This window comes from Thermaerobacillus caldiproteolyticus, assembly GCF_013761245.1.
Classification (GTDB): domain Bacteria; phylum Bacillota; class Bacilli; order Bacillales; family Anoxybacillaceae; genus Thermaerobacillus; species Thermaerobacillus caldiproteolyticus.
Genome location: NZ_JACDUT010000007.1, coordinates 1 through 57,671 on the forward strand (window position 1 = coordinate 1; position 57,671 = coordinate 57,671).

General features: G+C 38.1%; 60 protein-coding genes, 1 tRNA gene, 1 rRNA gene, 1 pseudogene and 1 riboswitch (1 of these 64 running past the window's edge). Of the genes and pseudogenes, 19 read left to right on the forward strand and 44 right to left on the reverse strand.

Annotated elements, in window-relative coordinates:
• Positions 1-60, reverse strand: a 16S ribosomal RNA gene (locus tag HNR31_RS11345); the annotation flags it as partial.
• 659 nt (positions 61-719) lie between these two features.
• Here HNR31_RS11345 and HNR31_RS11350 point away from each other — a divergent pair.
• Positions 720-1,541: a protein-glutamine gamma-glutamyltransferase gene (locus HNR31_RS11350; RefSeq protein ID WP_181556359.1), complete on the forward strand. Its 822-nt coding sequence runs from the start codon at positions 720-722 to the stop codon at positions 1,539-1,541.
• Here HNR31_RS11350 and HNR31_RS11355 read toward each other — a convergent pair.
• Positions 1,522-2,421: a DMT family transporter gene (locus tag HNR31_RS11355; protein WP_181556360.1), complete on the reverse strand. Its 900-nt coding sequence runs from the start codon at positions 2,419-2,421 to the stop codon at positions 1,522-1,524. The two genes, HNR31_RS11350 and HNR31_RS11355, sit on opposite strands and share 20 nt — an antisense overlap.
• Positions 2,422-2,488: 67 nt before the next feature.
• Here HNR31_RS11355 and HNR31_RS11360 point away from each other — a divergent pair, with 67 nt between their 5' ends.
• Positions 2,489-3,166, forward strand: a complete 678-nt coding sequence (locus HNR31_RS11360) for an MgtC/SapB family protein (protein ID WP_181556562.1) — start codon at positions 2,489-2,491, stop codon at positions 3,164-3,166.
• Between the two features lie 172 nt (positions 3,167-3,338).
• Positions 3,339-3,411: transfer RNA gene (locus HNR31_RS11365), tRNA-Ala, on the forward strand.
• Positions 3,412-4,514: 1,103 nt separating this feature from the next.
• Here HNR31_RS11365 and HNR31_RS11370 read toward each other — a convergent pair.
• The 3 genes from HNR31_RS11370 to HNR31_RS11380 all read right to left on the reverse strand — a co-directional run bounded on the left by HNR31_RS11370 (position 4,515) and on the right by HNR31_RS11380 (position 8,084).
• Positions 4,515-6,140 (reverse strand): L-lactate permease, encoded by a 1,626-nt coding sequence (locus tag HNR31_RS11370; protein ID WP_181556563.1) that lies wholly within the window; start codon positions 6,138-6,140, stop codon positions 4,515-4,517.
• A 30-nt stretch (positions 6,141-6,170) separates the two neighbouring features.
• Entirely contained in the window at positions 6,171-7,133 is a 963-nt protein-coding gene (locus HNR31_RS11375; protein ID WP_181556361.1) for an L-lactate dehydrogenase, read from the reverse strand.
• Between the two features lie 705 nt (positions 7,134-7,838).
• The gene (locus HNR31_RS11380) at positions 7,839-8,084 is read right to left on the reverse strand and encodes a hypothetical protein (protein WP_181556362.1); all 246 of its coding nucleotides are present in this window, start codon (positions 8,082-8,084) and stop codon (positions 7,839-7,841) included.
• A 550-nt stretch (positions 8,085-8,634) separates the two neighbouring features.
• On the opposite strand from HNR31_RS11380, the gene HNR31_RS11385 reads away from it, so the two are divergent.
• Positions 8,635-9,813, forward strand: coding sequence for an MFS transporter (locus HNR31_RS11385; protein ID WP_181556363.1), 1,179 nt, complete (start codon positions 8,635-8,637; stop codon positions 9,811-9,813).
• 606 nt (positions 9,814-10,419) lie between these two features.
• Here HNR31_RS11385 and HNR31_RS11390 read toward each other — a convergent pair.
• From HNR31_RS11390 to HNR31_RS11415, 6 genes are all read right to left on the reverse strand, one after another.
• Positions 10,420-10,755 (reverse strand): hypothetical protein, encoded by a 336-nt coding sequence (locus HNR31_RS11390; RefSeq protein WP_181556364.1) that lies wholly within the window; start codon positions 10,753-10,755, stop codon positions 10,420-10,422.
• A 955-nt stretch (positions 10,756-11,710) separates the two neighbouring features.
• A complete protein-coding gene (locus HNR31_RS11395; protein ID WP_181556365.1) occupies positions 11,711-13,423 on the reverse strand; it encodes a methyl-accepting chemotaxis protein in 1,713 nt (570 codons plus the stop codon).
• Positions 13,424-13,426: 3 nt separating this feature from the next.
• Positions 13,427-14,599, reverse strand: coding sequence for an ATP-grasp domain-containing protein (locus tag HNR31_RS11400; protein ID WP_181556366.1), 1,173 nt, complete (start codon positions 14,597-14,599; stop codon positions 13,427-13,429).
• A 1,349-nt stretch (positions 14,600-15,948) separates the two neighbouring features.
• Positions 15,949-16,467, reverse strand: coding sequence for a GNAT family N-acetyltransferase (locus HNR31_RS11405; RefSeq protein WP_181556367.1), 519 nt, complete (start codon positions 16,465-16,467; stop codon positions 15,949-15,951).
• Positions 16,468-16,591: 124 nt separating this feature from the next.
• Positions 16,592-16,831 (reverse strand): hypothetical protein, encoded by a 240-nt coding sequence (locus HNR31_RS11410; protein ID WP_181556368.1) that lies wholly within the window; start codon positions 16,829-16,831, stop codon positions 16,592-16,594.
• A gap of 80 nt (positions 16,832-16,911) precedes the next feature.
• Complete coding sequence (locus HNR31_RS11415) at positions 16,912-17,094, reverse strand: H-type small acid-soluble spore protein (RefSeq protein ID WP_181556369.1); 183 nt, start codon at positions 17,092-17,094, stop codon at positions 16,912-16,914.
• A 118-nt stretch (positions 17,095-17,212) separates the two neighbouring features.
• Here HNR31_RS11415 and HNR31_RS11420 point away from each other — a divergent pair, with 118 nt between their 5' ends.
• Entirely contained in the window at positions 17,213-18,208 is a 996-nt protein-coding gene (locus tag HNR31_RS11420) for a potassium channel family protein (RefSeq protein ID WP_181556370.1), read from the forward strand.
• Here the strand turns inward: HNR31_RS11420 and HNR31_RS11425 are convergent.
• A complete protein-coding gene (locus tag HNR31_RS11425; protein ID WP_181556371.1) occupies positions 18,205-18,609 on the reverse strand; it encodes a YugN-like family protein in 405 nt (134 codons plus the stop codon). The two genes, HNR31_RS11420 and HNR31_RS11425, sit on opposite strands and share 4 nt — an antisense overlap.
• Positions 18,610-19,218: 609 nt before the next feature.
• A riboswitch (Fluoride riboswitch) is annotated at positions 19,219-19,278 on the forward strand.
• A gap of 58 nt (positions 19,279-19,336) precedes the next feature.
• Between HNR31_RS11425 and crcB (HNR31_RS11430) the strand changes: the two genes are divergently transcribed.
• Positions 19,337-19,762, forward strand: coding sequence for a fluoride efflux transporter CrcB (gene crcB / locus HNR31_RS11430; protein ID WP_181556372.1), 426 nt, complete (start codon positions 19,337-19,339; stop codon positions 19,760-19,762).
• On the forward strand, positions 19,762-20,127 hold the full coding sequence (gene crcB / locus HNR31_RS11435; protein ID WP_181556373.1) for a fluoride efflux transporter CrcB: 366 nt from the start codon (positions 19,762-19,764) through the stop codon (positions 20,125-20,127). Before crcB (HNR31_RS11430) ends, crcB (HNR31_RS11435) begins: the two co-directional genes overlap by 1 nt.
• Before the next feature lie 270 nt (positions 20,128-20,397).
• On the opposite strand, the gene HNR31_RS11440 is transcribed toward crcB (HNR31_RS11435), so the two are convergent.
• The 7 genes from HNR31_RS11440 to HNR31_RS11470 form a co-directional block, all read right to left on the reverse strand.
• Positions 20,398-21,123, reverse strand: a complete 726-nt coding sequence (locus HNR31_RS11440) for a CAP domain-containing protein (RefSeq protein ID WP_181556374.1) — start codon at positions 21,121-21,123, stop codon at positions 20,398-20,400.
• Positions 21,124-22,242: 1,119 nt separating this feature from the next.
• Positions 22,243-22,821 (reverse strand): DUF7010 family protein, encoded by a 579-nt coding sequence (locus HNR31_RS11445; RefSeq protein ID WP_233414608.1) that lies wholly within the window; start codon positions 22,819-22,821, stop codon positions 22,243-22,245.
• A gap of 326 nt (positions 22,822-23,147) precedes the next feature.
• Complete coding sequence (locus HNR31_RS11450) at positions 23,148-23,525, reverse strand: YxiJ family protein (protein ID WP_181556375.1); 378 nt, start codon at positions 23,523-23,525, stop codon at positions 23,148-23,150.
• Between the two features lie 290 nt (positions 23,526-23,815).
• Positions 23,816-24,103, reverse strand: a complete 288-nt coding sequence (locus tag HNR31_RS11455) for a hypothetical protein (protein ID WP_181556376.1) — start codon at positions 24,101-24,103, stop codon at positions 23,816-23,818.
• Between the two features lie 521 nt (positions 24,104-24,624).
• Positions 24,625-24,846, reverse strand: a complete 222-nt coding sequence (locus tag HNR31_RS19295) for a YfbU family protein (protein ID WP_181556565.1) — start codon at positions 24,844-24,846, stop codon at positions 24,625-24,627.
• Positions 24,828-25,007, reverse strand: coding sequence for a YfbU family protein (locus HNR31_RS19300; protein ID WP_181556566.1), 180 nt, complete (start codon positions 25,005-25,007; stop codon positions 24,828-24,830). The genes HNR31_RS19295 and HNR31_RS19300 overlap by 19 nt, the downstream gene beginning before the upstream one ends.
• A gap of 548 nt (positions 25,008-25,555) precedes the next feature.
• Positions 25,556-25,852: a hypothetical protein gene (locus tag HNR31_RS11470; RefSeq protein ID WP_181556377.1), complete on the reverse strand. Its 297-nt coding sequence runs from the start codon at positions 25,850-25,852 to the stop codon at positions 25,556-25,558.
• A gap of 900 nt (positions 25,853-26,752) precedes the next feature.
• Between HNR31_RS11470 and HNR31_RS11475 the strand changes: the two genes are divergently transcribed.
• Positions 26,753-27,385 (forward strand): LysE family translocator, encoded by a 633-nt coding sequence (locus tag HNR31_RS11475; protein WP_181556378.1) that lies wholly within the window; start codon positions 26,753-26,755, stop codon positions 27,383-27,385.
• Positions 27,386-27,482: 97 nt separating this feature from the next.
• Here the strand turns inward: HNR31_RS11475 and HNR31_RS11480 are convergent, their stop codons facing one another.
• Both HNR31_RS11480 and HNR31_RS11485 read right to left on the reverse strand, forming a co-directional pair.
• On the reverse strand, positions 27,483-28,292 hold the full coding sequence (locus HNR31_RS11480; protein WP_181556379.1) for a 2OG-Fe(II)-dependent halogenase WelO5 family protein: 810 nt from the start codon (positions 28,290-28,292) through the stop codon (positions 27,483-27,485).
• Positions 28,293-28,571: 279 nt separating this feature from the next.
• Positions 28,572-29,282, reverse strand: a complete 711-nt coding sequence (locus HNR31_RS11485) for an alanyl-tRNA editing protein (protein ID WP_181556380.1) — start codon at positions 29,280-29,282, stop codon at positions 28,572-28,574.
• Positions 29,283-29,397: 115 nt separating this feature from the next.
• Here HNR31_RS11485 and HNR31_RS11490 point away from each other — a divergent pair, with 115 nt between their 5' ends.
• The gene (locus HNR31_RS11490; RefSeq protein ID WP_181556381.1) at positions 29,398-30,570 is read left to right on the forward strand and encodes a metal-dependent hydrolase family protein; all 1,173 of its coding nucleotides are present in this window, start codon (positions 29,398-29,400) and stop codon (positions 30,568-30,570) included.
• 382 nt (positions 30,571-30,952) lie between these two features.
• On the opposite strand, the gene HNR31_RS19305 is transcribed toward HNR31_RS11490, so the two are convergent.
• The 6 genes and pseudogenes from HNR31_RS19305 to HNR31_RS11525 all read right to left on the reverse strand — a co-directional run bounded on the left by HNR31_RS19305 (position 30,953) and on the right by HNR31_RS11525 (position 37,967).
• Positions 30,953-31,048, reverse strand: a complete 96-nt coding sequence (locus tag HNR31_RS19305; protein ID WP_181556383.1) for an AbgT family transporter — start codon at positions 31,046-31,048, stop codon at positions 30,953-30,955.
• A gap of 28 nt (positions 31,049-31,076) precedes the next feature.
• A complete protein-coding gene (locus HNR31_RS19310) occupies positions 31,077-31,316 on the reverse strand; it encodes an AbgT family transporter (protein WP_374058308.1) in 240 nt (79 codons plus the stop codon).
• 367 nt (positions 31,317-31,683) lie between these two features.
• Positions 31,684-33,507, reverse strand: coding sequence for an APC family permease (locus HNR31_RS11510; RefSeq protein WP_181556385.1), 1,824 nt, complete (start codon positions 33,505-33,507; stop codon positions 31,684-31,686).
• A 212-nt stretch (positions 33,508-33,719) separates the two neighbouring features.
• Positions 33,720-33,815: pseudogene (locus HNR31_RS19315) on the reverse strand (site-specific integrase); the annotation flags it as partial.
• A gap of 1,464 nt (positions 33,816-35,279) precedes the next feature.
• Positions 35,280-36,629, reverse strand: a complete 1,350-nt coding sequence (locus tag HNR31_RS11520) for a glucose-6-phosphate isomerase (RefSeq protein ID WP_181556387.1) — start codon at positions 36,627-36,629, stop codon at positions 35,280-35,282.
• 174 nt (positions 36,630-36,803) lie between these two features.
• A complete protein-coding gene (locus HNR31_RS11525; RefSeq protein ID WP_181556388.1) occupies positions 36,804-37,967 on the reverse strand; it encodes an iron-containing alcohol dehydrogenase in 1,164 nt (387 codons plus the stop codon).
• A gap of 144 nt (positions 37,968-38,111) precedes the next feature.
• Between HNR31_RS11525 and HNR31_RS11530 the strand changes: the two genes are divergently transcribed.
• Positions 38,112-38,345, forward strand: a complete 234-nt coding sequence (locus HNR31_RS11530; protein WP_181556389.1) for a DUF378 domain-containing protein — start codon at positions 38,112-38,114, stop codon at positions 38,343-38,345.
• 63 nt (positions 38,346-38,408) lie between these two features.
• On the opposite strand, the gene yugI is transcribed toward HNR31_RS11530, so the two are convergent.
• A complete protein-coding gene (gene yugI, locus HNR31_RS11535; RefSeq protein WP_181556390.1) occupies positions 38,409-38,786 on the reverse strand; it encodes a S1 domain-containing post-transcriptional regulator GSP13 in 378 nt (125 codons plus the stop codon).
• A gap of 218 nt (positions 38,787-39,004) precedes the next feature.
• Here yugI and HNR31_RS11540 point away from each other — a divergent pair, with 218 nt between their 5' ends.
• Entirely contained in the window at positions 39,005-39,364 is a 360-nt protein-coding gene (locus tag HNR31_RS11540; protein WP_181556391.1) for a helix-turn-helix domain-containing protein, read from the forward strand.
• A 150-nt stretch (positions 39,365-39,514) separates the two neighbouring features.
• On the opposite strand, the gene HNR31_RS11545 is transcribed toward HNR31_RS11540, so the two are convergent.
• Together HNR31_RS11545 and HNR31_RS11550 are read right to left on the reverse strand one after the other, a co-directional pair.
• Entirely contained in the window at positions 39,515-40,681 is a 1,167-nt protein-coding gene (locus HNR31_RS11545; protein ID WP_181556392.1) for an aminotransferase, read from the reverse strand.
• The gene (locus HNR31_RS11550; protein ID WP_181556393.1) at positions 40,681-41,181 is read right to left on the reverse strand and encodes an Lrp/AsnC family transcriptional regulator; all 501 of its coding nucleotides are present in this window, start codon (positions 41,179-41,181) and stop codon (positions 40,681-40,683) included. The genes HNR31_RS11545 and HNR31_RS11550 overlap by 1 nt, the downstream gene beginning before the upstream one ends.
• A gap of 205 nt (positions 41,182-41,386) precedes the next feature.
• On the opposite strand from HNR31_RS11550, the gene HNR31_RS11555 reads away from it, so the two are divergent.
• Positions 41,387-42,229 (forward strand): alpha/beta fold hydrolase, encoded by an 843-nt coding sequence (locus tag HNR31_RS11555; RefSeq protein WP_181556394.1) that lies wholly within the window; start codon positions 41,387-41,389, stop codon positions 42,227-42,229.
• On the opposite strand, the gene HNR31_RS11560 is transcribed toward HNR31_RS11555, so the two are convergent.
• Positions 42,217-42,480, reverse strand: coding sequence for a DUF1871 family protein (locus HNR31_RS11560; RefSeq protein ID WP_181556395.1), 264 nt, complete (start codon positions 42,478-42,480; stop codon positions 42,217-42,219). The genes HNR31_RS11555 and HNR31_RS11560 overlap by 13 nt on opposite strands.
• Positions 42,481-42,559: 79 nt before the next feature.
• Between HNR31_RS11560 and HNR31_RS11565 the strand changes: the two genes are divergently transcribed.
• Complete coding sequence (locus HNR31_RS11565; RefSeq protein WP_181556396.1) at positions 42,560-43,726, forward strand: MalY/PatB family protein; 1,167 nt, start codon at positions 42,560-42,562, stop codon at positions 43,724-43,726.
• Positions 43,727-43,772: 46 nt separating this feature from the next.
• Here HNR31_RS11565 and HNR31_RS11570 read toward each other — a convergent pair whose 3' ends face one another.
• The 3 genes from HNR31_RS11570 to kapD all read right to left on the reverse strand — a co-directional run bounded on the left by HNR31_RS11570 (position 43,773) and on the right by kapD (position 45,288).
• Positions 43,773-44,273 (reverse strand): superoxide dismutase family protein, encoded by a 501-nt coding sequence (locus HNR31_RS11570; protein WP_373367396.1) that lies wholly within the window; start codon positions 44,271-44,273, stop codon positions 43,773-43,775.
• Positions 44,274-44,361: 88 nt separating this feature from the next.
• Entirely contained in the window at positions 44,362-44,571 is a 210-nt protein-coding gene (locus HNR31_RS11575; protein WP_181556397.1) for a hypothetical protein, read from the reverse strand.
• Positions 44,572-44,664: 93 nt separating this feature from the next.
• Positions 44,665-45,288 (reverse strand): 3'-5' exonuclease KapD, encoded by a 624-nt coding sequence (gene kapD, locus HNR31_RS11580; RefSeq protein ID WP_181556398.1) that lies wholly within the window; start codon positions 45,286-45,288, stop codon positions 44,665-44,667.
• Between the two features lie 565 nt (positions 45,289-45,853).
• Here kapD and modA point away from each other — a divergent pair.
• The 4 genes from modA to HNR31_RS11600 all read left to right on the forward strand — a co-directional run bounded on the left by modA (position 45,854) and on the right by HNR31_RS11600 (position 49,212).
• Positions 45,854-46,624: a molybdate ABC transporter substrate-binding protein gene (gene modA, locus HNR31_RS11585; protein ID WP_233414606.1), complete on the forward strand. Its 771-nt coding sequence runs from the start codon at positions 45,854-45,856 to the stop codon at positions 46,622-46,624.
• Positions 46,625-46,707: 83 nt separating this feature from the next.
• Complete coding sequence (locus HNR31_RS19145; protein ID WP_306465174.1) at positions 46,708-46,875, forward strand: hypothetical protein; 168 nt, start codon at positions 46,708-46,710, stop codon at positions 46,873-46,875.
• Between the two features lie 283 nt (positions 46,876-47,158).
• On the forward strand, positions 47,159-48,493 hold the full coding sequence (locus HNR31_RS11595; RefSeq protein ID WP_181556399.1) for an ArsB/NhaD family transporter: 1,335 nt from the start codon (positions 47,159-47,161) through the stop codon (positions 48,491-48,493).
• A gap of 374 nt (positions 48,494-48,867) precedes the next feature.
• Positions 48,868-49,212, forward strand: coding sequence for a hypothetical protein (locus HNR31_RS11600; protein ID WP_181556400.1), 345 nt, complete (start codon positions 48,868-48,870; stop codon positions 49,210-49,212).
• Positions 49,213-49,255: 43 nt separating this feature from the next.
• Here HNR31_RS11600 and HNR31_RS11605 read toward each other — a convergent pair whose 3' ends face one another.
• Positions 49,256-49,414 (reverse strand): hypothetical protein, encoded by a 159-nt coding sequence (locus HNR31_RS11605; protein ID WP_181556401.1) that lies wholly within the window; start codon positions 49,412-49,414, stop codon positions 49,256-49,258.
• 143 nt (positions 49,415-49,557) lie between these two features.
• On the opposite strand from HNR31_RS11605, the gene HNR31_RS11610 reads away from it, so the two are divergent.
• Complete coding sequence (locus HNR31_RS11610) at positions 49,558-50,163, forward strand: biotin transporter BioY (RefSeq protein WP_181556402.1); 606 nt, start codon at positions 49,558-49,560, stop codon at positions 50,161-50,163.
• A 107-nt stretch (positions 50,164-50,270) separates the two neighbouring features.
• Here HNR31_RS11610 and HNR31_RS11615 read toward each other — a convergent pair whose 3' ends face one another.
• The 4 genes from HNR31_RS11615 to HNR31_RS11630 form a co-directional block, all read right to left on the reverse strand.
• Entirely contained in the window at positions 50,271-51,269 is a 999-nt protein-coding gene (locus HNR31_RS11615; protein ID WP_181556403.1) for an inorganic phosphate transporter, read from the reverse strand.
• Between the two features lie 18 nt (positions 51,270-51,287).
• Positions 51,288-51,908 carry a DUF47 domain-containing protein gene (locus HNR31_RS11620; RefSeq protein ID WP_181556404.1) on the reverse strand — a complete coding sequence of 207 codons (621 nt, stop codon included), beginning with the start codon at positions 51,906-51,908 and terminating at the stop codon, positions 51,288-51,290.
• Positions 51,909-52,095: 187 nt separating this feature from the next.
• The gene (locus HNR31_RS11625) at positions 52,096-53,589 is read right to left on the reverse strand and encodes a leucyl aminopeptidase (RefSeq protein WP_181556405.1); all 1,494 of its coding nucleotides are present in this window, start codon (positions 53,587-53,589) and stop codon (positions 52,096-52,098) included.
• Between the two features lie 72 nt (positions 53,590-53,661).
• Complete coding sequence (locus HNR31_RS11630) at positions 53,662-54,039, reverse strand: DUF309 domain-containing protein (protein WP_228485550.1); 378 nt, start codon at positions 54,037-54,039, stop codon at positions 53,662-53,664.
• A 91-nt stretch (positions 54,040-54,130) separates the two neighbouring features.
• Here HNR31_RS11630 and HNR31_RS11635 point away from each other — a divergent pair, with 91 nt between their 5' ends.
• The gene (locus HNR31_RS11635; RefSeq protein ID WP_181556407.1) at positions 54,131-54,943 is read left to right on the forward strand and encodes a cobalamin-binding protein; all 813 of its coding nucleotides are present in this window, start codon (positions 54,131-54,133) and stop codon (positions 54,941-54,943) included.
• Positions 54,944-55,050: 107 nt separating this feature from the next.
• Here the strand turns inward: HNR31_RS11635 and HNR31_RS11640 are convergent, their stop codons facing one another.
• The 5 genes from HNR31_RS11640 to HNR31_RS11660 all read right to left on the reverse strand — a co-directional run.
• Positions 55,051-55,758, reverse strand: a complete 708-nt coding sequence (locus HNR31_RS11640; RefSeq protein ID WP_181556408.1) for a 3D domain-containing protein — start codon at positions 55,756-55,758, stop codon at positions 55,051-55,053.
• A 107-nt stretch (positions 55,759-55,865) separates the two neighbouring features.
• A complete protein-coding gene (locus tag HNR31_RS11645) occupies positions 55,866-56,189 on the reverse strand; it encodes a YuiB family protein (RefSeq protein WP_181556409.1) in 324 nt (107 codons plus the stop codon).
• 66 nt (positions 56,190-56,255) lie between these two features.
• Positions 56,256-56,381, reverse strand: a complete 126-nt coding sequence (locus HNR31_RS11650) for a YuiA family protein (RefSeq protein ID WP_181556410.1) — start codon at positions 56,379-56,381, stop codon at positions 56,256-56,258.
• 138 nt (positions 56,382-56,519) lie between these two features.
• On the reverse strand, positions 56,520-57,017 hold the full coding sequence (locus tag HNR31_RS11655) for an NUDIX domain-containing protein (protein WP_181556411.1): 498 nt from the start codon (positions 57,015-57,017) through the stop codon (positions 56,520-56,522).
• Positions 57,018-57,097: 80 nt separating this feature from the next.
• A protein-coding gene (locus tag HNR31_RS11660; protein ID WP_181556412.1) for an NAD(P)/FAD-dependent oxidoreductase crosses the window boundary here: on the reverse strand, positions 57,098-57,671 show its end. 650 nt of this gene lie beyond the right edge of the window; the window shows 574 of its 1,224 coding nt (coding positions 651-1,224); the start codon falls outside the window, past its right edge; the stop codon is at positions 57,098-57,100.

The following is a 57,671-nucleotide window of genomic DNA, read 5'->3' on the forward strand; positions in this document are numbered from 1 at the left end:
TTGCATGTATTAGGCACGCCGCCAGCGTTCGTCCTGAGCCAGGATCAAACTCTCCATAGAAAGTTAAACAACCTAGCAAATTGACGTGGACGCTTCGTTTTGTTCAGTTTTCAAAGAACACTTGTCCATCGAAACAGCTTCTTCATAATATCATACCGACATTTCACTGTCAACAAGTTTTTTTATCTTTCCTGTTGTGAAGCTGTTTATTAATAACTCTTAGCAGCGACGAGATTAAATATATCATCATTAGAAACGAAATGCAATACCTAATTTTTATTTTTTGAACAAAAAATTCACCAATTACCTCTGTTTCATATTACTGAATAATGAATAACATTTATGTCTCTGCATAATTAAAATGCAAATATCATCATCACAATTCTTGCCATAGTAATGATTACAAAAATGCACTGCATAACAATAATGGTTTATTCATAAACATGACGTAAGAAAGGAGATTCATCTCAATAATTAGTATCCTGCCATATCTCTAAACATAATCATAATATTAAAAATGGAGAAATCCTATCGCAAACAAAAACCGAATAAGATTTATCAACAAAATACTAACAATTCGTCCACAAAACAGGGATTATTATCCACAATCACTTCTTTTTTGATTTTATAAAAAAGTTATTTTTTTAGCACAAATGTTAATATTGTGGATAAATTATCAACAGTTTGTTAATAATTTTTTCATCAAGGAGAGAGTCACTATGATTCAAATTCAACATTCTATTGTAGATAGCGATACTCCTATTCATTCTTCTTTATCAAAAGTACAGCAAAGAATTTTTCAAGCTCTGCTGAAAGAACAAAAGATATATGTATATAAAAATGAACAGCAACTTTTTTTTGAGCTTTTACTACGAGAACACATTATACAAGCTGCGATTCTCTTGGCGAAAAGTAAAGTAAGATTTACAATTTTTCGCTTTTCTCGATGTAATGAACAGTTTTGGTACAGAAATGAACTAGGCGGATTTCAATTAAAAGAAACGGTTTCTCCCACTGATGCCATTAATGATATTTTTCAAAACAGCCATTTATACGCATTTGAATGTGCAACAGCCATTGTGATTGTATTTTATAAAGCCGTCCTAGATGTTCTGGGCGCTAATACGTTCAATAAATTGTTCGCTAATCTTCTTTTATACGACTGGCATTTTGATAAAGATCTTGGGGTGAAAACAAGAAAAGGGAATGATTACATTCCTGGAGATTGTTTATATTTTAAAAATCCTGATGTAGACCCTCAAACACCTCAATGGCAAGGAGAGAATACGATTTATTTAGGAGACGGACTGCATTACGGTCATGGAATTGGTATAAAAACAAAAGAGGAAATTATTGCTGTATTAAATAAAAAACGAAAAAGAGGAGCGACTAAATCAGCTTATTTATTAGAACAAACAACAAGGATCGATTTTCAATATTTATCGACCTTTGCCAATGTACGCGAACATGCTGAACTCCCTATTGATCGAAATCGCTTTGTTGTTGGAGCAATTGGCTCAGCTACTTTCTTATATTTGTAGCAGTCTCTTTCGATTTTTCGCTCCATAAATATGTCCCGATACCTGTTAAAATGAATGAGCCTCCTATCCATTGAGAAGGTTGAATGACTTCCCCCAGTAAAAAATATGCCAAAATCGAAGCACCTACCGGCTCAAATAAAATCCCCATGGAAATCGTAGCTGCACTGATCCATTTGACTGACCAATTCATCAGCGAATGTCCAAGCAATGTTGGCACGATTGCTAATAGAAGAAAGCAAATCCAATCCATTTGACTGTATAAAAATAATGGATAGCGAAAAACAATGACATACAAAAAAAGAGTGATCGCACTAACACCGTAAACCACATATGTATATACCACCAGCGATAGCCGCTTTCGTAAATCCTGCCCGAATAACCAGTAGCCAGTAATCATTACACATGCAAGTAACGCTAAAATATCTCCAAATAAAGCTTTACCGCTTATTTGAAAATCACCCCAGCTAATGATGATGCTCCCGAAAATAGCGAGCAACCCACTAAGAAAAGCACCAATGGTCAATTTTTCTTTAAAAAAGACATATCCTCCGACAAACGCAAACAATGGCTGCAATGTGACAAGCACAACCGAGCTTGTCACACTTGTATAGTTCAACGATTCAAACCAAAGAATAAAATGAAATGCTAACAAAACACCAGAAATGAAGGAAAATAGCCAATCCCTTTTCGCGATCGCTTTCAATTCACCAATATATGGAATACAAAAAGGTGTCATTAATAGGACAGTAAAAAACAGACGATAAAAGGCAATAACCGCCGCAGGAGCCTGTGCCCATTTGACAAGAATGGCGGATGTTGATACAGAAAAAGCGCCAATGACTAACGCCAAATAAGGTTTAAATAAATTTTTTGATTGCATACCCCATCCCTCTCATGAAACGTTTATAATTATTATAGCATCGCTAGAAGGGAAAAAGGTGAGGGATATGGATTTTCAAATGTTTTTAAAACTGAGTATATCCGCCATTTTAGGACTAATTATCGGTCTAGAAAGGGAATTAAAACGGAAGCCTGTAGGTTTAAAAACGTGTTTAGTCATTTCCATTGTTAGTTGTTTATTAACTATTGTTTCTATTGAATCAGCGTATATCTTTCCTATGAAAGACCATATCACCATGGACCCGCTTCGCCTCGCTGCTCAAATTGTATCGGGGATCGGTTTTTTAGGAGCAGGAGTGATTTTACGACGCGGCAATGATAGCATTTCCGGACTCACAACAGCTGCGTTAATTTGGGGAGCCGCAGGAATCGGTATCGCTGTAGGAGCAGGGTTTTATTGGGAGTCCATTTTTGGGGTAGCTTTATTAATTGTTAGTGTCGAACTCATTCCACTGCTCACGACTCTTTTTGGTCCAAAGCAACTAAGGGAAAAAGAAATTTTACTACAAATTACGGTTTTAGATTCAAAAAATATTGCTAATGTTATTGAAGCTATTCAAGAAAAAAACATTCATATTAAAACCGTTCGTATTAAAGATTTAGACGAACAACATCACTTAATTAAATTAAAAGTAACTGTTGACCAAAAACGCTCAACCACCGATGTATACTATTCAATTCATGATATTCCTTCAATTACTAACATCGATATTGAAAGTGTCTAGATTGATCACTACAAAAAGCCCTTACGTTTAACCAACGTAAGGGAAACACCTATATTCTATTGACAACATTTTGTCTGATAGTAGATAGATTATTCCATGCGCAATTGCTTTTCTTTTATTTGCCATATTGCAAAAAAAAACAATGTATATATAATAAAATCTGGATAGTAAAGGGGCATTAGCTCAGTTGGGAGAGCGTCGTGCTGGCAGCGCGAAGGTCACCGGTTCGAGCCCGGTATGCTCCATTCGACCCCCCTTGTGTATCAAGGGGGTTTTTCTTATTTTGCTTTGATTGTCGGTTAAATCCTATTTTTTACATTTTTCTTTTGAATATATGTCCAAAACGCTCTCACAAAAAGAGCCTACTCGTTTTAATCATGGCCCCTTATAGTAGACAAAAAACAAACATCATGGACTCTACTATGGAGGGGTTTTTTGTTTCGTACGGAAAATACCTCGGTTATAAGATCACATTTATCGAAGGATAATACAAAACAGTACCTTTAAAAAAACAAATACCCTGTGTCATTGGCTGATCTGCTTTCCAATAAAAAACATCACCACATCTGGAATATCGTTCATCCCTATGGTCAAAATCGTATTTTCCATGAGCCGACAGTTCGACATAGGAACAGACTACATCTCCATTGGAAATGACAGAGCAGCTAACATATAGTAAGAACCTTCACGCGAGAAAATCGTTTTGCCGCTCTCGTTTGCTTCATCACCATTCCTGCCAAACTGAAACCGGAATAAACTGTATTCATTTCATATAGTCAATCTCCAAATCCATCATTCTCACCTACTGGGCGAAGGGCAAGCATCCTCTGCTTCACCTTATTTTTCTCTAGTGTATTAAAGTTCTCGGTCAAAGGTAAGGTGAAATTCATTGCAGATTCAGGTGAAATAATAAAAATCTTCTGAAAGATCACTTGGTAATTATGCCAAAAAACCCCTAAGTGTTATTAGATTTCTTGTGTCCTAAGAAATCCAATAGTATATCCTTTCATCACTTAAAAATATACACCAACATAAACGAAAAGCTTGACGGAAAGTTCGTCAAGCTTTTCTAATATATCGGGAAGAAAGGATGACTGTCTGGATGTCGTTCATTAATATAGATGCTTTCACTTCTTCAAAAAACGGTGCCAAGATATTTTGTTCTGTTTCATTTAATGTTTCGCAAGACCACTTAGTTTGATAATGTCGAAAACAAGATTTTTCTCATTCATCATTGACTCGATCTTTAACGATAGTCGGAAAAATTCTCATGGAAGACAATTTCCATCAACACAATGATATTTCTTCGGTTTATAAAAATTGGGTAGTTTTACTCGATGCCAGTAGTTTAAATCCCAATGAGTGAAAGGATATATGTCCATATCCCTACAACTAATAACAGTACTAAACTGTACTTAATCGTCATTTTAAATAAGTTAGATTCTTTACCGGTCTCTTGTACTGCAGCTGTTGCAATCGCAATGGATTGTGGTGAGATGAGTTTCCCCATAACTCCTCCACTTGTGTTAGCTGCGAGTAATAATGAAGAGTTTGTCCCAATTTGAGTACCTGTAACAACCTGTAAATGTCCAAATAAAGCGTTATTGCTCACGACAGATCCTGTAATAAATACGCCGAGCCAGCCTAGGACCGGGGAAACGAGCGGAAAAGCATCCCCTGTTTTCGCTAATGCTAAACCAATCGTAGATGATAGCCCTGCATAGTTGGCTAAGTTCGCAAATCCCATAATAAAACAAATGGTTAATATTGGAATCCATAATTCTTTGCAAGTTTCTTTTAAACTTTGCAGCCCTTCAACGAACGTAATGTTTTTACTACACATGACTGTGAACACGACAGCGAGTAAAATGGCCGTACCTGTTGCTGATACAAGATCTAGCTTAAATATTGCGTCTAATACAGTTTTAGCTGAAGCAACCGGAGGCATTTTTACGACTTCACCATGTAAAAATGGCACTTTGAATAAAATAGTTGTTTTATAAAGCAAACCGCCTTCAGCAAATAAAGCTTTAAAACCCGGTAAACTCCATATTGTAATCATCCCCGTTAAGATATAAAACGGAGACCAAGCACTGGCGATTTCTTTCAAGCTGTATGTTGGTTGTTCCACAACCTCTTCTTCCGTATTAATTCGGTATATATGTGATGGCTGCCATTTTTTTAAGAAAAGAGCCATGGCCCCCATACTGACAAGTGCTGCTAAAATATTGGCAAGTTCAGGACCAAACACGATCATCGTAAATGTTTGGACAATAGTATAGCTTCCGCTTACGACTAAAAGAGCAGGAAACGTTTCTTTAATGCCCCGCCATTTATCTAAAATAAAAACTAATAAGAACGGAATGATAAAAGTGATGAATGGCAAAATCCACGCAAGTGTACGAGATAATTCAATTGGCTTTAAGTCTCCCATTTGTGCTCCTACAATGACCGGAATCCCAATTGCTCCGAACGCGCCAGATGCAGCATTGGCAATTAAACAAAGAGCAGCTGCTTTTAATGGTTTAAAACCAAGTTGGGCAAGTAAAGCGGCAGAAATGGCAATCGGAACACCAAATCCCGCCGCACCTTCTAAAAAGGCATTAAAGCTAAAACCAATGAGCAAGAGTTGGAGTCGTTGATCTTTAGAAATATTTGCAATGCTGCCACGGATGATATCAAATTTCCCCGTTTTAACGGCAATTTTATATAACCAGACAGCCATTATTACAATATAGCCAATCGGCCATAAACCGTTCGCGATTCCATGAATGGAAGCAGCAATCGCTTTTGAAATGGGCATATCAAAAAACCAAACAGCCGTTACCAAGCTAAACAAAAGGGTAAGAAATGCAGCTTTTACCCCTTTCATCTTAAACACTGTTAAACCTAACAAGAATAAGATAATTGGGAGTGCTGCAATCAATGCAGAAAGATACGTATTATGAAGAGGGTTGTAATGTTGAACCCACATAATGATCACCTTGTTTCTTCTAGTTAGCTTTTATGCCTTTACTTCATCGAAATAAGGAGCAAGAATGTCCTTTAATACGGTTACACTATGATGAAACTGTTGTTGTTCTGTTTCATTTAACTTCATTTCCATCACTTCGCGAATACCGCTTCGATTGACAATGGCAGGGACACCGATATACACATTTTTCTCGCCGTATTGACCATCAAGATAAGCAGAAACTGTTAAGATGGCATTTTCATTGTGTAAAATGGCACGTGTAATACGGACAAGTCCCATCGCAATACCGTAGTACGTTGCTCCTTTTTTCTCAATAATTTGGTACGCTGCATCGCGAACGTTTGTGAAGATATTTTCTAAGTCCTCTTTTTTATAGTTGTCATTTTGAGTGATTAATTGTTCAACCGGAATACTACCAATTTCGGCATGACTCCAAACAGGCAGCTCCGTATCCCCGTGTTCTCCGATAATATACGCGTGCACATTCGTTGGAGCTACTTTGAAATAATCACTTAACAAAAAGCGGAATCGTGCAGTATCAAGAATAGTACCAGAACCAATGACGCGCTCTTTTGGCAAACCACTAAACTTCCATGTCGCATACGTTAAAATATCTACTGGATTCGTTGCAACAAGGAAAATCCCATCAAAACCTGATTTCATGACAGAATCGACAATCGTTTTAAAGATGTTAATGTTTTTATCAACAAGATCTAGTCTTGTCTCCCCTGGCTTTTGGTTTGCTCCTGCGCAAATTACTACTAAATCAGCATCTCGGCAATCTTGATAATCCCCATACCAAATATTCGTTGGTTGCGGAGCAAATACTTTTCCGTGATTTAAGTCCATGACATCGCCCATTGCTTTCTCTTTATTCACATCAATCAATACGATCTCATCCGCTATTCCTTGATTCATGAGTGCAAATGCATAGCTAGATCCAACAAATCCTGTTCCTACAACGACTACTCGATTTACACGTTCTTTTGCCATGTTTTATCATCCTTTCTAGCTTCTATTGTGAAATATTTCACAATTAGATTGTACACTATTTCACAAACTTTAACTAGTACTATTGATAATGAAAATTTGTCTTTTTTGTTAACAGTTTTTCACCTCTTCCGTTCCATTATGTCCACATATATTGATGTCAAAACCTGTTTCTGTTTTCATTCGTCTTGAGTAATGATGAAAATTTTTATTCTTTATAACTCAATGGTAATGATTCATTCACATAATCCCGAATCCATGACAAACATCATTGAAACCTGTAATTACTCGGTAGATGAGTACAATCAAAGACTTTTAAAGGCCAAATCAGCTGAAGCGCTCATCTAACGAACACACATCCTTTTCAGCTCCCTATCTCTACGTGACAAATCGAGCAATATAATCGCTCAAAATGGAAGGAGAAACAGATTGGCTACAGGCAGCTTTAATCTCCATTTTTTCATATTCAGTCAACTTCGCTGCCAGCGTGATCATGGTTTGAATGACTGTCTCGATTTCGAAAAGAACTGCCTTTTTCTCGCAAGCGTTCCTGTCTAATGAGATGAAACTGTTTTTCTGCAAGAAAAAATGCACTATTTTATATGCGTTTGGCTTTATACAAAAAGGGTGCACATAATCAAGTACATCCCAAAATGATCATGGTCCTTCTTACTCTTTGAAAAAGGAAGTCTATTCATACATTGTTCTTTATTGTTCCGGCAACAATTCGTCGATTGAGGAGGTTGCGTGCGTTAGTGCGGCTGACTCTAAGCGCTTGAACCCGTATTTTTGCAGGCGTTGTCTTTGCGCTTCAGTTAGTTCATTGTAAGGAACCACAGCCGGCGTTTCAGAGGACTTATAAATTAAATTTCCCGTCACGGGGCATTGAAACGCATCAGCAACAAAGCCTTCTCCATCTTGAATCGTAAATAAGCGAATCGGCATTACATTCATTCTCTTCCCTCTTTCTGTTGGTATGTTCTTTATTACGATTGTCCAATCATCCTTCATTCTATACGGTTCTTTTTACACAATGAGCCAATCCTGTTCGATACCATCTAACTCCGCTATGTCTAGTAAATGCATCCATGTTTCAAAACCACAGCGAGAAAAGAGCCGCAAACTCGGATCATTATGCTCAAAAATAAATCTAAAGTAACAGTTTCATTTGCAGTCTTGGGCATTCATCGATCGTTTTTTGCAATAACAGCTTCTCCCAAGATCATCCCCGCCGTATAGAGTGCCGTAAAACGATTGAAAACTAAGCCATGCACATACGATATCAACAAGCCATAGCGGTCACCATGTTTTTTCTTTCTGCTGCCACTGGCTCCGTATCAGCAGTTACCCATCTTGTCGAGATAGTTTTTATGTATCAACAATCGCTCGTAAATCTCCCTTCTTCGTTTCTCTTTCATTTGTTTTACGTAAAGCATTTTATTTGCCAAAACAAGTAAAAGGGAGATTATAATCTTAAGTATCTCGTACAGAAAGGAGAAGTGGAATGAATCGCACACTCATCGTCTATCTCGTTTCGCTTGCTGCATTTCTCGGCCCTTTTACGCAAACTATTTATACGCCTATTTTACCGGAAGTGGCAAAAGATTTTGGCACATCATCGTTTTTAGTGAATTTAACGATTTCGATTTTCACATTATGTTTGGCATTAATGCAAATGGTTTACGGTCCTTTAACAGATACGAAAGGGCGTCGAAATGTCATTTTGTTCGGTATTTTCCTTTACACGCTTGCATCACTTGGTTGCTTTTTTTCTAAATCTATCTATGTATTACTCGTTTTTCGTGCTTTACAAGCTATTGGGATTGCCGCTGGTTCTGTCGTCGCTGCTACTGTCATCGGCGATTTATTTGAGGGAAAAGCTCGCGGAAAAGCAATGGGGACGTTTCAAATGATGGTGTCACTCGGTCCTGTCGTCGGTCCGATTGTAGGGGGCTTTCTCGGTGGACGATTTAACTTCCATGCTGTATTCCTCGTGTTAGTGTTCGTAGGTGTCCTTATATTCATAGGGAACTTGGCTTTTCTCAAAGAAACAAAACCGGAAACAAGTTCATCACAACGATTTCAACTTCGCAATTTCTTGACAATCCTTAAAGACCGTACGGGTTCGTCGATTATTTTGTTAGGTTTTATTCAATATTACGCGATGTATAATTTCCTTGTATTCTTACCGGGAATTTTAAGCGAGCGCTATGGGCTGTCTGCCGAGCAAAAAGGGCTTGTCTTTCTAACGATGTCTTGCATGATTGTCATCGGAAGCTTTGTCGGTGGAAGAATCCAAGGACGCTTTGAAGATCGAAATGTCATCGTTGTCACATCTTATTTGAATGTGGCGGCAATTTTTCTGTTCCTTCTCGTCTCACATATATCGATTCCATTGCTCATTGCTTCGATTATGCTATTCGGCTTATTCTTAGGAACATCTTTGCCAGTACAAACAACCCTATTAACACAAGTGTTTCAAACGAATCGGTCAACCGCTATCGGCGTCTATAACTTTTTCCGGTACATGGGAATGGCGTTTGGACCGATAGTTGGAAGCTTGTTGCTGGCCATTGGTGGGTATTATATTGTATACGGATTTGTCGATGCTGCCTTTTTAGGCTGTGCGTTTGTGTTAACAATACGGGTTTTAGGAGCGAATAAAAAACTGGGTGCCTATTGATATTACCATGACTAGAACCGTTTCAGCCGGATTAGGGAAGTTTAGTTGCTATTGTCGTTTGACATACACTGGACCATACTTCAAAAAGAAATTTTCGATCATTCGCGTAAAAGCCGAAACAACGTCCACCCACGATTCGAACATCGCTCGAATGGTCTGGCATTTGATGCGTGGAGCATGTTTTCCGCGACAATCGTCTTTTCGTCGGCAAACGGTTCGCTAAATAACTCTCAATTTGTCGTATTAAAAAACATAAAAATACTTCCAATTATTTATCAATCACCAAATGCTTTCGAAAAACTTTTCCATCGCGTCGCCGTAATGCGCCATCTATAACCTATAATACCGTTTTGAAATCAATGACTTCTTGGTGATAATTTCATCCCATAAAGCGACACTGCTTTTTCCTGCTGCCGCAAGGGTAAAGATCATTTCGTCCTACTTTTCCCTTGTCTCCTCTTCTTGCTCTTGTATATCATACCTTTTTCTACAAAAAATCTCTCCTGTTTGACAGCATAGCTATTTTACTGCCGTCTACACAGAAGAGATCGCATCGGGAGTATTTATGACCATAAAATATCAGGAGAGTTAACGAACCGCACTGAGTTATTTTTGTTGTTGGTGATGACTCTGGTTAATTGCAAGGCTTTTCGGCTGTTCCGCTATTTCTTTGGAAAATTCCATAGTCGCTAAACTCGGTATTCTCATTCGTCGATTCATAAAGTTGTTTATGCCACTCATTGCACGCTGAATCGGTTTTGGCATCATATACTGAGTGCTGCGTCCTCTTCTCATGCTGAAAACGGCTGTCGCGGCAATTCCCAGGCCTAAACTTAATATAGTCCACATGGTATTGTTATTGCTTCGGCGTCCCGTCAAGCGCAACAATTGGTTCCACATTCCTCTATTACGCCCAAAATTAAGTAGACGTAAACGATTCATGATTTTTACACTCCTCTTTTCGAATTTTCCTTGCGCTCGAAAAAAGAATGATTCTTTTCGAACACTTATTAATGTGCATTAGAGAAGCAAAATCATGCATGGAAAACACTTACTTAATGACGCCGCATATTCTGATTCCAATGAGAAATGTTAATAATTGAAGGCCATTACGATCAAAAAGCGAAGTTTTCCCCATATTTATGTCAATGTAAGAAAATTAAGGTTTTTGAACCTATTTTTATTTGAAGTGTCTTAATGAATATATAGCATTTGTTCACAGTATAAACTTAAAGTTTTCGTTTTCGTTGTTATATTTTTCTGACACCGCTAGGAATCGCAGAATCCAATTCCGTGAAACTCACTCTAACTGGATTATCATGGATTACAATCCATGCTCTTTGTTAAAAGGCATTCATCGCTTCTCTCAACAGCTGTATAGCCTCTGTTCGCTCAAGCTTATTCGTTTGCCATTTCCGTCATGTCAAAAACCGCTTTTTATAAAGTTTTACTTATAAGGATAATAATTTCAATATAAATAAAAACGCAAAAATTTTCCTGATTGCTTCCGATTTACAAAAATAGAGCGCAAAAAATCTTGACATAACAACGGCTTTTACGCTTGTCACTTTACAACAAGCTTTTTCTGTATTAAGAATACCGTATCAAATGCTTTTGTGTATTTAACTTTTCTAATTCATCCATCTAATGATTTATGCTCAAGTTCAAGAGCCATAAAACTTCATCCGGTACAAGAAAAGGGTAATTCAATTCCAAGCGTCTAGGAAGGGACGAAGCGAAATCGCGGGTAAAAGTTCGTATGATCGAGGACAGATACATATCTCTGTTTTGAGGCAATCCATTTTTATCCACTTCTAATCGCCCGTGATCTCCTACCTGTAATTAAAAGATCACGGACGTTAGAAGTAAGATAAGAGTATCTTATGGAAGTTTCATTTTATTTTGTTGTGATCTCACTTGTCTTAAATTGCTTAATCATATCTTGGAGGTTGTCAGCCAAGAGTTTTAGTTCTGAATTTTGCTGTTTTAAATAATCAATCGTATTGTTTTGTTGAACAGCAGAAGCAGAAATTTCTTGAACCGCGGCCACTCCTTGCTCTGAAATTGCCGCAATTTCTTGAATGGATGTTAAAATTTCATCGGACGTTTGACGAATATCTTCTGTGCTTTCAGAAATCGTATCGATCCCTTTTGCCAATTTCTCTACTGATTCAAAGATGGAATTGAACAATCGCCCATTATCTTCAACAATCTCAACACCTTTTACAATATCTTCAAAATCTTGTTGGTTCAGATTTAACACGATATTAGCCTGTTCATTGATTTCACGTATCGCTTCAGATATTGTTTTGATGGATTCATCAGTTTGGCCGGCAAGCTTTTGAACTTCTTGGGCAACAACTGAAAATCCTTTACCTGCTTCTCCAGCACGAGCCGCTTCAATTGATGCATTTAAAGAAAGAAGATTGATTTGAGACGCAATGTCTTGGATAATTTTAATGATTTCATTAATATGTTCTAGTTTTTTCCCTAGATTAAATAAGTTCTCTTTACTTACCATGCCATTTTGTTTTATTTTGTTCATTTGTTCGGTAATCATTCGAACTTGGTCATTTCCTTTTTCAGCTTGCTGGCTAGTCTGATCGGTAAAGTTTTTAATCATCTTCGTTTGCTCATCTACGTTGGATATCGCTATTGACATTTCAGACATCATATTTGAAATTCGGTCAATATGATTAGCTCTTTCTTCGGCTCCTTTTGCCTCTTCATTTGTACTCATTGCAATCTGTTGAGAAGCTTGGGCTAATTCTTCAAAGGATTCCAAAAGAGTTTGGCCAGTATGATGAATCGTTTCGGATTTCTCTCTTACATGATCGATGATGCGACTTAAGTTTTTCCTCATTTCTTCAAAGCTATTTGCTAAAATCCCTATCTCATCTTCCTGCTTGATATTCACCGATTGGCTAAGATCTCCAGTGGAAAAGACTTTTGCATATTGTACTAAACGATTAAGAGGTTTAGATATTCTATTTCCAACGAACAAAGCCAATAAGACTCCAATAACAACCATGACAGCTGTTAAAATAAGAGAAACAGTCAATATCCATTTTTCTAGTTGATCAATAAATTTAGCGCTCATATCTATTCCAACGATGGCATCCGCACCATCTACAGGAATGAAAAATGATTTATGGACCCCCCATTTATCTCTATAAATGGAACTCAGCACAGGCTCTTGGTTTTCATATGATAATTTTTGATCATTTGTAAACGGAGACTCAACCATAAATTTATCACTGCCATTTAAAGCAACAATGACATCCTTACCATTTTTTTTAGACAATACATATACGTATTCAATTCCTTTTTTGTTTTTAATAAATGAATCTAAATCCTGCTTCAGTTCCATCCCATATTTCTCTGGGGAGTCCATTGTATTCTTAATTAAATCAGGATCAATCGTCTCTGCCAATCTTCGTCCATTTTCTTTTAGCCGTTCATCAAACTGTGGAATAACGTGTTCCTGAATAATGTAACCTGATACATATCGAACAAATCCAAAAAGAATCAGTGAAAATACAAGAAATGGGAATAAAAAGCTAATGACTAATTGGGTTTTGATTGATTTTTTCCAAGTTATATTTCTCATTCCTTACCTCTCCCTCGAATGTTCTATTTCCTTTAATGTAATAAATGGACGTAAATCCATTTGCAGTAATCGATAGAGCTCTTCCATCGTTTCGCTTTTGAAAAATACAATAGCAAATGTTCTATCATTTGTTGCTTGTATTTCTCTGTACTCTAAAATTTGTTGAAATTGCTTTTTAAACGACTGATGGTTAATAGATTGTATAAGATTTTGTGAAATATCCATTGGAATTTCTGCGCAGAGGAAACTATAGATACTTTGATCCATATTGTGAAGCATCGCTTTCCAATCCGGGCTTGTACCATGAAAATAATGCTTATACACATTGCATCCGTAAGCATAAAATCCAAGATCTGTTGTTCCCGCTCCGGCAAATCTGAGCGGATTCATTTCAATAGGAATGATGGTATGATTACTTTTTCTCACTTCAAAGTGAATTGGAAAATTCTTCACTGGGATGATTTCTCTAAACTTATGCATAAAAGCCAATATGTCATCGTAAATTTCATTGATGACTTGTTTCGATGTATAGTAGATTCGATCCGACGTATCGTATTCGTCTTTAAACAAACGCTTAAAAATATTTAAAATCACAGGATTACCATCGTGATCGTAATAACTATCGACTGCATATTCTTCCCCGAATATCCACTTTTCGATTAAAATGCTCTCTCCGTTAATCACTTCCTCGTCATAAATGTTTTTCATAAGAAGCAGATCTGTATTTAATTTATGTAAGGTATCTTCCCACTCTGCTGCACTCTTTACTTTATAAACTCCGATGCTGGAATATCCTTTGCTTGGTTTAATCACGACTGGAAAAGGAATATCCTCTACCGGAATTTTATAAAGCTCATCCCTGTTTACTATCTTATAAAAATAATCAGGGTACATAGTAGAAAGAATTTGACGGAACGTTCCTTTATCTTTTAGTTGCTGTGCCCAACGATTTTGAACACTATTAGGAACGTAAGATTCAAGCAATGCTAAACAGCTTTCTGAATTTGTCAATAACTTTTGATGTTCATTAATAAGAGGGAAAAACTCCTCAGCTTCCATTACCTGTAATGATTTTAACATTTCAGAACGGTTACCTTGCTTGAAAACAGGTATATTAAGTTCTTGCAACGATTCGACTAGAATAGGGGAAATAATTTGATCATTGATGAGAATCATCTTGATGCACCTTCCTAAAGTAGAGATTGTGTTGCTTTATATAAAGATCGGAAATGTCTCATTATTGAGCTTGCGATAAACTGTCCAACTCTCCGCTAATCGCTCTAAATACATAAATAATCCATCCGACTATATGCCATCATGTGTTCCGAGCTAGCTTTTTGTAGGCAGAGGACGGCATCCTTTTGGGGATGGCGTCCAATCACAAATTCACCAAAAGCTCCCCATCGTTTGTTCTGGATATATATAGAAAATACCTAATCTAGCTTCGGCTCAAATAAAACCCATCTTTGAAGCTCACCACTCATGTCGGGAAAGTTGTGACATTATTCACTTCCTCTCATATTGTTTCGATGAACATCCCGACACTCTTTTTATCGCCCAAAATATGAGGAATTTTAATATTTTAAGATGATGTTTTTGGCTTTTTTATAAAAATTCATCTTTTTGTTGAAAACAAAAGTCTCTATTTGTTTATATTTAATACTTTCTGAATAATGACTATAATAAAAAACACGATCGTTAGTTCTTTTTTGTGTTACCATGAGCGCCAAGGATTCCCATTATCTCCTTGATTCATTCTCACATTAGACAGTCCTCCTGGTAATGAAATTAGCCTTCTACTAAAAAACGATAATAAGGTGATTCGCATAATCCTGAATAAACGTGTGAAAAAACTTAAAACGACAAAGAGGGGAAATAGGTGGCTCAAAAAAGAGGTTGTCTCTTTTATATGGCACATCCTTCTATGAAAGAAATGAACAAAGTGCATCTATCATTGAATATGTTGATAAAAATTTGCATCAAACCATTGAGCCCTGTTTCTTTAATGACACAGTAAATATGATTCGTTTAGACATAGAGGAAATGGATTAGAATAAAAATCTTTACGAAAAAAGTTTTAGGTTCTCTAAATTTTTTCGTAAAAAATCAACACAATTATTTAATAAAGCCGAACAAAAAAGCAGGAACCCATTCAGTTCCCTGCTTAATTGTTCACATTGCTCTTTTACTTTCAAGAAAGCGAACGGTTTAGTTTCCGTATCACCATATCTTAACTTCTACCGTCTGATCTTCTTCAAAGACGTTGCTCCAAACGCTTAAATTCATATTTCGTCAGTTCTTATTGTCCTGTTAAATTGTTATAAAAGACAACAACCGGAGCCCCAGACGGTTTATTAAATAAGGTTGCCGGTAACGAAAATGGAAAAACATCGGCTACATATCCCTTCCCCATGTTGAATAATGAAAAGTCGAAGCAGCATTAAGTTCATACTTTCCTTTCTTTATTACGATTGTCCAACAACCTCTCGTTCTATGCTTCAAAATCAACGATGGTGAAAAAATCGTTAAATATTATCTTTTTTATGAGAATCAATTCTTTTTCCTAAAATGAGCAAATCTCTTTCAATTCCGTCTAGCTCGGCGACACTCGGTAAATGCCCCCATTTCTCAAATCCAAAACGGGAAAATAGCTTCAAACTTGGTTCATTATGACCAAAAATAAATCCAAGCAATGTCTTAATACCTAATCTCGGACATTCCTCGATTGCTTTTTGCAATAAATAACGTCCAATCCCATGCCCTCTCCACCCTTCAGCGATATAAATGCTGATTTCAGCGGTATGTCTGTAAGCGGGTCTTCCGTAAAATGATTGAAAGCTTAGCCAAGCACACACCTTTCCGTCTGCTTCTACGACCCAAAGCGGTCGAGAATGGGGAGTATGTTCTAAAAACCACGGCTCTCTGCTTTCAACCGTGACAGGTTCTGTATCTGCCGTGACCATTCTTGACGGTATCGTTGAGTTATATATGTCTACAACTGCCTTTAAGTCCTCTCGTTTTGCATGTCTAATTGTCCATTCCATCTTCTCCACTCCCAAAATTTTAAGTATTATTGCCTTTTCTCTATAAATTAATATAGACGCTCATTGATGAAATACGAAGATATGTTTCGACAGCAGACAGCTCTGAAAACAAAGTTATGTTCCATTATACAAAAGGTAATTCGTTATTCATATATATTTTTTTAAAAATAAGAAGATGGTAAATAAACTCCTCAAACGAAAGAACTTCAGCTGTTTCAAATGAATATACATCCAAAAAATGCGATAGAACATCAGGGGTAATATCATTGAATGCTTCCGATATCATTAACGGGTAGCGAATGTGCTGAAACAATGATGCATATCCGTAATCATTAAAAATTTCTTCTGCTTGTTCAATATTCATACAATACCTCCCGTCAAGCAGTATAGGAAAAGTCTACAAAAATGAAACAAAACATAAAAAACGCCCTGGCCAAGGCGTTTTTATGCTTCCTCTAGTTCTTCAACAGGGACTTCTCGTTTCTCATGAAGATGACCGTCGCGCATATGAACAGTAGCTGTACCATTTTTTTCGTCATAGCTATCAATCCATACTGATACACCATGATAATGAACCTGAATATCAGCCGGAGACGAAACAATTTGTTTGACGCGATTCATATCCATAATTTACAACCTCCTCACATCATTTATTTTTAGTTTTTGTTATTAAGGAAAATTTATGCAAAAAAAACGTACGATTGCGCACACTATAGTTAACAATAAACGATCGGGAGGGAAATCAATGAAAAGCTGGAATTTGCTCATCTCTTATTTACGTCTTCCCGTCCTAATAAGAATTTTGCTTGTTGGCAGTACGATGATTCTGCTGTTTGGCACAGTCATTCATTTCGTAGAACCAAAAACATTTCATAATCTGTTTGATGGCATATGGTGGGCGATTGTGACAGCGGCAACAATCGGTTATGGAGATATCGTACCAGAAACAACGGCAGGGAAAGTCGTCGCCATTCTCCTGATTTTATTAGGTACAGGATTTGTTTCGACGTATTTTGTTACATTGTCCGCTTCCGCCGTTGCTAAAGAAAATGCTTTCGTTCATGGCCATCTCCCTTATGCAAAAAAAGGGCATACGATCATCATTGGCTGGAATGAACGAGTACGTGAAGTATTGAATCAATTCACCAAACTCGCCCCTTCCACCCAATATGTCATTATTGATGCCACATTAAACGAACTCCCAGTCTCTATGAAAAATGTCCATTTTGTTAAAGGAAACGCGACATATGACGCTGTGTTACATAAAGCAAATGTGGCAGGAGCGAAAACAGTATTAATTACCGCTGATCAACATAAAAACGAAACAGAGGCAGATATGAACTCGATTTTAACATTATTAGCGATTAAAGGACTGAACCCACACATTTATGCCATTATTGAAATTCTCACTGCGCAGCAAGTGAACAATGCGAAACGAGCCGGCGCAGATGAAGTGATTCAAACAAATTTACTGTCTAGTTTTACGATGATCAACAGCATTCAATCGCCAGGAATCTCTCAAACGATTGAAGAATTATTACATCAACAAAAAGGGAGCAACTTACAGCTCATAGACGTTCCTGATGAAATGGTTGGAAATACATTTTCCCAAAGTAGCCAAGTGCTGTTACGTGAACAGATTCTTCTTATAGGGATTATCAGAGGAGAAGCGTCTTATATGAATCCTTCTCCCCATTTTATCATTGAAAAAAGTGACCGTCTGTTTGTTTTAAAGCCTTAATCAAGTAATCGGCTTTCCAATTCTTTCACGAGCGCCTTGCCGACATTAATATATTTTTCTGGAAACTGCGCATCCGGGTCTTGCGGCTCGGAAAACTGATCGAAGGAAGCACCTAAATTGCCGACATGAACATTGTCATCTAAACCGACTTGATAGTTATGGGATAACAAATACGGACGACCGAGTTTCACGGTGGTTCCGTTTGAATCGAGTTGTCCATCAACCGCTTCGAACGGTACGCGCAAAAATTGGTAACCGACTTCATCATCGATTTTGTAGTCAAATGAACCGTGATCATAGTCCCAATTGCCACCGATTGTATAACCGAGTGGCTTGAGCTCTTGTTCCAATTTATATAATCGGAATGTTTGTCCCTCAAGACGAGAAGGAATTTCAATCATGTTGACAACCTCCTTTTTATGTAGATTTCCCCAATCGCGAATATATTACTTATACAAAAACGGGCTTTCCTATAGGCAAGCCCCGCTGCTTATTTCAAACGTTTTTCAAATTCCGCTTTTTCTCTTCATACTATGCTCTGTCGAGAAGTGTAAGCATGTTGACTTTGTCTGTTTCAGCTCCATTAAATTTTATAAAGCATTGATTTTAAAGCTTTTGTAAAATATTAGATACGTCGTTAAAACGTGGTCAAGAAGACAGGTATGTTACTCCGCTTTTTTATGCTTTCTTCTCCTTCCAAAATCCTGTTTGCACAGCACTTCATATAGGAACACCATAATTCCTGCAACCTTTCAAGCGATTCTGCTATTTAATACATAAAGGTCCCCTCGAATGCTTCATCTCGAATTATGAGACCGAAAAATGGCTGATTTCGTTATTTATTTCGGGTTACAAATAAAAACCGATCCGGTTATTCAGAAAACGGCTTGGAGGATTATTCATACCGATTAAGCTATAAAAAATATAATCATTCTATCATTGCTTGCCTTATATTCTTTTTAATTTCGTAATTGACAGAAGATGTTTTTCTTTGATACAATCCCTGATATAACTGAACAGGCGATGGAGTTCGCCGTAATTGCCTTTGAGCTGATGACTCCTACCAGTAAAGAAGATCACTACTGGTAGGAGTCTTTTTTTGCACAAACTATTGGAGAGGTGAAAAATATGGTATATGTTGTTGTCGGTATAGCCGGGATTTTGGGCGCTCTTTCACGTTATTATTTAGGACTATTCATTGATACATGGTGGCATCATATCTTCCCACTTGCTACACTGTCCATTAATCTAATCGGTTGTTTTCTTCTTAGTTGGCTCACTATGTACGTATCACGATTAAATATCCTTCATCCTTATCTTGTTACAGGAATAGGCACAGGTTTCATCGGTTCGTTTACGACTTTCTCCACATTCAGTGTAGAAACTGTAAGACTGATCCAGCACGCACAATGGAGTATGGCCTTACTATATGTACTAAGCAGTTTATGGGGAGGTCTTTTTATGTCTTGGCTTGGTTTCCAGATAGGCAATATCCTTTTTATAAGACGGACACAAAAACGGCTTTCTTTAGAATCTTCAGGAGGGAAAAAGTGATGATAGAACATCCAGCTTTATTAGTAGCAATAGGTGGTTTTTTTGGTGCGATAGCTCGGTTTGGTATGAGTAATTGGTTCAAAAAGAGATATCCCTCTTCTTTTCCTATCGGCACATTTGTTATAAACCTAATAGGTGCATTCCTATTAGGCTACATTATTGGTGAAGGTCTAGATAAAAGTTGGCAATTACTGTTGGGGACAGGATTTATGGGGGCTTTTACCACTTTCTCTACGTTTAAGCTGGAAAGCATTCAGCTACACGCAGATAAAAAGTGGAAAATACTCGCTGTATATTTAGGAACAAGTTATACATTGGGTATTCTGTTAGCTTTCTTGGGTATGAAATTAGGAAGTACATTCTAGAGGTTATTAAAAAATTCAATTTGTGATCACTCTGATTAGTAAAATCAACCTGTAGACAAAATGGGGTTCTATAATTTCTCTTTTTAAGAGATAGCGCAACTTGACTCCAAAACATCTTTCCATACATTTCTAAAAAGCCCGGCTCAGCTTGTCAACAAAATCGGCAAGATGAGGCTGATGCAAATCGTCTTCTGCTGTCAAAAAGCGTATAAAATAAAAAACCACACCACTAATACCTATCTTAGTGGTGTGGTGCAAAAATATTGATCCTTATTTTCTTATAAATTGTTGTGTCCAGATGTACCCGTTTTCTTCAAAACCTACTCCGATATGAGTATAGTTTTTGTTCAAAATATTTGCCCGATGTCCTTCGCTATTCATCCAAGCTGTCACTACTTCTTGCGGAGTCCGTTGGCCTTTGGCGATATTTTCTCCAGCGGCTGTATAAGAAATGCCGAATTTTCTCATCATTTCAAATGGAGAGCCATATGTCGGGCTGTTATGGGAAAAGTAATGGTTCACTGCCATGTCTCTTGACTTTTCACGGGCCACTTTGCTTAGCGCTAAATCAATCTTTAAAGGCGGCAAGCCATATTTCGCCCGTTCTTTATTCGTTAAGTCTACTACTTGTTGTTCATAAGCATTTAACCCTGCTTCATTTGCTTTTTCGCTTTGACTTGGTACAGGCGCCTGTGTTACTGTCTTATTTACAGGAGCTTGTACATTCGCTGACGGTTTTTGGACAGTTGTTTTGGATGTTTTTGGCTGTACCGGTTTAGTTACTTCTACGTTTCCTGTTTTATCTAAAATAAACGGAATGTTTAACTGAAACCATTTTTCGATATCTTGAAGGCTAGATGGATCGACAGTATATTTCACTTCATAGCTTTTTATAGCTGGACATGGAGCAGGCCCAGCCGCTTCCGTTTTCGCTGTAAAAGATGCTCCTGCAATCGCTAAAGAGGCAGCAAGTGAAAATACGACTTTTTTGTTCATTGCTTTTCTCCTCCAATCTCATCCCTTGCTTGCACATACATAATAACATGGATTTTTTGTAATATTTGTGGATAAATATGGATATTGGATGGATTTAACATTGTCTTCTGCAAGAAAAGATTTTTTCATGAAAAAATCTAGGTCTATCTCTGAGAAAAACCGAGATTGCAAAAAAACATCTTTCATAGGTATTTCATCCTTTTTTTCTATGAATATCAATACTATCCATCTATTACTTGAAAAATAAAGATTGACACAGTTCAAGAAAAGGATAAAAATTAACATTTTTTACGATAATGTTACAATACAGCATTTTGTTTGCAAGTCGTTGATTGCGATCAGGAGATATTTCACTAGGAAGTGGGCAACAATGATCGTTCATGAGTTAGTAGGTGCGGAATAGTTGTTTACTGAGAAATGAAAGGAAAGATATGATGTTGTACGGAAAAAACATCGTACATTTGACATCAAGGATGCAACACAGATACATTCCAACAATTTGACTGCAGAGTCATTACCGTCATCTTTGACCTAGGCAGCGACTATTTACTTTGCCTATTTGTCTCAATTGCTATACATTCCAAAACAAAGCCCTTTCCCCTCGGCACCGCAAAAAAGCAGCCGTAGTTTCAGCTTGTCGACAAAGTCACAAGCTCAGCCCTTCTCATTTGACTTATGTTAAGCGCTGTCGTTGTCTGATACGAATTAAATTGGAATCTTTGATATTGTTGAGTTTGTATAATACTTGTACTATCGTGCCATATTTTTTGCATCGCCCTTTTGGCAAGTCATTAATGAAGTCTTTTGTGATTTCATCCTCTCCTTATCTAAATAAATAATAGACTCCCCTCAAAATAAAGGGGAGTTATTTTCATGCTACGTTTCATGGGTGTCTCTGTTAAATTTGGTTTTTAGTCCAAAGAAAAAAGACTGAAATGGTAATGGGGTCACTTCAGGAAGAGAAAATGTTAAAAAAACACTAAAATAGCCAGGGAACTAGCACGATATTTGAAGCAAAAGTGGCAACATAAATAAATTACAAAGAAAAACGCTCGGATTTTCATTCCGACCGTTTTTTATATTTATTATTGTTGTAGTTGAACAAAGATTTTAAGAGAATTACTTACACTTTTTCTTGTAATCTACATAAAGCAATAAATTTAAGAACAAAAGGGAAATTACCATAGTAAAAGGAAGAAGCCATAAATTCTCAACAGCTACTGCCCATCCGATTATCATAATCAGTATTGATATAATGGGTGCTATTATAAAATAGACTTTTGTATTATAAAGCCAACCATATGGAAAAAAATGAGCTCCTGTTATAACTGCGAAAAATAGAACCATGTTATTGGGACTCTTTACAAATGCCCAAAATATTATGGGAAAATACATAATCTGTGCTAAATTTAAGTATAAACCTAATTTACTTAATGGATTATCATTGGCTTTCCAATCTGCTTTAATCATCTTTGAGATGATTATTGCTAATGGAAACATCAAACCAGTTGAGTATAACATAAAGACATTTTTCTCCTTGATTCCAAATGGTTGTAAGAATATGACTGTTATAATTGCCCAAATAATTGTAGCTGCTAGTAAAAATGATATGCCATTTTTGCCTCTTACAGATAATTCATTTCTAACTTCCAGTAAATTCAAAACCGTTTCTCCCCCTTTTTCTAATAACCGCTTCATTCTTACTTTCTAGCTATCTTTTTTTCGTAATCCCCTCCTTTACAGGGATTTTAGCACAAATCCCCAAATGTGTTTGTTAAACTAACCTGTTCGTTAGTTGAATAACTTATATACAAATATATTAACATAAAATTCCATATAACCATCGATTTTAATGTAGTTGTGATACTACATATCAAACAATAAAAAGACCAATTCCTATGTGAATTGGTCTGCTAATAGTTGTGTTATTTCGTGTTTTCTCTCCCGCAAGTGAACCCCTTTAAAATCATAAATCGGTCTCTTATCCAGCTATTGCATCCGCTAGCTAGTTAAAGAAGGTTTAGTTATTCTGACAGGTACTCCAACAGCAATTTTCGTGCCTTTTCGTAGTTCATATATTCTTGGTAAAACTCCTCATACTGTATGATTTTATCTTCAAAAAACTTATATTGATTAAATAATTCAAAGAAGGAAAATTGAAGCATCTCGATTTGACCTTTAGGAATATCTTTAGATTTTCCTCTCAGAACATAACTTAAAATCCCAGCAATATTCATACAATAAGTATCAAAATCACATGTTAAGCAATTTTCCTCATCCTGAATCTCTGAAAACTTATCGTCAAAATCTTTTTGTATCTTACAGGCATCCTTATAAGGAAAAGGCTTATGCAATTCATTATCTATATCATTAAGTTGTTTCAATAGATTATCATTTGCCATTATCAAGCATAGCTCCCTTTATAATAATTTTACTCTTATTTTACCACCCTGCCCGTTAGTTAGCCAAAAATTCAACAAAACAACGATTCCGCCGCTCTTTACGATAATCCATACTTTTTTCAGTACCTCTTTTTGTTTGCATCCTTTCTTGCTAAGATAGTTGTTTTTATCCCGGAAACAGCAGTAATGATATCATTCACTAAATCGTTTGATAACCAATCATGTTTAACACAAGCGTTGATGATAACAACGATAAGCAAAATAAAATTACTTGCTTTGTCCATGTCACATTACATACTTCCTTCAGCAACAGCACCTAGAATCAGTCCGGCAGTCCATGGTGTCTTGGACTCGATTTTGTCGATCTTGCTTTCATGTTTCACTTCGCTTAAATTTGATTTGAGCTTTTCAATGCGTTGTTCCATCGTCTCACACTTTTCGAACAAAATAAAAAGAGCCCAAATGGACTCTTTCGTATTAAAAAATTCATTTTTTATATATTCTCCATCAGGAAGATCGATATAGTGCTTTATTACTAAAATCGCATCGTTTTGACGCCAAAGAGATTGTATATTCATCGTCAATTATAATCATGGGTTAATTGAAATCCAATCTACATGTTTACGCAGAAGATTACTAACTCTTCAACATCCACTTGTTTCGTTTGTAACCCGAAAGACCATGGTTTCTGGCAATGTTTCCATTGTTTGCTTTACTGTATGTTCCATTGTTTCTATGCGTTTCATAGCTTGTCCCCCATCTACATTGTGGCAAAACGCACAACTCATACGTAAAAATCCCATAGCATTATCGAGTCTGCGCTTGGTGATGCAGCATATGACAGTGACAACGTTCGTAAAGTAATGAAGCAAGCCGGAATCTTTTTCGTTTCGCCTATGAATCGTCGGAATAGTAATGAACGAAAAGATTCTTATGATCGTGTCATTCCCATCTTTCTGAAAACAAAATTCGAGAAGTGGCAGTTTGGTTTTCGTGCCGTCATCGAACGGGTATTGAAGCAATTGAGGAGCGGTGGGCTAGCACAGCCATGATGATATGTGGTTCATCAATGTTTATTTCACGCGCAAAATTTCAAGTTTTACTCTATCTTTGCAGCAACATCATAATCCAGATAATGACTTGTATTACGTAATTCTTTGTACTTATCCAACTCGTGCATAAAATATTTCGCATATGCTAATGATGAAGTCTCGGTATTACCATCAAATCCAGCAGATTTTAGATCTGATTCCTTAACATCTCCTTTATCATTAAGTTTTCTAATAAGAAGAATTAAGGGTTCTATACATTTCTCATATATTCATTCAGTACCTCACGACATTTTTCTATAGAGATATCGCCGCCGATCCATTCAAACAAATCATCATAATAGATCGATTCCCCTTGTTCTAATGCTGTTCTTAATCTTTTGTAATCATTTGCTTCATCTGGATGTAATTTTTCTAAATATTTTGTACTGATTTATCAAAATTAGCCTTTCTAATTTCAAAAATTCCATTATTCTCATCTCCTTTCGCTTACTCAATACGACAAAAGGAGATATTTTCTATATTTTTATTCATCAATGTCGACAAACCCCAATTCGTCATAATTAAGATTTCGTTTGTTTTGCACAAAAAATATTCAAATTTCTCAAAAAAAATGGCATAAAGTTCCTTTGTTAAAAATATAAAGGTAACAAGGGAGGTGAAAAATATGAGCAAAACGTATTTAGCTTTTTCTGCTTTCTTGTTTTTTATCATTACCTTTCTTGCTCTAATCGTGGTTCTTGTCAGATAGCAGTTCATTTCTTCACCTGGTACTGCCATACCGGGTGATTTTTTTATTTTCACGGTTATATATTTATACACGAAATGAACCAAAAATGACAAAAATAATTAAAAAATTATGGCTCTTTTGCAACACTGCCTTTTTTCACTGTATAGTGGCGGTTATGCTTCCTTTTTCTTCTTCCTCCTTAATATCGTCCCATTCCCTTCACCTATTTTTGCATTTAGAACATATTTTGCTTAGAAAAATATCTGTTGTTTAGACAAACATTGTCGTTTAGCTCCGATTCTTTCCTTCAACGCATTGCTGCGTTCTACGATTTCTTTGCGGATTCTCTCCGCGAATGGCTCACTATCCACTGCATCCTGTATGACTGTCGTAGCTGTATATTTGATGTCTCGAACCCTCTCGAAAGCCTTCAATGTCGCATCCGCTTCTCGCCGTAATGTTTTTAATCCCTTCAATGCTCCAGATACGTCAACATCCACTTTTACTCTTTGTCTTCTTAATTTTCCCAATTCACGCATTGCTGCCAATAATTGATATGATCCCCTTATAGTAAATAGAACCTGCTATAAGAGGATTTTTCTACGGAGAAAATCCGAAAACAAAAAGAAAGCAGTGAATTTATAGAGGGCATGTCTACGAAACTGTAGCTAATAATCAGTTCCATGATACGTCGATGGGTGAAACACTATGAATAATCTAGAAGAAAAACGGGACAAAACGAAAGAACCAAACAAAAACACAAATAAAGCGTCTGAAAGCGGAAGTAGGGATTCTAAAAAGCTTTAAAGATGTGAAAGGGGAAAGGAAGCCGTACCCGCTCATAAGAAGGGCGTGATCCTTCAAGAAATGGCTGGGTGTTATGGTTCGATTCAACCATTATGTGAGATAACAAGCGTATCTCGAAGTGGATATTACAAGTGGATAAAACGACAGAAACACCTTTCTCAGAAGTATTTATTCAAATTACCCATATCTTATATTTTATGTAATTGGGTGATCCGCTGAATCTATTGATATTACTGCACTTAGCAAACATATACGAATGAATTACACAATTCATATTTCATTGACAATTTAAAGATAAATTGCAAAAATAAGGATAACAACTTAAACTCTCTGAAGGTACTAAATTTTTTTAACGAAAAAGCTTAGAGTAGTAATTTTACATATAAAGCGTTTGATAGCACTATAGAAGGAACATAGGTTGTGCGTCTATGTTCCTTACATAGCTTTTTATTATGTACTAATGGGAGTTCAACCAACAAGCACTCACTATAGCTTTTGGTCTTTTTACTTAAGTGATAACATTTTTCAATTAATTGTGCAAAACCATTGACACTTCAAAGAGTAGAGCACTTTTTATTTAAATACGGTTTAAATTTCGGAAATTAAATATTATTTTATTGTTATTGGAGGGGAGACAATTTATGTTTTTAGAGGTGTTCTTGGTAGGCATTTTAGCCGCAATGTCTCCAGGTCCTGATTTTTTCGTTGTAATGAGAAATAGTCTAGAATTCGGTTATCGTGTTGGAATTGCTACGGCGTTTGGGATTACTTTGGCCTTAATTGTACACATCACATACACCATTTTAGGATTCGCATATGTAATGCAGGCATATCCTAGTTTATTTATTTCGATAAAAATTTTAGGAGCTCTTTACTTGATATGGTTAGGTTATAATGCGATCCGTTCAGCTCCGCCTAAAAACGATGAAAAACTGAAAAGCGAAGTTGAATCAGTTCAGAATAACAAAACTTTAATGCAAGGTTTTCGTGAGGGATTTCTATGTAATGTTTTAAACCCAAAAGCAGCGTTGTTCTTTTTAAGTATTTTCTCTCAATTTATTAAAAGGGATACAACTGGATGGACGCATTGGATATATGGATCCGAAATTATTTTTGCCGTAGGGGGATGGTTTGTTCTTTTGGCTATTCTGATTTCTTACTCAAAATTTAGGTCGTTGTATAAAAAGTATGCATACTGGTTCGACCGTCTACTTGGGGGTATACTGATTTATTTTGCGATAAGAATTATGGTTTCGGCTGTAAAATTAGTATAATTTAAGACCTTCTCTTCTTTAGAAAAGGTCTTTTAGTGTTATATCATTTAACTAGACAACCATGCCGTTTTGAGAGGATGGTTGTCTAGTATTTTGTTTATGACCAAAAAACTAAATTTCCATTTGGCATTAACCCAATAAAAGAGCTTACCGTAATACGCTCAGTATCGCCTTCTGTTGTTTGAACTTCATGATAATGCTGAGGGTTAAAAAAGACCAATTCCCCTTGTTTCGGTGCAATTCTGACGAAATCGACGTTTTTTACAACCTCTGGGTCATAACCGTAACTATCCTTTAGTTTATAATATATTTCATCGGATTTTCTCCACTGCCGTTGATAAACAACAGTAGATCCACCGGCTGAACTAGGCTGCAAGTAGATATTCCAAGCCAGCTGAGCATGGATCTTTCCAATGGTCCATTCGGGGTTTAAACCATCCAGTCCCCCTGCCCAATCAATATGTATGAGAGCTCGGCTCATAACTCGAACAAGGCCGGCGAAGTACGATTCACCCGTCTCTTCTTCAACTGCTATATCAACATCAAATTCCCAAGCTTCGCTAACAAAATCAATCACTTTCCTTAATAAGTCACCCGAATCTCGAAAGATGGACTCTCTTGCCCTATTTGCTTTAGGAGCTTTTTTGAAATACTCTTTTTTCTTGTCTTTACTAAAACGGTGCTCAAATTGAGTAATTCCAATCTTTCCTATTTTCGGATAAACCCCTTCATAATAATCAATTCCGTAATTCTTAATCCCCTTTAGCGCTTGTTCACAGGTCTCGTTTGACAGAAAATTCGGGATACGAACAGCGCCGATTTCCCCCTTCAAGAGGCCGTCCAATAACTTTTTAGAGAGCTTATCAGTTTCCACAACATCCCATGTCTTTACTGATAATTGAGTCATCAGAATACCTCCATTCCCGTCATTAAAATTACATTATTGTAATTACATTCCTATAATAACATATTATTAAAAATTTTAAATATTTTTAAAATAATCGTTTTGTATATATCGATTTTTCTATTAAGTGCATACGAACGTCAGTATAGAGGGAATAAACAACTTGATTAAAAGCAGCAACACTGCACAATGCAAAAAGATTTAAAATCGATATTGACTTAGATCGATATCAATCATAACAGTAAATGAATAACATATATTGTAAATAAAATTGCGTTTTTGTTATGTTAAAGTAACTTCTAAGCGTCTTTTGTTTTGTCCTTTACTTTTGATTTTCAAAATCTGAAAAGGACCTATTTCTTTTGTTTCCTTTACATGTGTTCCGCCACAAGCCTGTTCATCAATGTCACCAATAGTAACGAGTCGAACATTTTTAATAGAAGGAGGTAGCAAATTAATAACTGTTTTAATAAAACCATCAATTTTCTCAGCTTCTTCACGGCTAACGGTTCGTATTGAGACTCGATGATTTTCTTGGATTAACTCGTTTGTTTCATCTTCAACCTCTTTAAATTGTTCGTCTGTTAAGGGTTCTTCAAATTGAAAATCTATTCTTGCCCGGTCCTCAAAAATTTGATTTCCTGTGGCTAAAGCTCCAAATTTGTTATAAAGATAACCGGCTAATACATGTAACAGGGAATGATAGCGCATAAATTTATATCGTCGATCCCAGTTTATCAGTATCTCTACAGGACCTTGTTTTAGTTTTTCAACATTGTCTACATAATGGACAATTTGTCCATTTTCTCTTTGGACCTTATTCACTTTAAATGTCTCATTTCCTTGTTTGATAATTCCCGTATCATGAGGTTGGCCACCACCTGTAGGGTAGAAAATCGTCTCATCTAAAATAATTTTGTCTTCCTTAATGTCTATGACTTGAGCATGATGTGCTTTTTTATAACTGTCTTCTAAGAAAAGTTCTCTTGTCATATGTAAATCCACCCCCAGTAATTAATGTTAAATACTATCATTTATTATAACAAATGGAATTTTCACTTTCAAAAAAATGGATAAAAGCGATAGAATAGAAATTGAGGTGAGAGAAATGAAATATTGTATCTATAATGTTCGAATAATTTCTGGTAAAAAAGAACAACCATACGAGCAAGGTACTGTTCTTTTCGATGAATCCGGAATTATCGACGTAACAGAAACATCAATAACAGACAAAGGTGACATTAATATTGATGGAAGCGGTCTATCGATTCTTCCAGGTTTGATTGATGCTCACGTTCACTTAGGGATGGACTGTTCACCGGATCCATTCAAAAAAATAGCAACTGATCGAGAAGCTGATACAGCCTTTATAGCATATGACCAAGGACAAAAATTTTTAAAAGCCGGCATTACAACCGTTCGTAACCTAGGAACAAAAAATAACGTAGATATTGCTTATCGGGATGCTGTAAAGAACGGAACGGTTCTAGGACCGAGAGTTTACGCAGCAGGGCAACCTATTGCTATGACGGGAGGACATGGATATCCCATGGCTATTGAAGCTGATGGAGTAGATGAGATTCGAAAAGCTTCTCGAAAACAAATCAAGATTGGTGCAGATTTATTGAAGCTTATGGCCACAGGAGGGGTTTTAACAAAAGGAAATGATCCAGGTGCTCCACAATTAAGTATAGATGAACTAAAAGCTGCATGCAAAGAAGCCTCACATGCCTCTAAAACAACAGCTGCACATGCGATTGGATTGGAAGGGGTTAAAAACGCTATTAAGGCAGGAGTTACTACAATTGAGCATGGATATTATCTTGATGATGAAGCTGTTGAAATGATGGTTAAAAACGGTACATATTTAGTTCCAACGCTGTTAGCCCCTACTCTTATTTTGAAACACTCGGAAGTCATACCGAAACATATGATTAAAAAAATTGAAATTATAGAACAAGAGCATCGCCAAAGTTTTCGGAGAGCGCTAAAAAAAGGTGTAAAGGTTGCTGTTGGGACTGATGCAGGAACTCCATTTAATTATCCTGGTTTAATAGTAGATGAAATGGAGCTAATGGTAACAGAGGGTATGTCTCCTTTGGAAGTTATTCACGCGGCAACTTATGTAGGAGCCGAATGCCTGAGAATCGAAAAAAAGGTAGGAACAATTGAGAAAGGAAAATGGGCTGACTTAATTTTAGTTGAAGGAAATCCCTTAGAAGATGTATCTACTTTAAAGAAAATTAGGCAAGTCTTTAAAGAAGGCAAACCATGTTTGTAGTCTGTAAGATTCGTCTTCTGTTTATGGTAAGAAAATTTGCCCACCTGTTCTCAATGAAAGGACCAACAAAAACCAGATGATAAATAAAATAATCCAGAATATCGAATAGAATAACAGTGTTGAAAATTAATGTTACTATTCCAATGTCAGGATCGTATTTTTAACATTGGAGTGATCGGGTTCGTTATTGGATCTCCTATTTGATAAGCCAATGATGTAACTGCCAGATCACATAACCAAGTAACATCAACATCGGTACAAAAACGGGTGCTAAAGCTGTCCATTTTGCCAAGAAACTTACTAAGATTAAGATAAAATTAATTAAGGCTAACCATGAGAAATGATAAGCCAGTTAACCCCGTTTCTTCTAAAAACTTACTCCTTATAATAGAAAATGACCTAAATTACTCCAATAAAAAAAGCAATCCATTTGATCTACTCCAAAAACAAGAACAATATAATGTCCCATACTTGCCATTGATTGCCCAAGATATTTTATAACATCCTTATCGGAATATCAGAACGAAAACCATAGCAGCAATTGAAGGAAGAACAATAAAAACTGCATCACCAACGGCGTTTCCTAGTATAGCAAGCGCGACAATACCAAGTATTATAACCGTGGAGGAGTAACCGATATTGCTCCGTCTTATGAGTGCACAGATCATTCCGGTTTGATCAGCAAGTCCACTCCTAATTATCATAACTAAGACAAATCCTAAAGGAGGAAATTTGAGTAAAGCTATCTACCATATCAATAAATACTTCAGGAGTCAAAACTTTTTCTTCAATAGTCGCTCCTGTTGAAGGATTCATACCTTTCATATTAAGCATTGCTGCGATATGAGAGGCAATTAAATAACAGTCATCAAAATGACAAATAGAATTATTCTACATAAGAGCGATTATGTAGAATTAAAAATTACTCAATTTTACTGAATGATCTGTTAAAGAATGTGGTTGATTTTCTTGTTCAGTTAACAGGCAATAATATTAAATCATTATTTTTATCATTCATTGCATAAAAACGGGGATGATCGTTCAGTAATCATCCCCGCTTACAACAGAATACGTAAGATATAAAAATTATTAATAAGGAATCTCCCGTTCCTTTTACTTGTGAAGTCGATAAGGAACTGTCGAGACAATCACATTTTTCTTATATAGAAGATACAATCTCAACAAAACGCTGGATTGGTTATGCAAAAAGTTATGCCAGCCCTTTTTCGGTATAAATTGAGGAATAAGAACCGTTACTGTATGGTTTCTTTCTTCTGCCTTGCTTTCAATTATATCCACTAGCTTGGAAATTGGTGTTATAAGATCGCGATAAGAAGAAATTAGTGTAACAAGGCGAACGTCCGGCCTCCATTTCTTCCATTTTTCTTCCATTCGAAGCTCGCTTTCCCGGTCAAATGCCACATATACAGCCACTACATAATCTCCAATGGTTTGAGCGTAATTGAGGGATTGCTCTACTACCTTTGTTATTCCCGCCACTGGTACAATTACGACATTCCCCTCTATTTTGTCAGGAATCTCATTTGGATTGACCCGCAGTTGTTCTGCCACAGCATCATAGTGCTTATGGATTTGATGAAAAATAAATACGATAATCGGAAGAAATACAAGCACAGACCATACTTGAGCAAATTTTGTAATAAAGAAGATGCACAGTACGGTTAGTGTAATGATAGCTCCTAGCAAGTTTGTCAGCAGCTTCGGTATCCATCCCGCTGGTTTTTCGCGCACCCATTTTACAATCATTCCTGTTTGTGACAAAGTGAAAGGAATGAATACACCAACAGCATACAAAGGGATTAACTGCTCTGTTTGCCCTTTAAAAGCGATAATCAGCAAAATAGAAGCAAAACCAAGCGTGATAATTCCGTTTGAATATCCTAAACGGTCACCGCGTATAAGATACATTCTTGGCATGTATTTATCGGATGCCAGATTATACGCTAGCAGAGGAAATGCAGAAAACCCCGTATTTGCAGCCAAAACTAAAATAAGGGCAGTTGCTCCTTGGATAAAGTAATACATAAAGCCTCTTCCAAACACTTTGGAAGCCAGTTGGGAAACAACAGTCTCTTCCGCTTTCGGAGCAATTCCATACCAGTATGCTAAAAAAGTGACTCCTACAAATAGAAACGCGAGAATAAACCCCATCATCACTAATGTCTGGGCAGCATTTTTTGCCGCCGGTTCCTTAAAATTCGGAACGGCGTTTGAGATCGCTTCTACCCCTGTCAATGCAGAGCAACCAGATGCAAATGCCCGCAGTAATAAGAATAATGTAATTCCGGGCACCGCAGTACCAATAGGTGCATGTAAGGTAGCCGGTACTTGTCCGTTTATAATATTAAAAATCCCAACAATAATGAGAATAACGAGTGCCAACACAAACAAATAAACAGGATACGCCAAAACGGAAGCGGATTCGGTTACGCCTCTAAGATTAAGAATAGTGATAAACACAACTAGAACGATAGCAATTCCTACTGTGTATTTATGTAAGGATGGAAACGCTGATGTAATAGCATCCGTTCCTGCAGACACACTTACTGCCACGGTTAGAATATAGTCGACCAGTAAAGAGCCTCCGGCAATGAGCCCCGGATTTACACCTAAGTTCGTTTTAGAAACAACGTAAGCTCCGCCTCCATGCGGATAAGAGTAAATGATTTGACGATACGATAAAATAAGTGCCACCAATAGAACAAGAACCCCAACCGCAATAGGAATGGAATACCAAAATGCAATGAAGCCAATCGACGCGAGAACAAGTAAAATCTGTTCCGTACCGTACGCAACCGAAGATAGAGCATCAGAAGATAAAACAGCTAATGCCTTTAATTTGTTCAACTTTTGCTCTCCTAGCTCGGTTGATTTCAACGGTCTGCCGATTAGGAATCGCTTTAACGACGAAAACATATATACACCACCAATATGCAGAATTTCAATAAGAATATTATCACTTCTCTTAGAAAATGAATAGCCTTTTTGATTTAATCATTAGTATTGTTTGCACTCTAAGAATTAATATTTAATAAAAGAATTAGGTGATCAATGGAATTATAACGAGTCTTAATGAAACAATGATCTCTCTAAATTTTGCTCTGCCCATTGTATCTTGGTTGACATCAATGTACCTTGATTTCTTGCAGTATTGCCACGTCTTTGGTCTGTTGGCAAAAGTGATAACCAGATGTTTTACGGAGCGTATATGTTTCGATCTCATCTGCTTGTTATGCCCGTTGCAGCTTTTAATTAAATATTCATCATCTTCTTTTTCCCCAATGCAATCATTCAACTACCCCTTTAATGAAGTCGTAATACGAACCCCTGTATGGATGGCAATTAAATACAGCATATAGTCCCGTTCGTTCTGCTCTTTCAAAAATCGCTGAATCCCCTCAACCTCTCTGTATCACAAATCTGCTGAACAAAATTCATGATGAAATCCCCTCACTTTCTTCATCAAAGTAGAGCACGATTTTGTAGCCAAACGCCTAGAACGTCGGCTACACTTTCGTTCTATGGGAAAGTCGCTGAAGTACTTGTAAAACAATGGCTTCGTTCCCAAAGTACAAAATGAAAGACGGCGACAAGCGGACGTTTAAAATGGATGCCGGGATTGATTCTGCTACTACAGCAATCAGAAAAGGATTCAAAACAAAAAAAGCACAACTGACCGCCGCGCAATTAGAGTGCGAATTGTCCAATCAAACACAAATGAAGAAAATAACCATTTGCTTGTGAAAGATTACTTTCTTGAGTGGGTAGAGACATACAAAAAAGGAAAAGAACAGACTTACAAAACCCTTTCAAATAAAAACTTTATCCCCTAATTCGGTTATTTACGAGTAAACGATACTTCCCGCCGTCAGTACCAAAAATTCATTAACCAATTTTATTGAAAAAGATCAACAGTAAAATACATTCATAACATCTTCAATAGCGCCATGAAAGATGCTGTTGAATCAGGAATTTTTGAAAAACTCCTTGCTCAAATATTGTTATAAAAAAATGAACCAGAAAAATTCGAATGACATTTACTACTGAGAAAAAGAACATGTACAAAGGTTTTTAAAAACGATTATCGAAACAGACAAAACGATATTACTTTTTCGCAACGTTCATCTATACCAAATCGTTAAAGGTAAAGCGATAACATTACATCGAGAAGACATCGATTTTGAATTAACATTAATAAAACATGAACGTATCACCGAAAAAATGAGGGATCTTTTGATCCGCCTAAAAAACAAAAACTTCTAAGAGAACGATCGATTTGGGCCCATTCATTAGCTGTAGATTTAAAAATTTCGGCTAGATCAAATGAAAAAACAAAATGAAATTCCGTTCCGCCTATTCGAATCTTAACTTCGTTTTTTTGTAAATCATATGGCTCAAAGCTAAAGGACCGCACACTCCATAAAGCATTTGAAAGAATTAAAAAGAAAGCAAGCGTGCCCGATATCCGCATTCACGATTGGTGTCACACATTTGTTGTACTGAGTCTAAAGGTGGTATACCACTTGAACCAATCCAACATGATTTTGGACATGAAACTAGTTCAATAATAAACCCAAAAAAATTCTCGGAGTACATGTCTAACAGCTCTTGAAAAAATGTGGTCAAAAGCTATTTTTGTACTCCGAGAAAAGAATGATTTTTAGTCAGTATTTTACTGAAAAATATCGTTATTTCAAGCGTTTTTCAAGCTCTGCTTTTTTCTCTTCATAGCCTGGTTTTCCAAGAAGCGCAAACATGTTGACTTTGTATGCCTCAACGCCCGGTTGATCAAACGGATTGACGCCTAACAAATAGCCGCTCATCGCACATGCTTTTTCAAAGAAATAGACAAGGTAGCCAAATGTATATTCATTTAATTCAGGAAGCGTAACGACTAAGTTCGGTACATTGCCGTCCGTATGCGCTAATAACGTCCCTTCAAATGCTTTTGTATTGACAAAATCAACTGTTTGACCAGCTAAGTAATTCAATCCGTCTAAGTCGCTTTCTTCGGCCTCGATCACTAAGTCATGACGCGGTTTTTCTACTTTTAATACCGTTTCGAATAAATCGCGTCGACCTTCTTGAATATATTGACCAAGTGAGTGAAGATCTGTTGAAAAGTTCGCAGATGCCGGGAAAATACCTTTTTGGTCTTTTCCTTCACTTTCTCCAAATAATTGCTTCCACCATTCTGCAAAATACTGTAACGCTGGTTCGTAGTTAATTAACATTTCAATCGTTTTCCCTTTATTGTAAAGAATGTTACGAACCGCTGCGTATTGATAAGCCGCATTTTCTTCAAGCTCGGATTTACTGAAATCTTCACGTGCTTGGGCGGCCCCTCTCATCATTTCTTCAATGTTTGCTCCGCTTACGGCAATTGGAAGCAAGCCAACCGCTGTTAACACAGAGTAACGACCACCGACATCATCCGGAATGATAAATGTTTCGTATCCTTCTTCCGTCGCTAGCGTTTTTAATGCCCCGCGCGCACGGTCAGTTGTCGCATAAATACGTTTGCGTGCTTCTTCTTTTCCATACTTTTCTTCAATAAGCTTGCGGAAAATACGGAACGCAATCGCAGGCTCTGTCGTTGTTCCTGATTTCGAAATGACGTTAATGGAAAAATCTTTACCCTCCAGCAAATCCATTACATCTTTCATGTATGTGGAGCTAATGTTATTGCCGACAAAGATAATTTGCGGTGTTTTCCGCTTTTCTTTTGGAAGCGCGTTATAGAAAGAGTGCTGAAGCATTTCAATCGCCGCGCGCGCTCCTAAATAAGAGCCACCGATACCGATGACAAGCAGTACATCGGAATCCGATTGAATTTTTGCTGCCGCTTTTTGAATGCGGGCAAACTCTTCACGGTCGTAAGCAACAGGAAGATCAATCCATCCTAAAAAGTCATTTCCTGCCCCTGTTTTTTCATGCAATGAATGATGGGCTACCTTCACAGCGTCACGCAAATATGTAAGCTCATGTTCTCCAAAGAAAGACAATGCCTTTGAATAATCAAAACGAATATGTGTCATACACTCGTTCCTCCAAACGAAAAATGTTTTACCTTCTTACACTTTAGCGAAACAAGCTTCGATAATCAAGTTAGCCGGCGCATTGTAAGCGGATTCATTTGTGAAATTTTTAGAAAAAAGTGCCGCGAAATATAAAAAAGGGAACCGCCCATCGTTGACGGTAGCCCTGTTTTATTAAAGCGATGCGCGTAAAATCGCTAACACATCGTCTCGGTTTAACTTTTTGAACTTACCAAATTCACCACGTGCCATCGCTTTATCTGCCATTAATTCAAGATTTTCTTCACCGATTCCGTAATCAGCTAATCGAGAAGGCGCACCAAGACTTGCCCAAAACTCACGCAACTTTTCAATTCCTTCTAAAGCGACTTCACGGTCTGATTTTCCATCTGGATTTACATCAAAGACGCGAACAGCTAATTGTTTAAAGCGGCCAACATTTTCATCAAGCACATGTTTCATCCAGTTTGGGAATAAAATCGCCAATCCTCCGGCATGAGGAATATCATAGACAGCGGAAACAGCATGTTCGATGTTATGTGTCGCCCAGTCTCCCTGTACTCCCATTTGTAAGAAACCATTTAACGCAATCGTTCCACTATACAAAATCGTTTCACGTAATTCATAATTTTCTAAGTCGCTCACAAGCTTTGGTGCTGCTTCCATCACCGTGCGCAATACGGCTTCACACATACGATCTTGCAGCGGTGTATTCGTTGCTTGATGGAAATATTGTTCAAATACGTGCGACATCATGTCCACGATGCCATAAATCGTATGATCTTTTGGTACGGTCAACGTATAAGTCGGATCTAAAATTGAGAATTGCGGGAACGTCACTGGGCTGCTCCATCCGTATTTTTCTTTCGTTTCCCAGTTCGTAATGACGGAACTAGAATTCATTTCAGAGCCAGTGGCAGCTAAGGTTAAAATCGTACCAAATGGCAGCGCCTCCGTTACCGTCGTTTTCTTCGTAATGAAATCCCATGGGTCCCCATCATATTTCGCTCCTGCAGCAATTGCTTTTGTACAGTCAATGACACTACCGCCGCCAACAGCTAATAAAAATTCGATATTGTCTCTTTTGCAGATCTCTATCCCTTTACGTACCGTAGACAGACGCGGATTCGGTTCAACTCCCGGAAGTTCAAATACTTCAGCGTTCAATTCCCGCAAAATGTTGATAACCTCGTCATATAAACCATTTCGTTTAATGCTTCCTCCACCATATACAAACAACACTTTTTTCCCATATTGCGGAAGCTCTTGTTTCAGTTGCTCAATTTGGCCTTTTCCAAAAATTAATTTTGTCGGATTGCGAAAAATAAAATTTTGCATATGTACTAAACCTCCTTTCTTTTTATTATGGATGCTTTTTCCTTCTCCTGTAAAGTAATTCGATTTTCAAGAAGCAATGCATATTTTTAGCATTGATTATGCAATCTATAAGCGAACGATTCAAAATTAAGGAGGGATCTATTTATGGGTGCACTTCAACGCTTTGCACTATTACTTACGATTATCGGTGCGATTAACTGGGGTTTAATAGGCTTCTTCCAATTCGATTTAGTAGCAGCCATTTTTGGCGGACAAGATGCCGCTTTATCTCGGATTATTTACGGCCTTATTGGTATTGCCGGATTAATTAACCTTGCACTTCTGTTCAAGCCAGCCGAAGAACTAGGACGTACAGAACCAAAAACTTCTCGCACATAAAAACAACAGGGGCTGAACAGGACAAAAACGTCTAACACTCACCTCATTCGGTGAGTGTTCATTTTATTTATTGAGCAAATCTTCCCGTTTTGATTGTTCAATCCATTCTTGAAGCTTTTCTCTCAATATGTGAAATCCCGTTGCTGTTTCAAGTGCTGCTTTTACTTTTGCTTGCCGTTTTCCTTTCTGAGAAGATTCCGTTGTCTCAACAGCCCTCATTGAAAGGCTCGCACGTTTTGCTTCTTTGTCAACAGCAAGCACTTTCACCGTCACTTCATCTCCTACTTTGACATAATCATGAATATCTCTTACAAACTCACGTGAAATCTCAGAAATATGAACAAGCCCTTGTATTTCTCCATCAAGGGCAACAAAGGCACCATACGGCTGAATGCCTGTTACTTTCCCTTTGACAATACGTCCTACTTCAATTTTTGACAAGCGAAACACTCCTATTTCATTAAATTTGGATACTTTTGGATATGCAATTTTACATTATATCATTGTTCATCTTTTGAATCAAAAACAGAAGCGATATGACAAATTCGACAAATTGAGTAACATTCCTTTTCCTATCTGTAAAATGGATGTAATTTCCATATCATCACGAATAAAAAATGGTATGATGGGGATAAAGGAAAGGGAAGGAGGACAAAGAGATGAGCACAATTGGTGAAAATATTAAAATGTATCGCGAGCAACGAAAGATGACTCAACAAGAATTGGCGCTAAAGGTGCGTGTTGGAACAGCCACTATTCAAAAGTACGAGTCCGGGGAACAAATTCCTGACACACAAACCATTCTAAAACTCTCTACTGCACTAGATGTCCCTGCTTCTGAATTAATGGAAAGGGAAATGTACAATTCATCAGAAATCGATCCAGAAATTGAGCATTTAATTAAGGAGATTGGAGTAAAAAGGGCGAAGTTAATTTTGCGGAAAGCAAAGGAATTTAGCGAGGAAGATTTTTTGCGAGTGATGCAAATGCTATACGACATTAAATATAACAAATCCTAATTTGTTTTATTTCTAAAACACACGGGCATTCATATAACAAACGATTCGTTTTTCCATTTTTATCACCGATCGACAAATTCCCAAACAGGGATTTGTCTTTTTTATCTTTATTGTTCCGCCACGCTTTGAAAACGGTGGCGGAACGAGAAGTTATAAGCGAGACAAAAATCGTCTCATTCGTTTGATCGCTTCTTGCAGTTGCTCGAGCGAAGAAGCGTATGAGCAACGGATATATCCTTCTCCGCTTGCGCCAAACACATTTCCCGGAACGACAGCGACTCTTTCTTCAAGCAACAGCTGTTCGGCAAACTGTTCGGACGTCAACCCGGTCGACTGAATAGATGGAAACGCATAAAAGGCTCCTCCCGGTAGATGACAGCGCAAGCCTAGTTCATTTAATGATTGTACAAAATAGTTGCGCCGGCGCCGATAGCTTTTTTTCATTTCTTCCACATCTTGTTCACCATGTTTTAGAGCTTCAATTGCCGCGTATTGAGCCATCGTTGGAGCACACATCATCGTATATTGGTGGATTTTTAACATCACCTGTAAAATTGTGGAAGGGGCTGCTGCAAAGCCAAGACGCCAGCCCGTCATCGCAAACCCTTTGGAAAAGCCGGATACTAAGATCGTTCGTTCACGCATGTCTTCAATGGCCGGAAAACTCGTATACGGTTCGTCATACGTCAATTCTGCGTAAATTTCATCGGAAATGACAAGCAAGTCATGCTTTTTCACAATACGCGCAATCGCCTCAAGCTCTTCTTTGTGTAAGACCGTTCCTGTCGGGTTATTCGGAGAACAAAGCATAAGGGCTTTTGTTCGACTCGTAATAACGGATTCAATCTGTTCTGGCTGAATCTTAAATTCATCTGCCCCCCTCGTTTCAAGCGGAACAGGTACGCCACCAGCCAGTTCCACAAGCGGGCCATATGAAACGAAACTCGGCTCAACAACAATGACCTCATCACCTTGATTGACGATGGTCCGCAATGCTAAATCAAGTGCTTGACTCGCTCCGACTGTTACAATGATTTCTGTTTCCGGAGCATACTGGACTTGAAATTTTCGGGACAAATAGGCCGCAATTTCTTGCCGCAGTTCTAATAATCCTGCATTCGCTGTATAGGACGTATAACCTTGTTCGAGCGATAGAATACATGCTTCCCGAACACTCCATGATGTGATAAAATCCGGTTCTCCAACTCCTAATGAAATAACCCCTTCCATGCTTGCTGCTAAATCAAAGAAGCGCCGAATACCAGATGGCTTAAGACGGGTAGCTGTTTCCGACAAATACGTTTTCGTGCCGTGCATCATGGTGCCACCACGATACGCCGATCTTGTTCTCCTTGATCAAACACCGTACCATCGTGTTTATATTTTTTCAAAATGAAATGCGTTGTCGTTGAAATGACGGAATCGAGCGTTGACAATTTTTCAGAGACAAATTGGGCCACCTCTGACATTGAACGCCCTTCGATGATGACGGATAAGTCATACGCCCCTGACATTAAGTAAACAGACTTTACTTCCGGGAAGCGGTAAATTCGCTCCGCCACTTCATCAAAGCCGACACCTCTCTTCGGTGTCACTTTTACATCGATCATCGCCGTTACACCTTCATGTCCATCAACTTTCCGCCAATCAACAATGGCAGCATATTGGACAATCACTTTCATTTCCTCAAGTTTCTTCAAAATGTCCGCTGTCTCCTCAAGCGACAATGACGCCATTTTTGCTAACGTATCCAGCGGGATACGCGCGTTTTTTTCTAATATTTCGACGATTTCTAATTCTTTTTCTGTTAGCTTCATCTCCATCCCTCCCTACCAAGATTTTCACATAAAATCGACCCATTTGCACGAAAAAAATTACAAAAGATACAATTAGGTTACAATAAAAAAAATGGCGGTATCTCACCCGCCTTACCAGTAAACATGCAGCTTTTCAGCTTCAACTCTATATACGTTGGTACAACATTCCCATAGTAACCATAACACGAAGCAGGAGGTGTAAAAAATGTCAATCGCACTCACGAACGCTCAAACCGTCCGTATCCGCGAAGTGAACATTTATTATGAATTATATAACTTTCATGAACAGCGTCCAGTAATCGTTTTGTTGCATGGATTTCTGTCTTCTGCCTTTAGCTATCGCCGGCTAATCCCGCTATTAATGAACGATTTTTCGATTATCGCCATAGACTTGCCACCGTTTGGAAAAAGCGAAAAATCTACGCGGTTTCGTTACACGTACAAAAATCTTGCCCAACTTGTCATTGATTTGCTCCATCATTTACAAATTAGAAAATGCACGCTCGCCGGACATTCGATGGGCGGACAAATTTGTTTATACATCGCGCGAATGCAGCCTCAGATCGTGAAACAAATCATTTTACTTTGCAGCTCGGGTTATATGAAACGAGTCGGAAAATCGCTTCTATTTTCTACTTATATTCCGTATTTCCATTTATATGTGAAACGCCGACTTTACGAACAAGGAGTCGAAAAAAACTTGCTGCAAGTCGTTTATAACCATTCGCTCATCGATGATGAAATGAAAAAAGGATATGAACAGCCTTTTTACGATGAACGAATATTTAAGGCACTTATTCGATTTATTCGCCATCGCGAAGGAGATTTGTTATCGACTGACTTGCAAAAAATCGATATTCCGACTTTGCTTCTGTGGGGGGAAAATGACCGTGTCGTTCCGATCAAAATTGGAAAAATATTACACCAAGATTTACGCAATTCCCAATTCATTTCATTTCCAAACACAGGTCATCTTCTTCCCGAAGAAAAACCGGATGACGTCTATCGCCAAATGATTCAGTTTATGGGTGAATTTCATGGAAGCTGACAGGAAGCAGCTTGCTTTAGTTCTAATAGCTGTTTTGCGATTTTCATGCATTGTTCCAAAGGAATTACTTCCTCGAAAGAGAATTCATAAATAGCTTGAATTTTTTTAGCCAACGGATAGAGCTCATCATATTCATGAACAGCCTGTAGTACGTCAACAGCTTCCGTCTCATACGCGTCACAACCATAACCGAGCGGATCCCAACGCTGAATGATACGAACGAGCATTTGATTTACTTGTTGCATGTCCATGGTTGTCGACCACCTTTCGTAGCGAAATTGATGAAACATACAAAAATTATAAGCCAAAAAAGAAGGGAGAGGAAACAGAATGTACTGCTTCGATGAAGTAATTGAACGGCGAAATACGCACTCTGTTAAATGGGATGGAACAGAACGTTTTTTTGGAGCCAAAGACGTATTGCCGATGTGGATAGCTGATATGGATTTCCAAGCTCCGTTGCCTGTCATAGAGGCTCTATCTGAACGAATCAAACATGGTGTTTTTGGCTACACAACCATTCCCTCTTCGTTAAAAGAAGCGCTGAGCAGTTGGCTGCAAAAAAGACATCAGTGGATGATCGATAGTAAGTGGATATCATTTTCGACGGGTGTCGTTCCCGCTTTAGCGACAGCGATCGAAGCATTCACTTCTCCCAACGACCGAATTGTTGTCCTTACACCGGTTTATCCTCCTTTGTTTCAACTTGTAAAAAAAAACGGACGGGAACTTGTTACCAGCTCACTCCGACTTACGGATAAAAAGTATGAAATCGATTGGGACGATTTACACGAAAAAATTAAAAATGCCAAAGCATTGATCCTATGCAGTCCGCATAATCCCGGAGGGCGAGTATGGACGAAAGAGGAACTAACGAGATTAGGAACTCTCTGCGTGGAACACAATGTCATTGTCATATCTGATGAAATACATGCTGATTTAACATTACCGCCACATCAGCATACACCATTCGCTTCCATCAATGAGACATTTGCCGAAATAAGCGTGACGTGTATAGCGCCGACAAAAACGTTTAACCTAGCCGGACTGCAGGCAGCGGTGATTATCATTCCGAGCGAAACATTAAAAAAGCAATTTGAGGCAGCACAGCGCCGGCAAGGTTTTTTCACGTTAAATACGTTTGCCGTTGTTGGAGCAGAAGCAGCGTACCGCTATGGTGCTGAGTGGCTTGATGCGCTTTTATCGTATCTTCAACAAAATATCGACAATACTTCTTTGTTTTTCGAAAAACACTTACCGAAACTCAATGTCATTCGCCCAGAGGCCTCTTACCTCGTTTGGATTGATTGCCGCCGCCTCGAAAAAACAGAACAACAATTAAAGCAGCTCCTTTTGCATAAAGGAAAAATCGCCGTCGATCTAGGCAGCAAATTCGGCGAAGAAGGTCGCGGCTTTATCCGCCTGAACGTCGCCTGCGCACGTCAAACATTAGAAGATGCCCTACACCGGATCTCCATCGCTTTTGAAGGCTTGTAGCAAAAAAAGAAGGCTCTCTTTTATCGTAATATCGAGCCTTCTTTCTTTATTTTGAATTTTTAATTTCACCACAAGCAATGCGCCCACCGGCATCTCCTGCTGGTTGTGTCATTCCATCATCTTTCCCTGCATGAATCACAAGCGATGTTCCGTCTTTCGTTAATAATGTTCCCTTTCCTTCCTTCAGCGTGACATCTGGAGCTATAAATTCCGCTTTGACCGTCCCATCTTCTTTCACAATGATGTTCGGCAAGTCGCCAGCATGCGCCCCCTCCGGATGGAGCAAGCCATGTTTTTTCCCATCAGGATTATAGTGATCACCAGCTGATTGAAAATCAGGCTTTTTGCAAAGCGCTTTTTCGTGAATATGAATTGCATGTTCTCCCGGAGGAAGCCCTTCTAAATCAAGCGTAAATTTCACTCCTTCCGGCTGTTCCGATAATTTCACTGTTCCTAACGAATCTCCCGCACTATTGATCATGTTAACTTCCTTTTTAGTCGGCGCGGACTCTTGACAGCCGCTGATAAAAGCAATGATTGCAAAAATAGAAACTATTTTTTTAAACACAAAACAAAACCCCTCCAGCAATATATTTTTTCACTTAGTATTGCCAAAGAGAGGCCTTTTTAAACGATTATTTTTCACTATGAATCACGTTCTCTCGTTTTAACCGTTCTTCCAATTGCTTTGCTTTTTCCTCTTGATACTTCGAAACTTTGATAATGAGCCGCATCGTTAAAATCGCCGCAATTAAAAAGATCGTACACGTAATCGCCGCAGGAATATATTCTCTTTTATCCTCTGGAAAATATAAAAATAAGTTTAATATATAATAAAACGGCATAGTTTCGCCAACCTTTCATTCATAAAAATCTGAATTAATTTTTATTATACCAAAAATAAATGAGCCAAACCACTAAACAAGTGACTTGGCTGACTATAAAGCAAACTTTTTTAACAATTGACTTACATCAATTCTCTCCCCGATCGTTGGCGGTTTCGGTTTTGCTAAATACTTTTTATCTTTTTCAACAAGTTTAAAAATATTATACGTCGTGAATGCATCATCCAAGGCACAATGAGGTTTACCGACACCTTCGTTTCCATATTCTTGCACCGCTTTTCGCAATCCAGTCTGATTTTGTTTACCAAAAAACAATTTATATTCCATCGCTAAATCACGATGCTCTCCTGTAAACGGAAATGGAAGATTAGCCTGCAAACAATTGTGCTTGAGCACCTTCATGTCCATATTCCCCCACGTAACAACTGTACTTGGGCACAAGCGGTCATACTCCTTTAACAAAGCTACTAATTCAGTAAAACTGATTCCTTCATCGACCTGTTCTTGGGTAATATTTAAAAACACTTTACACCTATCGGTTAAAATCGGAAATTTGTTCGGTTTCACATAGGCAGAAAATTGATCATGCACTTCGTCATTCATCACAGATACAAGACCAACCTCAATAATTTCTGGAAAAAACCCACTTGGCTTCGTTTTACTTTCCGGCATGGTAAACTCGAAATCAAGAAATAAATATTGATGTTCTTCTGACATGCTCCTCTCCCTTTCCATTCCGCTTCCCTCTTATACATTTGCGAATAACATTATTATTTTTATTATATCATGAGAGAGCATTATTTTATTTCTTTTTTCAGAAAATATAAAAAAAGGGCGAATGAAAGTATGCACATTTCTAGTAAAAAAGTCGTTCTTTCCTCGCGAATACGTTATAATGATATAAATATTGCTTGAATTACCATCACATTCACTTCGTTTCTTTCAAAATGGAAGACTCTTGGGTAATCTCCCAAAGAAAATTGACCAGGTTCGCCGGATCATCTCGGTCTGAATGCGAAAATCTTGTACATCGGACTCGACAAGCCGATGATCGTTTCGTTTTTGCTTTTTGATTAACACGGCGCGGATCGGGCTGGATTGCGACGGGCAGTTCTTTTTCCATCGCAATCCTGCATCTTTCGTTCTCAAGGAACAATCTTTATTACAGAACATGTATTTGTATCGAACTCCAAAAAGCTGTTCATCTTCCACTTTTATTCGTCACGCCCTGAACCTGTCAAAGTGGGAGCCTTCTTGCACATTTACGATAAGGGGGAGAATTATGTTAAAAAAATGGGTTTCTTGTTTATGTATGGTGTTGTTACTTGTTAGTTGCTCTCATTCACCTGACAAAAAAGTAACGATAACTGTCGCAGCAGCCGCAAGTATGAAAGATGTTCTTACATCGATTGGCAAGCAATATGAGAATAAACATCCTGCGACCCATCTTGTCTTTAATTTTGCTTCATCTGGCACATTGCAAAAGCAAATTGAACAAGGCGCTCCTATGGATGTATTTATTTCCGCCGATCCCACTTCGTTTCGCCAGCTAAAAGAAAAACGTCTCGTCATATCTAAAAGAAACGAGCCTCTCGTATACAACGAGCTCGTTCTCATTGTTCCAAAACAGCGCCAAAATGGGGTTCATTCACTTTCCGATACGACGAACCCAGCCGTTCAATCAATAGCAATCGGCATTCCTGAAACGGTTCCTGCAGGAGCGTATGCAAAACAATGGCTTCAATCGACACATCTTTGGGAGAAGCTTCAAGGGAAATTGGTGTTGGCCAAAGACGTTCGCCAAGTATTAACCTACGTCGAATCAGAAAATGTTGATGCAGGGATTGTATATCGAACAGATGCCCTTTCTTCCGATAACGTTCGCATTACCACAAAAGCACCTGACTCTTTGAATCGCAAAATTGCTTATGATGCTGGAGTTGTCGCTTCCTCCTCTCAAACAAAAGAAGCACAACAATTCATCAAGTATTTATACTCTCGTGAAGCGAAGCAGGTATTTAAACAGTACGGGTTTCTAATAGAGAGAAAGTAAACAGTTTTCTCCCATTTGTTTGAGTATTCAAAAGAACAAATATAATAGTTCCAAATGTCGTTTGTCAAAAGGGAGGACCCAGAGTGAGAAATGTTGTCATTCATAAAATTGTAACGTTCATCTTTACAGAGGAACAGTTAAAAGCATATTGGAAAAACAAAAAAACAGATCTCCCATTCACTTCCTTAACAAATGAACAATATATGAAGTTAGCGGAAGAAATCCTTCACCATTCTTCCCATAGCCAATGATAACAACACCTCATCGGCCAAGGGTGGCGAACAGAGGAAGAAGCGGAAGGACTTATCATTGACGAAGATGAATCGCGTAACGATATTCATGTTGAAATCGTTGATACATCTGTACGTGCGCAACCATCACACAAACTGTTTGTGGACCGCTTAACGGAAATTACCTGTCCGCATTGCCAATTTTCTTTTTATATTCGAAATTTAAAAGGAAAGCCGTCATGGAAATGCCCGTCATGTGGAAATTCCATCAATTAACCGTCCTAACGCTTCAGCAAAGGAGTGAATGATCTTGCATGAAACAGCAGCAAACGAAATATCAAACATTCAATATTATGCTGCCATTGCCATTTTTCTTATTACATATGCCATTATCATTTCGGAAAAAATCAATCGTGCTGTCATTGCATTACTTGGCGCTGCACTGATGATTATTTTTGGTATTGTTGATTTACAAAAAGCATTTACCTATCATATCGAATGGGGAACGATCACTCTGCTCATCGGAATGATGATTCTTGTTGGCATTACAAGCAAATCAGGATTTTTCCAATATGTCGCGATTAAGGCAGCGAAACTGGCCAAAGGAAAGCCGATTCGCATTTTAGTCATTTTATCTCTATTAACCGCTGTCTTATCAGCGTTTCTTGATAATGTGACGACGGTATTATTAATTGTTCCCGTCACGTTTTCGATTACACGCATCTTAAACGTCAATCCTGTTCCATATTTAATATCAGAAGTATTGCTTTCCAATATCGGGGGAACGGCAACATTAATCGGTGATCCGCCGAATATTATGATCGGCTCAGCGAACAAGCATCTTGATTTTAACGACTTTTTGTTAAACTTAACGCCGATTATTATCATCATTATGCTTGTGACGGTAGCGATTCTCGCCTTTATTTACCGTAATCAATTAAAATCTAACCATCAACTCATCAGCGAATTAATGAAAATTAATGAAAAGGATTATATAAAAGATGAGGTTTTACTGAAAAAATCCGTATCGGTATTAGCATTGACCATCTTAGGGTTTATTCTTCATTCTGTCATTCACGTGGATGCTGCTGTCATTGCGATGACGGGAGCAATCGTGCTTATGATGATCGACGTACAGAAGCATGAAATCGAGGACATATTTCATTCGGTGGAATGGGTTACCATTTTCTTCTTTGCCGGCTTATTTACATTAGTCGGAGGGCTTGTTGACATTGGCTTAATTAAAAGTCTTGCTGAAAGGGCGTTAGAAGTAACTGATGGCAATATTTCTGTTGCGGCATATTTTATTCTCTGGGTATCCGGATTTGCTTCGGCCACGATCGATAATATCCCATTCGTGACCACGATGATTCCATTGATTAAAGATATGGCGATTGGAATGGGATTATCTCCCGATTCTCCACAAATCGATGTATTATGGTGGGCATTGGCTCTTGGTGCGTGCTTGGGCGGAAATGGTACCATTATCGGTGCTTCCGCTAATGTCATTGTTGCAGGAATCGCTTCACGTGAGGGACATGGCTTTAGTTATATGGATTTCTTGAAAATTGGTGCTCCTTTGACAATCATTTCCCTATTGCTATCTCATGTTTATTTATTTCTCCGTTATTTAATGTGATAAACAAAAAGAGCAGGAAGCATTTCTTCCTGCTCTTTTTTATCAAAACGCGCATGCTATTGAGGATAAGAAAATCATACCATTTTTAAAGAGAGAGCCTATCAAGAACAACGTACGTAAGGACTCATTCTACTAGTTTAGAAACAGCAGTTGCGGCAGCAGCACTCTCAATGAAGCAAAGCTGTAAAATTGACCAAATGATTTCTAACGATGTATTCGGTTTAACTCATATTGTACCTGACGTGATCGAGTTAGTAAGCATCATTATTTTTACTAAAAACAGGGAAAAGGAGCGGTTTTTGAAAGAAATTCGCTCCTTTTTCCTGTTTTGTACATATAGTAGTATAGAAAATTGCTTATTAGGAGGGGTTTTCATGATATATGATTCTGCTTTTCCTCCCCTGTATCCGCCTCGACAATACCCGCCTGTCGACCCGACATTGTTTGGCCAATCAGCAACTGCTGCACAAAAGCTCATGAAGGATGCAAGCGTCATTTTAGGAAAATTAGCAAGCTCCAAATCATTTGCGTCAAATGTCATGTCGGCTGCCCAAGCAGGCAAAACAAAAGAAGTGCAAAAATCAATTCAGTCGCTCGGGATTCAATCAAAAGTCGATGTCTACTTTAATCCAGACGGAATTCGTATAACATTATCTCCGCCGTCCGGTACGTTTGATTGTTGTCGCCTTGCTATTGGATTACGTTGGATCGTCTTTTAGTGTCAAGCTGTTTGGCCTCTTGCCGAACAGCTCTTAACTATGTTTATGCATTATCGTTTTCATCAAATGGTTGTTTTACTCCGATATTGCTGGCGTCTCTCAAATCATATCCGTCGTCATTTTTGCTTACATGGATGATATCTTCATTCGCTCCCATTTTACTGGCCCGTTCAATTTCACGAATGTAATCATTGAATTCCATCACTATTCACCTAACCTCATACTAAAGTCATTATAGTGTTTCCATTGTCTTTACTGAATATGTGTATTGCCGAAAAATCCAATTGACATCTGCCTCATTGTTCGATACGATTTTGTTAACTATAAAAAATAGGAGGTTTACATATGGGAATCACTCAACCAAAATGGCGTGCCCTTGATTTCACGCTCGTAGGTATGTTCGCAGCATTAATGGCCATCGGTGCAAACATCACATCATGGGCACCGTTTTTAGTCATTGGTGGAGTACCAATCACCTTACAAACATTTTTCTGCGTGCTCGCTGGGGCGATTTTAGGGCGCCGCTTAGGTGCTTTAGCGATGATCATTTACATGCTGATCGGACTTTTTGGTGCCCCTGTATTCGCTCGGTTTTCCGGCGGATTTGGAACGATCGTCAGTCCAACATTTGGCTTTATTTTATCATTTATCCTTTCTGCCTACGTAACAGGGCTAATTACTGAAAAAAGCAACCATCCTTCAATGGTTCGGTTTATTGTCGCTGCATTAGCAGGAATGGTCATCAACTACATCGTCGGTACAAACTGGATGTATTTTGCTTATAAATTTTGGGCAGCCGCACCGAAAGGCTTTTCTTACAGCATGGCATGGGGATGGATGCTCGTGCCTCTACCAAAAGATCTCATTTTATCTGTTATAGCTGGCGCGATTTCGCCTCGTATTTATTCATCCATTCGCAAATCGACCTCTTATCATCGATACGTTGCTTAGGATAGCACGATGTTGCATGTTAGAGAGGATAAGTTTTGCAGAGTGGGATGTCTGCGCAAATGTATCACAAGTAAAAAAAGTGCATGCGTTGGCATGCACTTTTTTTACTAGATAAATAACTTAAAAACTTGATACACAAACCCAGCAATTAACGCTGATACAGGCAATGTAATAATCCATGTTAAAACAATGCGTTGAGCAACGCCCCATTTTACGCCTTTCACGCGTTGAGCCGCACCAACTCCCATGATGGCAGACGAAATGACATGCGTAGTACTCACTGGTAAATGGAATGTCGTAGCGGTAAAAATAATTAATGCAGAAGATAAATCCGCCGCAGCTCCGTTGACCGGACGAATTTTCATAATTTTTCCACCAACGGTTTTAATAATTTTCCATCCACCTACCGATGTACCAAGCCCCATCGCTATAGCTGCAGAAAGTCGTACCCATTCAGGAATATCAGTAGAAGTATGATAATTGGCCGCAATCAACGCCATCGTAATAATCCCCATTGCCTTTTGTGCGTCGTTTGTTCCGTGTGTATATGCTTGCAGTGCTGCTGTTACGACTTGGAACATTCGGAACCCTTTTGTCGTTCTAGAAAGGTTAGCATTTTTAAATAAGCTGCGAAAAAGAGTCATCATGACAAATCCAACTGCTAACGCGAGGAATGGGGAGATAATTAGTGACTCTAAAATTTTCAAAAATCCTTTGTAGTTTAAAATATCGAAACCAGCCGCCGAAACTGCCGCTCCAGCAATTGAACCAATCAGTGCATGGGATGAACTACTTGGAATCCCGTAATACCATGTAAGTAAATTCCACACAATGGCCGCTGTTAACGCCGCTAAAATCACAATCGAACCGTTTTCTAACGTAAACGGATCAACAATATCCTTCGTAATCGTTTTGGCTACACCTGTAAAAGTCAAAGCTCCAAGTAAGTTCATCGTTGCTGCAAGAATAATTGCTTGACGCGGTGTTAACGCTCTCGTTGAAACGGATGTTGCAATTGCATTCGCTGTGTCATGGAAACCATTAATAAAATCAAACGCTAACGCGAAAATAACAATAAGAACGGTAAGTGTGAGTACTGTATCCATATGAAGTGCAGTCTCCTTTTACGCGTTACGCATAATAATCGTTTCAATGGTATTTGCAACATCCTCACAGCTGTCCGCGATTTCTTCTAACATTTCGTATAGCTCTTTATACTGAATCAATTTGATCGGATCTTTCTGTGTTACAAATAAGTTTTTAATCGATGCACGTAAAATTTCGTCACATTTTGATTCAAAATCTTTAATTTGAATCGCATGTTTTCTCATCTCAATTAACTTCTTGCTTGCCAATAACTTTAACGCATCGGCAATTTCAATCGTACTTTTGTAAATATTATCAAAAAATTTAATCATATGATCATCAATCTCAGTAAATGAAAACATTTCTAAACGAGCCGCACATTGTTCTAATCCATCCAGTACATCATCCATTTTCATCGCTAATTGGTGAATATCTTCGCGCTCAATCGGTGTAATAAATGTTTTATTTAATGCCACAACCAGTTCATGAATGAAAGAGTCACCTTTCCGCTCATACTCTTTCATAACGCGCGCAAATTCTTTTAAATCGCTTAAATTATGAATTTTATACTCCACAAAATATTGTGCAGCCTCTTTTACGTTCTCTGAAATGGTAAATAACAAATCAAAAAAAACATCCTTTTTTGGCGAGAAAATCATATGAAAACCCCCATTTATTACAATATTAAAAAATGAGCCACCCTGTCTTATTTTATCAACAATTGTCGAATTTACAACAATGTATCAAAAACTTTACACAAAATTTACATTACCTTCACATTTTGTACATATAAAATACCAAAATAAAACGAAGCCAGCATACAGCTTCGTTCTATATTATTCAAAATTATTCAAATCGTTCAACCAATGTAGCAAGCGTCCGTACCATCACACCGGTTGCTCCTGCTGGACCGAGGTCGTGTTCCTTCGATGTGACAGACGTTCCAGCAATATCAAGGTGAATCCATGGCGTATCCTCAGCAAACTCGGCAAGGAACGCACCGCCCATAATCGCATGTCCTTCGCGTCCCGGTGAATTATTGAGGTCAGCAATTTTACTGCTGCGCACGCGTTCTTTATCTTTTTCCGTGATCGGTAAACGCCAAATAAACTCCCCTGTTTCTATCGATGCCTCTAATAGCTGTTCAAATAACGCTTCGTCATTCGTCATTGCTCCTGTCGTATGAACGCCGAGCGCCACAATGACTCCGCCCGTTAATGTCGCAACATCAATAAGATAATTGGCACCATGATGCTTCGCATACGTAATCGCGTCAGCCAAAATAAGGCGCCCTTCCGCATCTGTATTTTTTACTTCAATCGTTTTCCCGCTCATCGATGTAATGACATCATCCGGTTTGAACGCATCGCCACTAATGACGTTATCCGTCGCTGGAATGACTGCTACAACGTTTTGTTCCGGGCGAAGTTCTCCGATAATTTCCATCGCTCCAAGCACGGCTGCTGCCCCAGCCATGTCTGTTTTCATATCAACCATACTCTCTCTTGGCTTAATGGAATAGCCTCCCGTATCAAATGTTACCCCTTTTCCGATAAGACCGATGACGTTCTCCCACGTTTCTTTGCCCTGATATTTGAGAACGATCATCTTCGGCGGTTCCGTCGATCCTTTATTCACAGCGAGAAACGCACCCATACCGAGCTTTTCCATATCGTCTTTCTCAAGTATTTCGTACTCAAAATCGTACTTTTGCGCTAGTTTGACTGCATAGTTCGCTAAGTCTGTTGCCGTTAATAAATTGCTCGGTGTATTCACTAATGTCCGAGCGGAATTTGTTGCTTTCCCATACACACGGCCAACAAATGCACTTGCTTCTATTTCAGATTGATCCGCTTCTGTATAAATCGCGATATTTTCTAATTTCTTTTCCGGTTCGTTTGTTTTTTGCTTATAACCAGCAAATTGATACGTCGCAAGTAAAAGTGCTTCAGAAAGAGCATGAGCCGCTTCATTTGCATCAATTCGTTCATTTGTGAAGGTATCAAGAGCGACCGCCACTTCTGTTAATTTCGCTTCTTTCAAAGTTTTAAATAACTTACCGAACGCTTCTCGTAGCACTTCAAACGTCAACTTTTCTTCTTTCCCTAATCCGACAAAATAAAGGCGCTTCACTGCTGTCTGACCAAGTGTGTGTACTTTCGAAATTCGTTTTTTCTTCGCTGATATGTCGCCTTCTTTTAACAAAATCGTTAATTGCCCGTTAAGCTGTTCATTCCATTTCGCTGCAATTCCGCTAAGAGGCTGGTTTTTATCAAAAAGCCCTATCACTACAGCCTCATGCGGCGCATCAAACAACCCATCTTGCTTCACGGTAAACATCCAGCTCCCTCCCTAATTTATCCCTTTTCTTCTCCATTATATAGGAAGCAGTAAAATATTTCGATAATCACATTAATCATGTAAGTATAACACAAGGGGAGGAAGTAATGGAAGTCGATCGATTTCTGAAAAATCAATGCGATCCACATCTGTTGGAATGATAGCAAGACAATGCTCAATGTAGGTATAAATCTCTTCCACATCGACTCCCCAATAAAACGGGCGATATTTCTGCAAGTAATCACGAGCGACTTGCATCATCGACCTTGCACCTTTCACATTACCATAGCTGTAATGATAAAGCGCTACCGTCATTTGCAGCAAACCTTTAATAAATAAGTTTTCCTTATCAGCCATCCAAATTTCTTCTAATAAGTCGTGACAGGTATAATAGTCACCTTCGTTAAACTTTACAAAAAATTCGTAATATTCCGTTGGATAATGTGCCAAAACTTCTCCCTCCATTTTTTCATCATAACACAAGGAAACGAAAGAGAACGAGTGGAATAAAAAGAGGAGCGACAAATAAAGGAGTGGTACGATGAAAATCATTTCTCTTTGCCCAAGCAATACAGAGCTTATTGCCTATCTAGGATTGCTCGATCATCTCATTGCCGTTGACGAATATTCCGATTGGCCACCATCCGTACGCGCATTGCCACAAGTCGGACCTGACTTGAACATTGATATCGATAAAGTGGAAGCGATGAAACCAGATCTCGTGCTTGCCTCTTTAAGCGTTCCCGGTATGGAAAGAAACGTCATCGAACTACAAAAGCGAAACATCCCCCATCTCGTGCTGCAACCTCATTCATTAAACGATATTGCCGGCGATTTGCTTCGGTTAGGGGAAGCGCTTGATCAACAAAAGCGAGCACAAACGATTGTAAGTCGCTATCATGCTTTCATTGATAAGTATAGACAACTAGCAGAGAAAATTGAGCAGCGAGCGCAGGTTTATTGGGAATGGTGGCCAAAGCCTGTTTTTACGCCCGGAAAAGCAAACTGGTTAAGTGAAATAAGCGAATTAGCGGGGGGAATGAATATTTTTGCAGATATAAAGCAAGCAAATATACAAACAAACTGGGAAGAAGTGAAAGTGCGAAATCCTGAACATATTTGTCTTGTGTGGGTCGGCGTGCAAACAGAGAAAATGGACAAAAACATCGTCAAAAAACGGCCGGGATGGGAAGAGATCGAGGCTGTCCGAACCAATCGTATTTATGTTCTTGAAGAAGCCCTCTACTGTCGTCCTTCTCCGCGCCTGTTAGTTGGATTAAAAAAACTCGCTCCCCTCCTTCACCCCTATATTTTCCCAAAAGACGACGGTATCGATTGTCTTCTCGGCCAATAAAAATAAGGGCAAGGTTTCTGCCTGCCCTTTTCCAAGGAGCAATAATATTCCTTTAATCACAAACAGCCAATGGTATACGAAACGATCACGGCGCCTCTGCTTTTCTTTTAACTCTTCGATTTTAAATATTGTTGCCTAAATACTTGCATTGTCTCGTCTTCATTAAGTTTTTTCAATTCTTCTTCAGATAACGTTCCACTGCCTTTTTTCACAATGTACACTTGAACCTTTTTCTTGCCCCAATATTTGTATACATCTTCTACTGTCTCATAGTATAAGTCAAGGCGGTTCCCTTTGATGGCTCCTCCCTTGTCCGCAACGACACCGTAGCCATATCCGGGAATAAAAAGAATAGTACCAATCGGGAAAACATTCAAATCAGCAGCAATAGTAGAGTATAAGTCCCTTTTCACTTTTACTCCCGAATACGTGATTCCATACTCTGGGTGTCCCGGTGATTTTCCTGTTGACTCGGCTCCTGCTGTATAGCCAGTCGCAACGACAGTAGCAGATGGATATTTTGACCAATCAAATGCTTCTTCTAAGCTGACAGAATCATTGACTGTTTGCACGGATGAAATTTGTGTCTTCGTTGCCGGTTTATAATGCGCCCAATCATTTTGACGATCTGCCAATAAATGTGGTTCTATATCTAAGTTGTCAAAAAATCGCTGTCCATAAAAATGTGAATCATAAAGCCAATCAGTTAACATTTTTGCTTCTACACCAGAAATCGATTGAAAAGTGGTTAATAAAGCAAAGCAGAATAAACTACACATGATAGATTTTCTTATTATATTTCTTATAAAGCTCATTTCCTCACTCCTCTCACAGCTCTATTTATTTCCAAAGAAAAAAAGAAATATTCATTGTGAGAGAAGTGAGAAAAATTAAAAAAGCCTCCGCTTAAGATGCGAAAGCCTTAAAACATTTGATATCCTTTTGCCCGCAGCGTCCGAATGACAATTCCAGCGCAAATCGCTCCGACTAATCCGCTTCCAAGAATCATTACATCTGCCGGTGCTAACGACATAATTTTATGTTTTAATGCAGAAAATGAAGCGCTTGGCGCTGTAAAATATTCAGTCCATCTCACGTCATCAATAATGAATATAAAAATGATTGGACTTAAAATCGCCATGATCCATGTCTGCCTTAATATCATATTTAATAAAAAGCCGATACCAAAAAATAATACGAAAAATAGCAACATCGATATGATTAAAACGGGTAAGCTCATTTCCATCCCCATCACCTCCAGTATATCCTTTTTAAGTGTACTGAATGACCGATGGGGAGTCAACGAAGACGATTATTTATTTTTCGGCTCTGTTCCTTTTCCGGAACAACAATAACATGTTTCTGACCCACCTAAAAGCAATTGAACATATCCGTGCCCCGCACAATATGGACATAGCGTTTGTTCTGTTTGTTTCATTTGTTATTCCCCTCTCTGTTTTCTTAATTTTCTGATAATATAACAAAATTTCATCTAAAAAGAAAGAGGAGAATTTCTGCCATTTCCATTGATGTAAACGGATACATCAACATTATGCTTTCATTTTCTTTATATATCTCAATTTTTCGAATTTTTAAAATAAAGGTGATATTTTGTGTATCCAAACGGCTCTCCTGGATTCATACCATCATGAAGTGATAAGTACGAAAAAGGCTCTAATTGCAATAAATGCAACAATAATGCTGATGTATTTTTATCTTCTTTTAAAACTTCTTTTTTCGAAAATGTGGCTGTCCATAATTCTTCTGTTTGAACGATAATCTTTTCTGATAAAGCTCGGAGCAGGAAAATAGCCATATTATCGCTTACTTCATCGCGGATGACACCGGTGCGCATTCCGATCAATCCAACAATTTCTGCATCAATACCTGTCTCTTCTTTGATTTCACGAACCGCCGCCTCATCTAACGTTTCACCTGGTTGTACAAACCCTGCTGGTAGCGACCATTTGTCTTTTAATCCCCCGTATTTTTTCTTTACAACAAGCCATTCTCCAGCTGAGTTGATCACTAATCCAGCCGCTGCTAACCATACATTGCCGCGCTTCTCTCCCATATTCACCATCCCTTTTCGATAAAAAAATAACGAAAAAGGGCAAACATGAAGGACTTGTCCTTTCGTTTGCCCAAATCGCATTAAAAGAATTTAAATTTTCCTTTTTTCATGACAAGCGATGGACCACCGATTAAATAAAGCGCACGGTTGTCAATCATTTTTTTCATGAAGCTTGCTTTTGTGCCCCACATTTTTTTGCCAAAGACAACGCCAATCGCATCATCATGACCAAGTGAGCATACCGTTCCTTTAATATCTGGTTTGAACGGTTGCAATTCTCCTTGCTCACGAATTAACACAGCGAGGTTTTTCGCACATAGCTCACCTTGTTGCATCGCAATTTGCGCCGTTGGTGGGTATGGACGATTGGTTTCTTCATTAATGACTAACGAACAGTCCCCAACAATGAAAATGTTGTCATGGCCAGGAGCACGTAAGAATGGGTCAACTTTAACGCGACCGCGCATAGCTTCAAAGCCGGATTCATCAATCACATAGCTTCCGCGGACACCGGCTGCCCAAATAACAGTTCCAGCTTTAATTTCTTCGATTTCATCGCCTTTTGCCACAATAATTCCATCCGGTGTACATTCTTTAATGGCCGTCCCGATTTTAAATTCGACGCCTTTACGTTCCAATAGACCAACCGCATAT

Excerpts from the sequence above, each read along its gene's own strand:
- HNR31_RS11450 (WP_181556375.1), bottom strand. The coding sequence starts at position 23,525 with ATGGCAAATGATAATCTATTGAAACAACTTAATGATATAGATAATGAA.
- HNR31_RS11595 (WP_181556399.1), top strand. The coding sequence starts at position 47,159 with ATGATCTTGCATGAAACAGCAGCAAACGAAATATCAAACATTCAATAT.
- HNR31_RS11610 (WP_181556402.1), top strand. The coding sequence starts at position 49,558 with ATGGGAATCACTCAACCAAAATGGCGTGCCCTTGATTTCACGCTCGTA.
- HNR31_RS11415 (WP_181556369.1), bottom strand. The coding sequence starts at position 17,094 with ATGGATATGAATCGCGTCAAACAAATTGTTTCGTCTCCGGCTGATATT.
- HNR31_RS11375 (WP_181556361.1), bottom strand. The coding sequence starts at position 7,133 with ATGGCAAAAGAACGTGTAAATCGAGTAGTCGTTGTAGGAACAGGATTT.
- HNR31_RS11420 (WP_181556370.1), top strand. The coding sequence starts at position 17,213 with ATGAAAAGCTGGAATTTGCTCATCTCTTATTTACGTCTTCCCGTCCTA.
- HNR31_RS11635 (WP_181556407.1), top strand. The coding sequence starts at position 54,131 with ATGAAAATCATTTCTCTTTGCCCAAGCAATACAGAGCTTATTGCCTAT.
- HNR31_RS11475 (WP_181556378.1), top strand. The coding sequence starts at position 26,753 with ATGTTTTTAGAGGTGTTCTTGGTAGGCATTTTAGCCGCAATGTCTCCA.
- HNR31_RS11490 (WP_181556381.1), top strand. The coding sequence starts at position 29,398 with ATGAAATATTGTATCTATAATGTTCGAATAATTTCTGGTAAAAAAGAA.
- HNR31_RS11380 (WP_181556362.1), bottom strand. The coding sequence starts at position 8,084 with ATGAATGTAATGCCGATTCGCTTATTTACGATTCAAGATGGAGAAGGC.
- HNR31_RS11560 (WP_181556395.1), bottom strand. The coding sequence starts at position 42,480 with ATGGACATGCAACAAGTAAATCAAATGCTCGTTCGTATCATTCAGCGT.
- crcB (WP_181556372.1), top strand. The coding sequence starts at position 19,337 with ATGGTATATGTTGTTGTCGGTATAGCCGGGATTTTGGGCGCTCTTTCA.
- kapD (WP_181556398.1), bottom strand. The coding sequence starts at position 45,288 with ATGTCAGAAGAACATCAATATTTATTTCTTGATTTCGAGTTTACCATG.
- HNR31_RS11600 (WP_181556400.1), top strand. The coding sequence starts at position 48,868 with ATGATATATGATTCTGCTTTTCCTCCCCTGTATCCGCCTCGACAATAC.
- HNR31_RS11410 (WP_181556368.1), bottom strand. The coding sequence starts at position 16,831 with ATGAATATTGAACAAGCAGAAGAAATTTTTAATGATTACGGATATGCA.
- HNR31_RS11520 (WP_181556387.1), bottom strand. The coding sequence starts at position 36,629 with ATGACACATATTCGTTTTGATTATTCAAAGGCATTGTCTTTCTTTGGA.
- HNR31_RS11350 (WP_181556359.1), top strand. The coding sequence starts at position 720 with ATGATTCAAATTCAACATTCTATTGTAGATAGCGATACTCCTATTCAT.
- HNR31_RS11545 (WP_181556392.1), bottom strand. The coding sequence starts at position 40,681 with ATGCACGGCACGAAAACGTATTTGTCGGAAACAGCTACCCGTCTTAAG.
- HNR31_RS11385 (WP_181556363.1), top strand. The coding sequence starts at position 8,635 with ATGAATCGCACACTCATCGTCTATCTCGTTTCGCTTGCTGCATTTCTC.
- modA (WP_233414606.1), top strand. The coding sequence starts at position 45,854 with ATGTTAAAAAAATGGGTTTCTTGTTTATGTATGGTGTTGTTACTTGTT.
- HNR31_RS11510 (WP_181556385.1), bottom strand. The coding sequence starts at position 33,507 with ATGTTTTCGTCGTTAAAGCGATTCCTAATCGGCAGACCGTTGAAATCA.
- HNR31_RS11525 (WP_181556388.1), bottom strand. The coding sequence starts at position 37,967 with ATGCAAAATTTTATTTTTCGCAATCCGACAAAATTAATTTTTGGAAAA.
- HNR31_RS11645 (WP_181556409.1), bottom strand. The coding sequence starts at position 56,189 with ATGGAAATGAGCTTACCCGTTTTAATCATATCGATGTTGCTATTTTTC.
- HNR31_RS11400 (WP_181556366.1), bottom strand. The coding sequence starts at position 14,599 with ATGATTCTCATCAATGATCAAATTATTTCCCCTATTCTAGTCGAATCG.
- HNR31_RS11650 (WP_181556410.1), bottom strand. The coding sequence starts at position 56,381 with ATGAAACAAACAGAACAAACGCTATGTCCATATTGTGCGGGGCACGGA.
- crcB (WP_181556373.1), top strand. The coding sequence starts at position 19,762 with ATGATAGAACATCCAGCTTTATTAGTAGCAATAGGTGGTTTTTTTGGT.
- HNR31_RS11425 (WP_181556371.1), bottom strand. The coding sequence starts at position 18,609 with ATGATTGAAATTCCTTCTCGTCTTGAGGGACAAACATTCCGATTATAT.
- HNR31_RS11440 (WP_181556374.1), bottom strand. The coding sequence starts at position 21,123 with ATGAACAAAAAAGTCGTATTTTCACTTGCTGCCTCTTTAGCGATTGCA.
- HNR31_RS11360 (WP_181556562.1), top strand. The coding sequence starts at position 2,489 with ATGGATTTTCAAATGTTTTTAAAACTGAGTATATCCGCCATTTTAGGA.
- HNR31_RS11565 (WP_181556396.1), top strand. The coding sequence starts at position 42,560 with ATGTACTGCTTCGATGAAGTAATTGAACGGCGAAATACGCACTCTGTT.
- HNR31_RS11575 (WP_181556397.1), bottom strand. The coding sequence starts at position 44,571 with ATGCCGTTTTATTATATATTAAACTTATTTTTATATTTTCCAGAGGAT.
- HNR31_RS11640 (WP_181556408.1), bottom strand. The coding sequence starts at position 55,758 with ATGAGCTTTATAAGAAATATAATAAGAAAATCTATCATGTGTAGTTTA.
- HNR31_RS11370 (WP_181556563.1), bottom strand. The coding sequence starts at position 6,140 with ATGTGGGTTCAACATTACAACCCTCTTCATAATACGTATCTTTCTGCA.
- HNR31_RS11615 (WP_181556403.1), bottom strand. The coding sequence starts at position 51,269 with ATGGATACAGTACTCACACTTACCGTTCTTATTGTTATTTTCGCGTTA.
- HNR31_RS11530 (WP_181556389.1), top strand. The coding sequence starts at position 38,112 with ATGGGTGCACTTCAACGCTTTGCACTATTACTTACGATTATCGGTGCG.
- HNR31_RS11455 (WP_181556376.1), bottom strand. The coding sequence starts at position 24,103 with ATGAATATACAATCTCTTTGGCGTCAAAACGATGCGATTTTAGTAATA.
- HNR31_RS11555 (WP_181556394.1), top strand. The coding sequence starts at position 41,387 with ATGTCAATCGCACTCACGAACGCTCAAACCGTCCGTATCCGCGAAGTG.
- HNR31_RS11605 (WP_181556401.1), bottom strand. The coding sequence starts at position 49,414 with ATGGAATTCAATGATTACATTCGTGAAATTGAACGGGCCAGTAAAATG.
- HNR31_RS11390 (WP_181556364.1), bottom strand. The coding sequence starts at position 10,755 with ATGAATCGTTTACGTCTACTTAATTTTGGGCGTAATAGAGGAATGTGG.
- HNR31_RS11405 (WP_181556367.1), bottom strand. The coding sequence starts at position 16,467 with ATGGAATGGACAATTAGACATGCAAAACGAGAGGACTTAAAGGCAGTT.
- HNR31_RS11620 (WP_181556404.1), bottom strand. The coding sequence starts at position 51,908 with ATGATTTTCTCGCCAAAAAAGGATGTTTTTTTTGATTTGTTATTTACC.
- HNR31_RS11540 (WP_181556391.1), top strand. The coding sequence starts at position 39,005 with ATGAGCACAATTGGTGAAAATATTAAAATGTATCGCGAGCAACGAAAG.
- HNR31_RS11395 (WP_181556365.1), bottom strand. The coding sequence starts at position 13,423 with ATGAGAAATATAACTTGGAAAAAATCAATCAAAACCCAATTAGTCATT.
- HNR31_RS11445 (WP_233414608.1), bottom strand. The coding sequence starts at position 22,821 with ATGAAGCGGTTATTAGAAAAAGGGGGAGAAACGGTTTTGAATTTACTG.
- HNR31_RS19305 (WP_181556383.1), bottom strand. The coding sequence starts at position 31,048 with ATGGCAAGTATGGGACATTATATTGTTCTTGTTTTTGGAGTAGATCAA.
- HNR31_RS11355 (WP_181556360.1), bottom strand. The coding sequence starts at position 2,421 with ATGCAATCAAAAAATTTATTTAAACCTTATTTGGCGTTAGTCATTGGC.
- HNR31_RS11480 (WP_181556379.1), bottom strand. The coding sequence starts at position 28,292 with ATGACTCAATTATCAGTAAAGACATGGGATGTTGTGGAAACTGATAAG.
- HNR31_RS11625 (WP_181556405.1), bottom strand. The coding sequence starts at position 53,589 with ATGTTTACCGTGAAGCAAGATGGGTTGTTTGATGCGCCGCATGAGGCT.
- HNR31_RS11550 (WP_181556393.1), bottom strand. The coding sequence starts at position 41,181 with ATGAAGCTAACAGAAAAAGAATTAGAAATCGTCGAAATATTAGAAAAA.
- HNR31_RS11655 (WP_181556411.1), bottom strand. The coding sequence starts at position 57,017 with ATGGGAGAGAAGCGCGGCAATGTATGGTTAGCAGCGGCTGGATTAGTG.
- HNR31_RS11485 (WP_181556380.1), bottom strand. The coding sequence starts at position 29,282 with ATGACAAGAGAACTTTTCTTAGAAGACAGTTATAAAAAAGCACATCAT.